The sequence below is a fragment of the Rodentibacter ratti genome (genome assembly GCF_002000485.1).
GTDB lineage: Bacteria > Pseudomonadota > Gammaproteobacteria > Enterobacterales > Pasteurellaceae > Rodentibacter > Rodentibacter ratti.
The window spans coordinates 1-57,671 of record NZ_MLAJ01000006.1; the positions used below are offsets into that span (position 1 = coordinate 1).

Here is a 57,671-nt window from a genome sequence, read left to right on the forward strand (position 1 = left end):
TTTAGTTAAAAATAAAAAATAGCATAACTTTGGTTATGCTATTTTTTTATGTTAATTAATTTTCTAAGGTTCAAAAGTTTCCTAAAAGTGATCGCTAAATACTTTATAGTTAGTCGCTTTATCCTTTCCTCCTTTCCAACCGCACTGTAAAAGTGCTCTCATAATTTACGTAAAATTTATAAGAAAATTCGGATACTTTAGGCGATAAAACTGATACTGGTGAATGTGCCTTATGTGTAAAAATTACTATGATGATCAAGCTTCTAAAAACGCTAATCGGGATAGAATCCTTAAACACAAATAAAAACGTGATTTTTTAATGCGTTGGTATTATTATTAAAGGAATTTTTTAGATAAAGGTAAATCAGAGGAAACTATGCAGCATCTGAAAGATCTTGCAGAAAAAGCAAAATCAGCGATTAATTCTATCGAGAATAATAGTTTAGTAGCACTAGATGAGATTCGAGTTGAATATTTTGGTAAAAAAGGTCATTTCACGCAATTAATGCAAGAGCTGAGAAATATTACGGCAGAGGAGCGACCGGTTATCGGGGCTAAAATTAATGAAGTTAAACAAGCAGTGCTTGAGTTTTTAAATACGAAAAAAGCTGAATGGGAACAAGCAGAGCTGAATGCTAAACTCGAAAAAGAACGTATAGATGTTACTTTACCCGGTAAAAAAGTGGAAAAAGGTGGCTTACACCCTGTTACCATGACAATTAATCGTATCACGCAGTTTTTCTCAGAACTCGGTTTTTCTGTGGAAAACGGTCCCGAAATTGAAAGTGATTATTACAATTTTGACGCCTTGAATATTCCAAAACATCACCCGGCACGTGCTGATCATGATACATTCTGGTTTAATCCTGATTTATTGTTACGTACCCAAACATCAGGCGTGCAAATCCGTACTATGGAGAAAATGCAACCGCCAATTCGTATTATGGCGCCTGGTCGTGTTTATCGCAATGACTATGATCAAACACATACGCCAATGTTTCATCAAGTTGAATTGCTTTATGTCGATAAAAAAGTAAACTTTACCGAATTAAAAGGTTTACTGCATGATTTCTTACGTGCTTTTTTTGAAGAAGATTTAAAAGTTCGTTTCCGACCTTCTTATTTTCCATTTACCGAACCTTCAGCAGAAGTGGATGTTATGGGTAAAAATGGTAAATGGCTTGAAGTTCTGGGCTGTGGAATGGTTCATCCGAATGTATTACGTAATGCAGGAATCGATCCGAATGAATATTCCGGTTTTGCAGTGGGGATGGGAGTTGAGCGATTAACAATGTTACGCTACAACGTCACAGATTTACGTTCATTCTTTGAAAACGATTTACGGTTTTTAAAACAATTCAGATAAATTATTTTTCGGATGCATCCTCAAACGAGGTTATATAACAATTTTTAAAGGGTAGAGAATAATGAAATTTAGCGAGCAGTGGGCAAGAGAATGGGTTAATCCGGCTGTTTCTACGGAACAATTATGTGATCAAATCACGATGCTTGGGTTAGAAGTGGATAGCGTAGAAAATGTGGCGGGTGATTTTACGGGGGTGGTTGTCGGAGAAGTTGTTGAGTGTGCACAACACCCTGATGCAGATAAATTGCGTGTAACTAAGGTGAACGTTGGTGGTGATAGACTATTAGATATCGTGTGTGGAGCACCAAATTGTCGTCAAGGGTTAAAAGTTGCTTGTGCGACAGAAGGTGCGGTGTTACCGGGTAATTTTAAAATTAAGAAAACGAAGTTACGTGGTCAACCCTCTGAAGGTATGCTTTGCTCATTTTCTGAACTTGGTATTGATACTGAATCTGAAGGAATTATTGAGTTACCACAAGATGCCCCGATTGGCACAGATCTTCGTAACTACTTGAATTTAGATGATAAGGCTATTGAAATCAGTTTAACACCGAACCGTGCAGACTGTTTAAGTATTGCAGGGATTGCTCGTGAAATTGGAGTTGTTAATAAACAATCGGTAAATCAACCGCACTTTGAGGTAGTGCCGGCAACGATTTCAGATAAAATTGATATTGAGCTTGTAGCATCGGAAGCTTGTCCACGTTATTTACTTCGAGTCGTAAAAAATGTGAACGTAAAAGCGGCTACGCCTATTTGGATGAAGGAAAAATTGCGTCGTTGCGGTATCCGTTCTATCGATCCTGTGGTTGATATTACAAATTATATTTTGCTTGAATTAGGTCAGCCAATGCATGCATTTGATGCCTCAAAAGTGCTGCAACCGGTGCAAGTTCGTTTCGCAAAAGAAGGTGAAGCACTTACTTTACTGGATGGTACTGCTACAAAATTACAATCAAACACTTTACTTATAGCAGATGCCAATGGTCCGCTTGCCATGGCAGGGATCTTTGGAGGACAAGAAAGCGGAGTAACCTCTGAAACGAGAGATGTGATTCTGGAAGCTGCTTTTTTTGCCCCGTTGGCTATTGCAGGTCGAGCAAGACAGTATGGCTTACATACGGATGCTTCACACCGTTTTGAGCGTGGTGTTGATTTTGAATTAGCACGGAATGCGATGGAGCGAGCAACGGCATTATTACTCGAAATCTGTGGTGGGGAAGCCGGAGAAATTAATGAAGCGGTAAATGAAGAATTTTTACCGAAGGTGAAAAAAATTCACCTTCGTCGTGAGAAATTAGATGCGTTACTAGGTCATCATATTGAAACCGAGATTGTGACCGATATTTTTAATCGTCTCGGTTTTAATGTTCAATACGAAAATAATGTTTGGACAGTAACTTCCGCAAGTTGGCGTTTTGATATTGATATTGAAGAAGACCTCATTGAGGAAGTTGCACGTATTTACGGCTATAACAGCATTCCAAATAATGCACCACTGGCACATTTACGTATGCGTGATCATAAAGAAGCCGTGTTGGATTTGGAGCGCATTAAAACCGCACTTGTGGATTCAGATTATCAAGAAGCGATAACTTATAGTTTTGTTGATCCAAAAGTACAAAATTTATTACATCCTCATCAAGAGGCTTTAGCGTTACCAAATCCTATTTCTAGCGAAATGTCGGTAATGCGGGTTTCATTATTAAGTGGCTTGCTCGGTGCCGTGTTATATAACCAAAATCGTCAACAAAATCGTGTTCGTTTGTTTGAAACAGGATTACGTTTTATTCCTGATACGGAAGCTGAATTCGGTGTACGCCAAGAATTCGTACTAAGTGCGGTTATTAGCGGTACGGCAAGTAACGAAAGTTGGAATAATAAATCGGAATCGGTAGATTTTTTTGATTTAAAAGGTGATTTAGAAAGTCTGCTTTCCTTAACCGGTGTGGCAAATAAAATACGTTTTGTTGCAAAAACTTTTGATGCATTACACCCGGGACAGTCTGCGGCGATTCAATTAGATGATAAAGAAATTGGTTTTATTGGTACGCTTCACCCATCTGTTTCTCAAAAACTGGGGTTAAATGGAAAAGTAGTTGTATTTGAAATTTTATGGAACGCAATTGCAAATCGGAATGTCATACAAGCAAGGAAGATTTCCAAATTCCCGGCTAACCGCCGAGACTTGGCACTTGTGGTAGCGGATGAGATTGCGGCTGGCGATGTCATTGATGCGTGTAAGCAAGCTGGTGGGGAAAAACTCACGCAAGTCAATTTATTTGACGTATATAAAGGCATTGGTGTACCGTCAGGTACAAAAAGTCTTGCCATCAGCTTGACCATTCAAGACAATGAAAAAACCTTGGAGGATGATGAGATCAACGCTGTAATTTCCGCTGTGTTAGATGAAGTTAAACAACGTTTTAACGCTGAATTAAGAGACTAAACTTATGACGTTGACAAAAATTGATATTACCGAATTTTTAATTGAAAAATATCGGTTGCAAAAATTAGAAGCTAAGAATTTAGTGGATGATTTTTTTGAAGAAATTCGCTTATCTCTTGAGTCGGGCTGTGATGTAAAATTATCGGGATTCGGTAATTTTGAATTACGTGATAAAGCTTCTCGTCCGGGGCGTAATCCTAAAACAGGAGAGAGTGTACCGGTTTCAGCACGCCGAGTGGTGTCATTCAAACCGGGGCAAAAGTTACGTGCGAGAGTTGAAAAAACAAAAATAAGTCGATAAATTGAGTAGAAAAAGTGCGGTCATTTTTAGCCGCACTTTTGTCGTTTGAGATATAAAATGAAATTGATTAAATCCTTATTTTTCATTTCTACATCAATGCTGTTGTTTGCTTGCTCTTCAGGCAACTCGGGAAGGGAAAGTTATGCCATTAATTATAAAGGTAAAATTGATGATCCTATTATGGCAATTACTTTATTGAGTGAACAACAGTATGAATGGGCTGGAACACCTTATGTGTTGGGGGGGAAATCCAGACATGGAGTAGATTGTTCCGGGTTTGTCCAAAAAACGTTTTTTGATCGTTTTAATATTGCATTACCTAGAACGACAAAAGAACAGGCTAAACATGGAAAGCTTATTCGTAAAGAGGATATTCAAACCGGTGATTTAATTTTCTTTAAAACAGGACGAGGGCCAAACGGCTATCATGTTGGAATTTATGTAAAAGACGATAAATTTCTTCATGCTTCCACGAAAGGTGGTGTTATTTATTCTTCAATGAATACACCTTATTGGACAAAAACTTTTTGGCAAGTGAGACGAATTTAAAGGTAAAAGTGCGGTAAATTTTAACCGCACTTTTGTATGTCTAGACTGACGGGCGAACTCCCAACATATGACAAATTGCATAAGTTAATTCACTACGATTAAGTGTGTAGAAGTGGAAATCACTCACACCCTCACTGGATAGAATTTTCACCATATCCATAGCAACACTTGCGGCAACAAGATTGCGCGTTGTCGGATCGTCATCTAATCCGTCATAGGCTTTTGCTAACCAACTTGGTATTTTCACATTGGTAAATGATGCCATTTTTTGAAGTTGCTTAAAATTCGTTACGGGTAGAATGCCCGGTACGATTTCCGTATCTATACCGATAGAGGCACAGCGATCGCGGAAGCGTAGATAGCTATCAATATCAAAGAAAAATTGTGTGATGATATGGTTTGCGCCTGCATCAATTTTACGTTTTAAGTTAATCAAATCAGCTTGTGCCGATTTTGCTTCGGGATGGACTTCTGGATAAGCGGCAACGGAAATATCAAAATCCGCTACAGATCGGAGTAGTGCAACTAAATCGGAAGCATAGAATGGTTTTTTATCATAACCTTTCGGTTCATCTCCGCGTAACGCAACAATACGACGAATACCGCTATCCCAATAATCTTGAGCGATTTGTTTCAACTCTTCCGGTGTGGCATCAATACCGGTCAAATGTGGTGCGGCTTCTAATCCTGTTTCTTGTTTAATTGTTTTAACAATGCTGTGAGTACGATCCCTTTCACCTGAATTTGCACCATAGGTTACAGAGACAAATGTAGGTTTTAATACTTTTAAACGATGAATTGATTCCCACAGCATATTTTCCATTTTTTCATTTTTAGGGGGAAAAAACTCAAAAGATACACTGATTTTTTTATTAAAATCAGCAATGTTTTGATTTAAATTATTAATTTCTTTTGCATAACTCATAACACTTCTTCCTACAAAATAATTTTTCGATGTCACAATAAATCAAGTTAATTCATGAGTCAATTTGAATAAATTCATCAAAAACATTAATTATATTAATATTCATAAAACAGTTATCAAAATGAAGATTTTTTACACAAAAAATTAGCGTTTTATAGAAAAGTATGTATAATACACCGACCCTGTAAATGCACGGATTCCCACCGTGCATTATTTTATCAAGATCGCACTCGAAGGGGTGAGGATTCTGATTACTGGTTGTGTTCATTAGAACACTGGGTATCAAACTTAATTTTTGGTAATTAATTAATGAAAACTTTTGTAGCAAAACCAGAAACTGTAAAACGTGACTGGTATGTAGTAGATGCGACAGGTAAGACTTTAGGTCGTTTAGCTACTGAATTAGCACGTCGTCTTCGTGGTAAACACAAGGCAGAGTACACTCCACACGTAGATACCGGTGATTACATCATCGTTATCAATGCAGATAAAGTGGCGGTAACCGGTCGTAAAGAAACTGATAAGCTTTATTACTGGCACACCGGCTATGTAGGTGGTATCAAACAAGCGACTTTTAAAGAAATGATCGCTCGTCGTCCTGAAGCGGTGATTGAAATTGCGGTTAAAGGTATGTTGCCAAAAGGTCCATTAGGCCGTGCAATGTTCCGCAAATTAAAAGTGTATGCAGGTTCTGAACACCAACATGCTGCACAACAACCACAAGTTTTAGATATTTAATCACGAGGTTTAGGATATGGCAGAGAATCAAAACTACGGCACAGGTCGCCGCAAAAGCTCTTCAGCTCGTGTATTTATCAAACCGGGCAGTGGTAAAATCACTATCAACCAACGTGAATTAGACGTTTACTTCGGTCGTGAAACCTCACGTATGATTGTACGTCAACCTTTAGAATTGGTTGAATTAACTGATAAATTAGACTTATACATCACAGTTAAAGGTGGTGGTATTTCTGGTCAAGCGGGTGCAATCCGTCATGGTATCACTCGTGCATTAATTGAATACGATGAGACTCTCCGTCCTGCACTTCGTGCAGCCGGTTTCGTTACTCGTGACGCACGTCGCGTTGAACGTAAAAAAGTGGGTTTGCACAAAGCACGTCGTCGTCCACAATACTCAAAACGTTAATTTTTTATTTTCGTTTCAGAAGCAGGGAATTCCCTGCTTTTTTTATATTTATAGAATCATGTAACTCTATGAAATTAAAGAAAAACTCAGATTTCTTTAGCAAAAGAACATGACTTTATGCTAGAATATGCAACCTTTTTTAGTAAAAAATAATATAGAATTTTGAATCTTCGGAGGAATCAATGTCTAATGCATCAAGTAAACGTTCTGTTATGACTCTTTTCTCAAATAGGGGTGATATTTACTGTCATCAAGTGAAAATTGTATTAGCAGAAAAGGGGGTAGCTTATGAAAATGAAGAAGTTAACCCACAAGCATTATCAGAAGATTTAATGGAATTAAATCCTTATGGAACTTTGCCAACCTTAGTTGATCGTGACTTAGTATTATTTAATTCACGTATTATTATGGAATATCTTGACGAACGTTTCCCTCATCCTCCACTTATGCCGGTTTATCCTATCTCTAGAGGCAAAACCCGTCTTTTAATGTTACGTATTGAGCAAGATTGGTATCCAACTTTAATGAAAGCGGAAAAAGGCAGTGAATCAGAACGTGCAGAAGCATTAAGACAATTAAAAGAAGAATTACTGGCCATTTCGCCGATTTTCCAACAAATGCCTTATTTTATGAGTGAAGAATTCAGTCTGGTTGATTGCTATATTGCCCCATTATTATGGAAATTAAAGCAATTTGGTGTGGAATTTAGCGGTGCCGGTAGCAAAGCTTTGAAAGGTTATATGGATCGCGTATTTAGTCGGGATTCCTTTTTACAATCAGTCGGTGAAGCCGCACCTAAAAATCTGATGGATGATAAATAATGAAATACAAGTCTTCCCCAAAACGACCTTATTTACTACGGGCTTATTATGATTGGTTAGTTGATAACGATTTTACGCCCTATTTGGTTGTGGATGCCACATATTGGGGGGTGAATGTACCTACTGAATATGTCAAAGACGGGCAAATTGTGCTAAATCTTTCGGCAAGTGCGACGGGAAATTTGCAACTTACTAATGATTTTATTCAATTTAATGCTCGTTTTAATGGCGTTGCTCGAGAGCTTTATATCCCTATGGGAGCTGCACTTGCCATTTATGCCCGAGAAAATGGTGATGGTGTAATGTTTGAGTCGGAAACGTTTTATGATGAATTAAATCGTGAGCCACAAACTGATCAACCAACTAATTTTACTGAAGCAGTTAATAAACCAAAAACAGATAAAAAAGTTTCAGTAAAATCGGCTTCTCATCTAAGAATTGTAGATTAAACTAAGAATAAGAAATCACCCGCATTTTGGAAAGTGCGGGTGATTTTTTTATTGTTTAGCTGCGGCCTTCATCTGGCGAATAAATTCAGCGAGTTCAATTAGACATTTTGTATGATTATCTAAATGGCGCTCAATAATTTTTACAGTCGCCGATCCGGAAATTGCACCGGCAACGCCTAATTGCAAGGCTTCTTTTACCTGATTCGGTTGGGCGATACCGAATCCTTGCAAAATAGGCGGTGCATTGTGTGCTTTCAATTGTTCTACCAAAGAATCCAGATTTTTAGCATGCGCTTGGTTCTCTGCACTGGTGACACCGGCACGAGAAACTAAATAAGTATAACCTTCGCTGTTTTCTGCCACACCTTGGATAGTTTTGGCATCGGCATTTGGTGGGCAAATGAAAACAGGTTGAATACCGTGCTTTTTCGCTGCATTGATGTAATCCTCTTTCGCTAGTAATGGGATATCCGCCACCAATACGGCATCGACTCCCACGTCCGCACAGCGTTGATAAAATGCATCCAGACCTTTGGCAAAAATAAGATTGGCGCAAAGCAGTAAACTGATAGGAATCTCCGGATATTTTGACCGCACTTTTTCCAGCAATTTAAAGCTATCTTCCGTGCTGTGTCCTGCCTCTAATGCTCTATTATTTGCGGCTTGAATGACCGGGCCGTCTAAAAGTGGATCAGAGAAAGGAAATCCTAATTCAAGGGCATCGGCGCCATTATCAACAAGCGTGCAAATAATCTCAAAAGAGCGGTCAAATGTTGGATCACATAGGGTAACAAAAGGAACAAATGCCCCCTCATTTTTAGCGTTGAGTACAGCAAATTGGCGATTAAAACGACTCATTATTTCATTCCTTTTTCAGTTAAAATTTTGTCCACAGTGAAAATGTCTTTATCACCACGACCGGATAAATTCACCACAAGAATCTGTGCCTTATCAGGCTCTTGATGAATCATTTTGAGTGCTTGCGCAAGGGCATGCGAGCTTTCTAACGCCGGAATAATCCCTTCATGCTTGGCAAGTTCTTGGAAGGCATTTAAGGCTTCATCATCGGTAATGGAGGGGTATTCCGCTCGCCCGATACTTTGCAAATAAGCGTGTTGAGGGCCAACAGAAGGGAAGTCTAGCCCTGCGGAAACAGAGTAAGATTCTTCTACTTGCCCATCTTCCGTTTGCATTAAAGGGGATTTCATACCGAAATAAATACCGACTTTGGCATGCCCTAACGGTGCACCGTGTTCACCGCTTTCAATGCCTTTGCCTGCAGGTTCTACACCGATTAAACGTACATTTGGTTCATCTATAAAATCAGTAAACATCCCTATTGCGTTAGAACCGCCTCCCACAGCGGCAATCACCGCATCCGGCAGACGACCTTCTTTTTCTATAATTTGGCGTTTCGTTTCTTCGCCAATCATTTTTTGGAATTCACGGACAATGGTTGGGAAAGGGTGAGGGCCGGCGGCTGTGCCAAGCAAGTAGTGGGTGGTTTCATAGTTTGCAGACCAATCACGCATGGCTTCACAACAAGCATCTTTTAAAGAGCAAGATCCTTTTTGCACAGGAATCACTTCTGCGCCCATTAAGCGCATACGAAATACATTAGGCGATTGGCGTTCCACATCTTTTGCCCCCATATAAACACGGCAAGGCATATCGAGCATGGCACAGGCGAGAGCAGTTGCCACACCATGTTGACCGGCACCGGTTTCAGCAATGATACGGGTTTTCCCCATCCGTTTTGCAAGTAAAATTTGACCGAGGACTTGGTTGGTTTTATGTGCACCGCCATGTAAAAGATCTTCACGTTTAAGATAAATTTTGGCTTTTGTGCCTTTTGTCAAATTGCGACAAAGGGTGAGTGCGGTGGGTCTGCCCGCATAATTTTTAAGTAAATCTTGAAATTCCTGTTGAAAATTGGGGTCATCCTTAGCTTCAACAAAGGCTTTTTCTAATTGTTGAAGCACCGGTACGAGAATTTCCGGTACATACATACCGCCAAATTCACCAAAATAGGGATTTAATAACGTATCTGACATTGTGTTTCCTTTTTTATTAATTTGAATTTTTTGCGACATTCAAGGGGGCAAAGGTTTGTGCAGTTGGCATCACTTCAATACGGTTAATATTGACATATTCAGGTTGTTGGTTAAGCCATAGCACAATATTGGCAATATCTTGTGGTGTCACATATTGAACGTTTTCATAGAGTTTTTCAGCCCGTTCATTATCACCTTTAAAACGAACATGAGAAAATTCCGTCCCGCCGCAAAGTCCCGGTTCGACATTCGTCACCCGAATATTTTTACCCGCCAGATCGGCACGTAAATTTAAACTGAATTGTTTAACGAACGCTTTTGTACCGCCATACACGTTACCGCCCGGGTAAGGATAATTGCCTGCAATTGATCCAAGATTGATGATATGACCGGTATTGCGCTCTACCATTTGTGGTAAAACAAAACGCGTGATATTAACAAGGCCTTTAATGTTGGTATCAATCATTTTTTCCCAATCATCAAGATTGGCTTTATCGGCGGTTTCTAAACCGAGGGCGAGCCCGGCATTGTTGACGAGTAAATCAATATTACGCCATTCAGTGAGGAGCGATTGGATGGCCTGTTGTGTTTTTTCGCGATCAGAAATATCGAAAGCAAGAGGAAGAAATTGTTCGCCAAGTTCGGCGTGGAGAAGGGTTAATCGTTCGGTTCGGCGACCTGTACCAATGACACGGTAACCTGCGCCAATTAATGTACGGCAAATTGCCGCCCCAAATCCGGCTGTTGCGCCGGTGACTAATGCTATTTTAGACATAACCACCTCCTAGTAAAGTTTCAGAGTATTTATACTACACTTTTGCAGTATTGAATTAAAAGAACTATATGGTATTAAAAATTTTCTCAAAAACTGACCGCACTTTTGCCTCATCTTTTACGCCGGGAGTGCTTTCTACGCCGGAATTTAGATCTACCCCTAAACAGCCTTGAGCCATTGCCTGTTCAATATTTTCCGGTGAAATTCCACCGGCCAAAATCGTTTTGTATTTGAGATTTTCCGGAATTAGTGACCAATCAAAGGTTTTACCTGTCCCTCCTTGCTGGTTTGCGCTTTGGCTATCGAAAATATAGCGCGCAACATTTAAATCATCGGCAAAATTGACCGCACTTTTTTCATTTGTGTCAATTGATAGGGCTTTCCAAATTTGGCAGCTTTCAGGTAATTGACGACGAAGATCGGCGATAAACTCAGGGGTTTCCGCTCCATGTAATTGCACGGCATAAAGGCGTAATTGTTGGGCGATTTTTAGGATAGAATCCATCTCTTGATTTTGAAATACGCCGACAAAACGAAGTGGCGCAGCTGTGACTAATTCTTGGGCTTGACGCAGGCTGATACAACGTTTTGACTTTTCAGCAAAGATAAGCCCGCCATAAAGCACACCGTTTGCGTAAACGGCTTTAACATCTTGAGTGCGAGTTAAGCCGCATACCTTGTTTTCACCAAAAATCACGGCACGAACCGCATTGTTCAAATCAGCACTTCCCATTAAACTGCTGCCGATTAAAAATCCTTGCGCCACCTTTTGTAGCAGACGAATTTGCTGATGCTCATAAATACCGGATTCACTAATAATGCGAACATCTGCCGGTATGCGATCGGCATATTTCTCCGTTAATTGAACAACCCGATTTAAGTCCACCGTTAAATCGTGCAAATTACGATTATTCACCCCGATGATTTTTGCCCCTAATGACAAGGCTCGTTCAAACTCGGCTTCATTGCTGGTTTCCGTTAATACCCCCATTCCCAAGGAATGACCAAGATCCGCCAACACTCGATAAGTTTCATCATTGACCACGGAAAGCATTAACAAAATCGCATCGGCTTGATAATAACGGGCAAGATAGACCTGATATTCGCTTATCATAAAATCTTTGCAAAGTACCGGTTGTGGCACAATATTTCGCACTTGAGGCAAAAATTTAAAATCCCCTTGGAAATACTTTTCATCGGTTAGCACCGAAACCGCAGAGGCATAATGTTTATAGACATTGGCGATTTCCTCTAAATTAAATTCAGCCCGAATTAATCCTTTGGAAGGCGAGGCTTTTTTACATTCCAAAATATAAGCCGGTTTTTGGTTCGAACCTTTTGATAAAGCCTCATAAAAAGAGCGGTCGGATTTTGTGATGTTTTGGTGAAATTCACTAAGCGGAAATTCCGCTTCTTTGGCTTTCACCCACGCTGCTTTATCAAGAACGATTTTTTGCAGCACGGTTGCCGAATCAATGGGTTTTGAGAAGTCTTGAGTTATCATCTTATTTTCTACTTAATACAAATTCAGGTGGATTTCCAGGGCTAATATTGGGTTAATTTTTGCAAGGTTTCAAATGCTTTGCCACTGGCTAAGGTTTCCAATACATTTTGCGTATTTTGCTTAAGATCTTCATAGCCGAATAATTTGAGTAATAGCGCTGTATTGGCGGCAACAGCATTGGCGTGTTCCGCTTTTCCTTTGCCTTGTAAAAGTGCGGTCAATATTTTGGCATTTTCTTGTGGCTCGCCACCTCGTAGACTTTCAAGGGATTGGCTCTTCAAACCAAAATCTTCAGGTGTTAACGTGAAGTAGTCTATTTTCCCCTTTTTCACCTCTGCCACTTGTGTATCACCATGTAGTGCCACTTCGTCTAATCCTGAACCGTGAACAACAAAGGTGTGTTCATGGCATAAACTCACGGCGGTTTCCGCATAGGTTTTCACCAGTTCCGGCGCATAAACGCCGAGTAAATGGTAATTGGGGCGGGCGGGATTAATTAATGGGCCGAGGATATTGAATATTGTGCGGGTTTTCAATGCAGCACGGACAGGGGCAACATGGCGAAAGCCGGAATGATACTGTTGTGCAAATAAAAAACAGACACCGATTTCATCTAAGGCTTGACGTGCCGATTGTGCAGAAATATTGATGTTGACGCCTAATGCGGTTAACACATCACTTGCTCCGGATTGGCTGGACACGCTGCGATTACCGTGTTTCGCCACTTTGGCACCCATCGTCGCCGCCACAATACAACTTGCCGTAGAAATATTAATGGTATTTTGACCATCGCCCCCCGTGCCGACAATATCGGCAAAAGGGTAGTCAGGGCGTGGAAAGCTATTTGAATTTTGCAGTGATGCCGATACTGCACCGCTAATTTCCTCAATGGATACCCCACGAACCTTTAGGGCAATCAACATTGCCGCAATTTGTTCATTTGAAAGATGACCTTGAATGACCGCATTAAAAAGTGCGGTGCTTTCTGATTGGTTTAATAGATGACCATTGTAAAGTTGTTCTAATAAGAGGTTGTGTTGCATAATTTGTTCCTTGATTTATCGTGCTATTTACTGCTTTTGAGATTGAAAATTTTATTATGATGTCGTAAATAGCACATGGCTATTAGACGTAAATATCGTAATCCAAATCCCGTGCTTCATCGCCCGTCATTCCACGGAATCCCCAGCAGTGAGCCGGTTGTTCTTTAATGGTTATTTCCACATCATGGGCACGAATACCGAGTTTATATTCCAGTTCACTGAATAGCATTTTGATTAGGCGTTTTTTTGTCCCTTCCATTCGGCCGGCCATTAAATTAATTTCAATGACGGTGTAATCATCGCTACGATCAAACGGGTAATAAAAATCTTCTTTTTCTAAGCCTAAAAAACGAATAGCGTGTTTTCCTTTGGGAATATCCAGGCCTAAATAGAGGCTGTTATAAATCACGTCAGCTAACATTTCTCTGCGTGGTAAGAGTTGGGATTTAAGTCCAAATACAGTAATCATATTGTTTTCCTTTTAGGTTGGATGGGCGAGTGCCTATCATTGTTTTTTAGTGATTGAGTAACCATTCAATGGATTGTTGTAATAATTGTGATCCTTGCACGGTTAAAATACTTTCCGGATGGAATTGGAATGCGCAAATAGGCAACTCTTGGTGGCGAATCGCCATAATAATACCATTGTATTGTGCATTGATGACAAATTCCTGAGGTAAATCTTGTCCCATAAGGGAATGATAACGGGCAACCGGCATAGGATTGACAAGCTCTTTAAACATCGCCTCGCCATCATGAGTGATTTTGGACACTTTCCCGTGTAATACTTCACCGGCGTGAACTACGTTGCCGCCAAAAGCTTGAATTAAGGCTTGATGGCCTAAACAGATGCCGATAATAGGAACATGTTTTTTTAAGCGTTCAATTAACGGCAACAAAATACCGGCTTCGGCCGGTGTGCCGGGGCCGGGGGAAAGGGCCAGAATCGTTTCAGGCGTATTTAATGCGGTTTCGATTAATTGTGCTAAATCGCAATCGTTGCGGTAAATTTTAACTTGATGTCCTAAGACACGAAATTGATCCACAAGATTATAAGTGAAGGAATCAAAGTTATCTAAAAAAAGAATATTTGCCATAACGTATCCCTTATTTGGCTTGTGTGTTGATCTGACGAATTGCTTTTAATACAGCGGCGGCTTTGTGTCGGGTTTCATCCGCTTCCATTTGCGGATCGGAATCTAACACCTCACCACAGCCCGCTTGCACATGGGCAATACCCTTTTGTACAAAGGCGGAGCGAATCACGATACAAGTGTCTAAATTGCCCTCGGAGGTGAGATAACCCACCGCACCACCATAACTGTGGCGTTTTTGCTGTTCATATTGATAAATAAGTTGCATTGCCTTGATTTTCGGTGCGCCGGTGAGTGTCCCCATATTCATACAGGCTTGATAGGCGTGAAGCGCATCTAATTCAGGGCGAAGTTTACCCACTACTCGTGAAACAAGATGCATAATATGGGAATAACGATCCACTTGCATTAACTCTGCAACTTGACGAGTACCACTTTGACAAACTCGGGCAATATCGTTGCGTGCCAAATCCACTAACATTAGGTGTTCTGCTTGCTCTTTGTGATCTAATCGTAATTCCAGTTCTAAACGGGTATCCAATTCAGGATCAATATTACCGTGCGCATCAAATCCACGTGGACGTGAGCCGGCAATCGGATAAATTTCTAACTGACGATTTTTCGGCGTATATTTGAGCGCACTTTCTGGTGAGGCACCAAACAAAATGAAATCTTCATCGTTCATATAGAACATATAAGGACTTGGATTATTTTGTTTAAGCTGAGCATAACTTGCCAGTGGGTTAGGGCAAGCAAGAGAAAAGCGACGGGAAGGGACGATTTGGAAAACATCCCCAATATTAATATGGTGCTTTAACGCTTTCACTACATTGATAAATTCAGCATCCTCAAAATTCGTGTTCACCTCATCACTTGCCGGTTTAATAGATAAAATATGAGCAATATTTTTTAATTTTTGTGCGATAGCGAGGGCTGTTTTTGCCACATTGACTTGTTCTTCCTGTGCAAAACAGTAACTTTTCAGTGTGGCTTGTTGGCTTTGATGATCGATCGTGATGAGATGTTCGGCGAGATAAAAACTGTAGTCAGGGCAAGAAATTCCGTCATCTTTTAATTTGATGTCATTCATCGGGATGAAATTAGCCACTAAATCATAAGCAAATAAACCGCCTAAAAAAACAGCCGTATCGCTGTGTTGGTAAAGATTCGAAATCACCCGTAATCCATCAAAAATTGTCGCTGATTGTAATTTACTGTCTTCATCCAATTGATTCTCAAGTGGGGGAAAATCAACGGAAAATTCATCATCAAAATAGACCGCACTTAGCGGATTGCTCTGAGTTAAAACAGGAAAAATCTCTTTCAAAACCTGTTTACCATTCGCATTTAATGCTTTAAATGTGACGTTGTGACCTACGCAAGTAATTTTAACTGCCGCATTGATAAATATCAGACTTTGTAAGCTATTTTTGCTGCCAATTTCAGCAGAGTCGAGGAGCAGCGTATTAGGATGATGACATAATGTGTTAAAAATTGCGGTGGTATCTGAGTGATAAGGAACAGGTTGAGTGGTAACCGCAATGAAAGCATTGTTTTGCATTTTTAAATCCTTTTCAAAAATTTTGTACTATTAAACTAGTACAGATTAAATAAGTCAAGAAGAGATTTAAAAAATCTTGTGTTATTGAATTTTATATTGGCTGAAAACCTTGCTGAATGTGTGAACGGGCTTGTTTATTATCGGTATATAAATTATAGGCTTCATCACTACGATAAACTTTAGTTGAAGGGAAAAAATATTTTGGGGTTTGTAATGCTCATCATGTACCCCCTTCAAAGTACATTTATCAGGTTATATCTCATGGCATAAAAAAGCCATCTATGCAAAGATGGCTTTGAAAAGGGCTATATTTCAAATTAAAGTGCGGTCACAATATCATTAATTTTTACTTTGGCAGACTGTAATGCTTTTTCAATCGCTTCCGGACCAAAGCCAATACCTTGTGCATACACAAACTGTACGTCAGTAATTCCGACAAAACCTAAAATGGCTTTCATATATTGAGTGACAAGGTTTTCATCATCGTATAGTCCGCCAAATGCACATAATACAATTGCTTTTTTACCTTTCAATAAACCTTCCGGGCCGTTTGCCGTATATTGAAATGTGACACGCGGACGGGCGATGAAATCAAAATAAGATTTTAATTGAGTGGGAATATTCAAATTATACATTGGCGCACCAATGACAAGAGTATCCGCATTTTTTAATTCGGAAACCAGTTCATCGGAAAGTGCGAGAAGTTGTTTTTCTTCTGCTGTTTTAGGCTCACCACGCACCGCAATAGCCGCAGTGGCATCGAAGTGGGGAAGTGGATCTTTGGCTAGATCCCGAACCACAATATTGTTACCTTGTAGTTTTTCGATCGTATAATCCACCAATTTGTTACTCTGAGAATTATCAGCAAGAATGCTTGATTTTAACACCAATACGTTGCTCATTTTATTTCCTTTAACTTGCGTAAAATAAGGGTTGCGATTCTAGTGTTTATTTTTTCATAGATAAAGTTCTTTTTAAGAAAAACATTATTTCTTTTTATGAAAAAATCAAGGCTGTTTTCTATTTAACAAGATCGTAAGAAAGTGATAGAATTTGCGACCGCACTTTTCTCATTCAATGGTAGGAATGAAGCTAAGTGCGGTTAATTTTTATCGAATTTTTAAACGAGCATGTCACCTTTCGTATGGGTGACCACTGTATAAGGAAAAATTATGCCAATTATTACTTTACCTGACGGTTCCCAACGTCAATTTGATCGCCCTGTTTCCGTACTTGAAGTCGCTCAAGATATTGGTGCAGGTCTTGCCAAAGCAACCATTGCCGGTCGTGTAAACGGTGAGCGCCGTGATGCCTGTGATATTATCGAGCAAGATGCCACACTGGAAATCATTACGGCAAAAGATGAAGATGGTCTGGAAATTATCCGCCATTCTTGTGCCCATTTATTAGGTCATGCCATCAAGCAATTATTCCCGGATGTGAAAATGGCTATCGGTCCAACCATTGAAAACGGCTTTTATTATGACGTGGATTTAGATCGCTCTTTAACCCAAGAAGATTTAGAAGCGATTGAAAAACGTATGCTTGAATTGGCGAAAACCAATTATGATGTGGTGAAAAAACGCGTAAGCTGGCAAGAAGCACGAGATACATTTGAGCAACGTGGTGAGCCGTATAAAATGGCAATTTTAGATGAAAATATTGAACGTACGGCAACACCGGCGTTATATCATCATCAAGAATATATTGATATGTGCCGTGGGCCGCACGTGCCAAATATGCGTTTCTGCCATCATTTCAAATTACAAAAAGTGGCTGGAGCGTACTGGCGTGGTGATAGCAAAAATAAAATGTTACAACGTATCTACGGCACCGCTTGGGCAGATAAAAAACAATTAGCAGAATATTTACAACGTTTGGAAGAAGCGGCAAAACGTGATCACCGTAAAATCGGTAAAGCCTTAGATTTGTACCATATGCAAGAAGAAGCGCCGGGTATGGTGTTCTGGCACAATGACGGTTGGACGATTTTCCGTGAGCTTGAAACCTTTGTCCGCACAAAATTAAAAGAATACGATTATCAAGAAGTAAAAGGTCCATTTATGATGGATCGTGTGTTGTGGGAAAAAACAGGACATTGGCAAAACTACGGTGATTTAATGTTCACGACACAATCGGAAAATCGTGAATATGCGATTAAGCCGATGAACTGCCCGGGTCACGTGCAAATTTTCAATCAAGGATTAAAATCTTACCGTGATTTACCTATCCGTATGGCGGAATTCGGTTCTTGCCACCGTAATGAGCCGTCCGGTTCTTTACATGGCTTAATGCGTGTGCGTGGTTTTACCCAAGATGACGCCCATATTTTCTGCACGGAAGATCAAATCGAAAGTGAAGTTACCAGCTGTATTAAAATGGTGTATGACATTTACAGCACTTTCGGTTTTACCGATATTTATGTGAAACTTTCAACCCGTCCTGAAAACCGTATTGGTTCGGATGAAATGTGGGATCGTGCGGAAGCAGGCCTTGCTGCAGCCTTGGCACATAATCATCTTGAATATGAAGTTCAAGAAGGTGAAGGGGCATTCTACGGGCCGAAAATTGAGTTCGCATTGCGTGATAGTTTAGGTCGTGAATGGCAATGCGGTACGGTGCAATTAGACTTTGCTTTACCGGGGCGTTTAGATGCCACTTATGTTGCTGAAGATAACGGACGTAAAATCCCGGTGATGATCCACCGTGCGATTTTAGGTTCGATCGAACGTTTCATCGGGATTATTACCGAAGAATATGCCGGTTTCTTCCCTGCTTGGTTAGCGCCAACACAGGCTGTGGTGATGAATATTACCGATAGCCAAGCGGATTATGTTCAACAGGTGGCAAAACAATTATCTGATGCCGGTTTACGGGTGAAAACGGATTTACGAAATGAAAAAGTCGGGTTTAAAATCCGTGAACATACTTTACGCCGTGTGCCGTATATGCTGGTTTGTGGTGATAAAGAAATCGCAGAAGGTAAAGTGGCGGTGCGTACCCGTAAAGGCGTGGATCTTGGTACATTCAGCGTAGAAGAATTTGCGGAAATCTTGAAAAAACAAGTGAGAAACCGTGAATTAAAATTGCTAAATGAAGAGTAAAAACACCCTCAAAATTAACCGCACTTGACGGTAATAAATAATGAAAGGCTAGGTTACACTAGCCTTTTTTATAAATTTTAAGAAAAATGAAGGTTTCTTAACTTTTTCTTAAGATTTATCTTGTTTAATACACATCAACAAAGCAGCGATGCTTTAAATAATGATTTTTAACCCACTATTTTAAGAGGAAAACTTTATGAAAAAATTAACATTAGCAGCACTTCTTACCATTGCAACTTCAACTGCATTTGCCGGTTTTAATGGAAATGCGAATACCGCTCAAGGTGGATTTAAACAGGGTGTGGCACAAGTAATCAGCGTAAAACAAGCTTTATCGGCAAAAGATAATACGATGGTAACCTTGGTTGGAAATATTACCCAACAAATTGATAATGATGATTACCTTTTCACTGACGGTTCTGCACAAATCAAAGTGGAAATCAAAGATCGTGTATGGAACGGTTTAAATGTTGGCCCACAAGATAAAATTAAAATTAGTGGAAAACTAGATAACGAAGCCTTTGAAAAAGCAGAAGTTGATGTATACAGTATTGAAAAATTGAATTAATCATTGAAAATGGTGGGCGTTTTGCTCACCATTTTGTTTTAAAAGAGCGGTCACAAAAAACAATGTTTTTGCACGTTGGCTTTGCCAACAGCCTCGTGAGGGGTGAACAAACGAATGAACGAGTTTGTGAATAAATTTATGCGAATTTTATTAATTGAAGATGATGCGTTAATCGGCAACGGCTTACAAATCGGATTATCAAAGTCCGGGTTTGTGGTGGATTGGTTTACGGACGGCAAAAGCGGTTTAAATGCCCTGAATTCAGCCCCTTATGATGCGGTCGTATTGGATCTTACTTTACCGAAAATGGACGGATTGGATATTTTGCAACAATGGCGAAGCAATAATCAGTCTATTCCTGTTCTTATTTTGACGGCTCGTGATACTTTAGATGAGCGTATAAAAGGTCTACAAAAAGGGGCAGATGATTATCTTTGTAAGCCTTTTGCATTGGCTGAGGTGGTGGCTCGTTTACAGGCGTTAATTCGTCGTAGCTATGGACATACCGCGCCTGTTATAAGCCATTTGAATGTTACGCTTGATCCGAACCAACGAAGTGTGAGGCTAAATGATGAACCGATTTCTCTTACAACACGGGAATATAAGTTGTTAGAACTTTTTATGTTGAATAAGGAGCGTGTTCTTTCCCGTTCAATGATTGAAGAAAAATTATCCACATGGGAAGAGGAAATTAGCAGCGCCGCCTTAGATGTGCATATTTATAATTTACGCCAAAAATTGGGAAAACAATTCATTCGTACCGTTCATGGGGTTGGCTACGCATTAGGGCAAAATGATGAGAAATAGAAGTTTAAAATTCCGCTTAATGAGCGGATTATTTTTGATTGCACTGTTTGTGTGGCTGATTTCGACTGTGGTCGCTTGGACAGTTGCGAAAAAAGAAGCCTATGAAGTGTTTGATGCACAACAAGTGTTGTTTGCCGAACGTCTTGCGACCTCTGATTTACAAAATATTTTACTGGGTAATACCGAGTTTAATCGTGGCGGATTTAAACCCTTAAAACGGAAATACGATGACGACGCCCTTGCTTTTGCCATCTTTTCTAAAAAAGGGGAACGGTTATTAAGCGATGGCGATAATGGTGATAATTTTATTTTTAGTGATAAAGAAGGCTTTAGTTCAGCCTATATCGAAAACGATGATGATAAATGGCGAATTTATTGGCTACCGGTGGCGAAAGGAGAATTACGAATCGCCGTTGGCCAGGAAATCGAATATCGGGAAGAATTAGTCAATAAAATGGTATTTGGACAAACTGCCATTTGGTTTGGCAGTTTACCGATTTTATTGGCTGTGGTTTTTTATTTGATTTACCAAGCATTAAAACCGATTAATCAGTTAAGCCGTGAAGTGTTACAAAGAAAACCGGGGGATGTGTCGCTGCTTGATACGTCAAATGTGCCAACGGAAATTTTGCCGTTGGTGAAAAATTTGAATCAATTTTTTGACCGCACTTCGGTGATGTTAAAAAGAGAACGCCGTTTTACGTCTGATGCAGCCCACGAATTACGCAGCCCATTAGCCGCATTACGTATTCAAACCGAAGTAGCTCAACTTGCTGGTGATGATAAAACCATGCAGGAGCAAGCCTTAGCGAATTTAACGCAAGGGATTGATCGTGCCAGTCAGTTAATTGAGCAACTTTTAACTTTATCCCGTTTAGATAATTTGAAAGAACTGGATGAGTTACAACCTATCAAATGGCAGGAAATCATCCCTTCATTAATGAGTGAACTTTATATTTCAGCACAAAAGCGGCAGATTGAGCTGTCATTTGAAGAAAATACCATTCCTTCGGAAAAAAATGGACAGCCTGTTTTAGCTTCGCTAATGTTGAGAAATCTCATTGATAATGCGATTAAATATGCAAAATCAGGGGCTTTAGTGAAAATTATTTTATCCAAAGACCACATTATTGTAGAAGATAATGGCGGTGGCGTCAGTGAAAGCGATTTAACCCGATTGGGACAACGCTTTTATCGTCCGGCAGGACAAAATGAAAAGGGAAGTGGTTTAGGCTTGTCTATTGTATTTCGCATCGCAGAACTGCATCACTACAAAGTGCGATTAGAAAATGTGATGGATTCCGGAAAAATCATCGGATTTAGAGCCATTATCAGTTTGCAGTAAAAATATATTCGGGGTGATTCGGTGTTCAAGAAAATATCTTTCACCTCTCGTTTTAAAATTTCATTTTCTTTTTTACAATAAACATTCCAATTCTTAGCGAAAATACTAAATGCCTCATATTTACATTGGTACGGGCGGTTACGCAGATAGAGATCTACTCGGTACTGTTTATCCTTTAGGAACGGCAAAAGAGGATTTTTTAACCCATTATTGCCGACACTATGATAGCGTAGAAATCAATAGTAGTTTTCATGCGACTATTGGATTGAAAACTGTGCAAGGAATGCTAGAGAAATCTGACGGAAAATTGCAATTCTCCATTAAATTGCACCAAGATTTTAGTCATACTCGAGTGGCAACAAGGGAAAGTGCTAAACAGTTTCTAAATGCATTACAGCCGTTAGTTGAACAACAAGTACTTGCTGCGTTATTTTTGCAATTTCCCCATCGTTTTGAACGTAACCTCAATAATCGTCGGTATTTAGCGGAATTGACTCAATGGTTCACGGATTATCCGATGGCAGTCGAATTTCGTCATCCTAGCTGGCATTGTGAGGCGGTGTTTGAGGCATTTTGCCGACAGCCCAATTTAATTTGGGGAAATGTCGATTATCCGCCCAATATCGGATTGCCGATGTTTCAACTAAACATCAATCAAAATACAGGCTATTTGCGCTTACATGGCCGCAATGGGAACTGGTGGCGTGAAAATTCTGCTCAGGCACGGCACAATTATCGTTATACCGAAAATGAGCTTGCCGAAATCGCAAATTTGATTGCTCAACAAAAAGATCGGTTTGAACGACTGTTTGTTTATTTCCAAAATACCACGCAAAGTCATTCCTTTTATAACATTGCGATGCTCAAGAATTTACTGCTACCTTTTGGCTTTGAAATGAAAACCCAAGTCGATGAGATACCTCATCAACAATGGGATTTATTTTGAATATCTTTATAAAACGTTTGCCTCAAGTTCTAAAATACCCGGCTCAATTTTGATCCCTTTAGCAAATTTTTTGATTAAGACATCTCGAATATTGCTTTCATCAAGAGTATAAATTGGAATGGTGGAAAGTAATGCGGAAATACTTTCACTTAAAAACGGCATGGCGATTTGTAGTTGTTCCATATACTCTTTAGGCTCACCGGACCATTGTAAAACACGTAAATTACGGAGATAAACCGCACCTTTTTCAGGGTTATAATAAGGAATGGTATCAAAAGTGAGGTTTAATTTAGCCGGGAATTGTTTATTTCCCAGTTTGAATAATCCTTCGGCTGTTCCGTTTATTTCAACACGCTTTTCTGTTCCTCTGCCAATTTTAGTTGTTAAATCCTTTAATTGGTAATCTAGCGAAAATAAACCGGGAAAGTTAAATTTATCTTTAATCGTCCCTTTTTCTAATAAATATTGATTAATTTGCTTTTCACTAATACTAAAGGGGGAAGATTGTACTTGGGGAAAAATAGTAAAACCGAGTAAGAGAATAAAGAGAGATATATTGAGCTTTTTCATAAGATACCCATTTTAGTTGAAAGATTGAAATAAACCCGTAAAATATGTGTGGTTTTTTTAGATTAAAACTATACCATAAAATAAATGGATTTGGAGTAATATTGTGATGGAGTCTAGCATTAACGCCGAATTTCAGGCGTATGTTAAGGGGATTTTAGAGAAACAAAAAGGAAAGCGAGTCTATAAATTTAACTATCAAGGGAAAAGCTACTGGCTGAAACAACCGGAAAGATTATCAGGTGTTTGGTTATTATTAAAGCCTCATCCCAAAAAGTCTTTTGAAAATGAATTAATGACGCTTTTAGATTTATTTAAACAGGGTGTGCCTGTTCCTAAAGTGGTTTATCACGAAAAAGATTTTTTTGTCTTAGAAGATGTCGGAATGAGCATTTCTCAATGGGTGGACAATCCAAACAGTTCTGAGGAACAAAAATTTTCAATTCTCTCTGATGCAAGCCAAGCCTTAATCGGATTACACAAAAAAGGATTGGTACATGGCCGTCCGGCAATACGTGATATTATATGGAATAATAGTAAAGTTATTTTTTTAGATTTTGAGTCTCGTTCAAAGAGCCAAAATAAAGATTGGTTAATTGTGCGTGATATGTTATTTTTCTTCGACAGTTTATGCCATAAAAATACAATTTCTGATAAATTAATAAAAGAAATAGCGCTTTATTATCAAACACATTGTGATTCCCGAAACTGGGAAATAATGCAAAATTATTTATCGAAGTTTAGATGGGTATACTACTTATTGTTACCTTTTAAACCGGTTGCAAAGAAAGATCTCCTTTCGATTTATCGTTTATTCAACCTATTATATGGTAAGGAAAAATAATGAAAAAAGCCTTCTTAATTTTAATGCTATCCGTCCTGCTTAGTGCTTGTTCCGTCGGAGGAGGCATTGGTGTCGGTGGAGGTAGTAACGGTGTTGGTGTCGGAGTGGGGCTTGGTACCGGATTTGGTTTCTAACCCTTAAGAGCTGTCAAAAATTGTAGTATTTTTTTAGATTTTTAAGAAAATGCTTGATCTTTCGATATAGCCCTCTATAATACGCCACATCTTTCGGACGCGGGGTGGAGCAGCTTGGTAGCTCGTCGGGCTCATAACCCGAAGGCCGTCGGTTCAAATCCGGCCCCCGCAACCAATACAAGTTCAGTAAAAGAACCCCAAATTTGGGGTTTTTTTGTACGAGAAATTTTAAAAACTGGGCTTAGGTTCTGTGAACCTAACCCTTTTTTTACGCCTAAAATTCAATATAGACGGGATTCTGCTATATGTATAGATTAGGGCAATAATTAATAGAGGAGTAGAGATTGGCTACCTTAGAACAAAATTTACAAGAAATATTGCAAGGTTCAATCGAAGATTTAGGTTGCGAGCTTTGGGGTATTGAGTGTCAACGTTCCGGTCGTTTTATGACTGTGCGTGTGTTTATTGATAAAGAGGGTGGTGTCACTATCGATGATTGTGCGGATGTAAGTCGCCAAGTCAGTGCAATTTTGGATGTAGAAGATCCGATTGCCGACAAATATAATCTTGAAGTGTCATCTCCCGGTTTGGATCGCCCATTATTCACATTGGCGCAATACAACCGCTATGTTGGTGAAGAAATTCTCATTCATTTACGTATTCCAATGATGGAACGTCGTAAATGGCAAGGAAAATTAGAGCGTATTGAAAATGATATGCTCACGTTAAAAGTTGATAATCAAGAACAAACCTTCGTTTTTGGTAATATTCAAAAAGCAAATGTTGTTGCAAAATTCTAAAAGGAGAAAAAGGAAAAATGAGTAAAGAGATTTTATTAGCAGCAGAAGCTGTATCTAATGAAAAATTATTACCACGTGAGAAAATTTTTGAAGCCTTAGAAAGTGCAATTGCCCTTTCAACTAAGAAAAAATACGAATACGAAACCGATATTCGTGTTTCAATTAATCCTAAAAATGGTGAGTTTGATACTTTCCGCCGCTGGTTAGTAGTCGATGAAGTCAAAGTGCCGACAAAAGAAATTACTTTAGAAGCGGCTCAATTTGATGATCCTAATATCCAACTTGGCGATTATGTCGAAGATCAAATTGAATCTATCGCTTTTGACCGCATTGCAATGCAAACCGCACGCCAAGTTATTAGTACAAAAATTCGTGAAGCGGAGCGTGCAAAGGTCGTAGAACAATTTCGTGCCGAAGAAGGTAAAATTGTTACCGGGACAGTAAAAAAAGTCAATCGTGAGAATATTATCTTGGATTTAGGCAATAAAGCCGAAGCTGTTATTGCTCGCGAAGATATGTTACCGCGTGAGAATTTCCGTCCGGGAGACCGTGTTCGTGGTGTACTTTATAAAGTTGTTCCGGAAAGTAAAACCGCACAACTGTTTATTACGCGTGCGAAACCGGAAATGCTTATTGAATTGTTCCGTATTGAAGTACCGGAAATCGGTGAAGAGATGATTGAAATTCGTGGCGCAGCACGTGATCCGGGTTCCCGTGCAAAAATTGCTGTGAAATCCAATGATAAACGCATTGATCCTGTTGGAGCATGTGTAGGTATGCGCGGAGCACGTGTTCAAGCGATTACCAATGAATTGGGTGGGGAACGTGTAGATATCGTACTTTGGGATGATAATCCGGCACAATTTGTCATTAACGCTATGGCGCCTGCCGATGTCAATTCTATCATTGTTGATGAAGATAACCATTCGATGGATATTGCCGTTGATGCTGCAAATCTTGCACAAGCAATCGGACGTAACGGTCAAAATGTGCGTTTAGCCACTCAATTGACCGGTTGGTCATTAAATGTGATGACAACGGAAGAACTGAATGAAAAACATCAAGCAGAAGACAATAAAGCATTAAATTTATTTATGAATGCATTGGAACTTGATGAAGAATTTGCACACATCCTTGTAGAAGAGGGTTTTACAAGTTTAGAGGAAATCGCTTATGTGCCGGTAAGTGAATTAACGGCAATCGATGGTTTGGAAGATGAAGATCTTATTGAAGAGCTTCAAACCCGTGCGAAAAATGCGATTACAGCAGTAGCAGTAGCAGAAGAAGAAGCATTGAAAAAGGCAAATATTGAGGAAGGTTTATTAAACTTGGATGGTATGAATCGCCACATTGCATTTAAATTTGCCGAAAAACAAATTACTACCCTTGAAGAGCTTGCCGAACAAGGTGTTGATGATTTAGCGGATATTGAAGAATTAACCGCTGAACAAGCCGCAGAGTTGATCATGGCTGCACGTAATATTTGTTGGTTCAGCGAAGAATAAGGAGAATTAATCATGACAGATGAAGTAAAAAAAACGGATAGTGAAGCGCCGAAAAAATTAAGTATTCAACGCAGAACGAAAACAACAGTTAGTGGAACAACGACAACCGGTAAAAGTAAAGCTGTTCAAGTGGAAGTACGTAAAAAACGCACAGTGAAAACCGATGCGGTTCAAAAATCAGAAGAGGCCGCAAAATTAAAAGAACAACAAGAATTGGAAGCTAAAAAAGCAGCAGAAAAGAAAGCGGCGGAAGAAAAAGCACGCTTAGAAGAGGAAAAAGCAAAAGCCGAGAAAGAAAAAGCGGAAGCAAAAGCCGAAAAAGCAGCGAAAAGTGCGGTCGATTCTAAGCCTAAATCTGTAGATGCAGAAAAAGAAAAACTCAAAGCGGAAGAGGCAGAACTTCGCCGTAAAGCGGAAGAAGTTGCCCGTCAAAAAGCAGAAGAGCAGGCACGTCAAGCGGCAGAAGCAGCAAAACGTTACGCTGAAATGGATGATGAAGATGACGATTCTTCCTCAGAAGATTATTCTGACTACAATCTAAGCTCAAAATATGCCCTTGAAGCGGAAGATGAAGAAGAGCGCCGTAATGAGAGTCGTGGTCGTGGAAAAAATAAAGTCGCAAAAACGAAAAAAGGCGGCCGCGATGACGATAATAGTAAGAATAGTCGAAATGAGCGTGAGTCTAACCGTAAAAACCAAAAAGAAGGTAAATTGGGTAAAGGTAAACACGCTAAGAAAGGGGCTGCATTACAACAGGCTTTCACAAAACCTGTTCAAGTAGCGAAAGCAGATGTGGTGATCGGTGAAACCATTACTGTTGCAGAATTGGCGAATAAGATGGCGGTTAAAGCCACTGAAATCATCAAAATGATGATGAAAATGGGCGAAATGGTGACAATTAACCAAGTGCTTGATCAAGAAACTGCGCAATTAGTGGCGGAAGAGCTCGGTCATAAAGTGATTCTTCGTAATGAAAATGAACTTGAAGAAGCGGTACTTGGCGATCGTGATGTGAATGCGGAAAAAGTAACCCGTGCACCGGTAGTAACCATTATGGGTCACGTTGACCACGGTAAAACATCCTTACTTGACTATATCCGTAAAGCGAAAGTGGCCGCCGGAGAAGCGGGGGGCATTACCCAACACATCGGTGCATACCACGTAGAAATGGATGACGGCAAGATGATTACTTTCCTTGATACACCGGGACACGCCGCCTTTACCTCAATGCGTGCCCGTGGTGCGAAAGCAACGGATATCGTAGTTCTTGTGGTAGCAGCTGATGATGGTGTTATGCCTCAAACTATCGAAGCGATTCAACATGCGAAAGCTGCAGGTGCGCCATTAGTGGTGGCGGTAAACAAAATTGACAAACCGGAAGCTAATCCTGATCGTGTAGAACAAGAATTGCTCCAACACGAAGTGATTTCAGAAAAATTCGGTGGTGATGTTCAATTCGTGCCGGTATCAGCGAAAAAAGGTCTTGGTATTGATGAATTGTTAGATGCGATTCTTCTCCAATCCGAAGTTCTTGAATTAACGGCTGTGAAAGACGGTATGGCAAGTGGTGTAGTGATTGAATCTTACCTTGATAAAGGTCGTGGCCCAGTGGCGACAATCTTGGTGCAATCCGGTACGTTACACAAAGGTGATATTGTACTTTGCGGTTTTGAATATGGCCGTGTACGTGCAATGCGTGATGAAAATGGTAAAGAAATCGATGAAGCAGGCCCATCTATCCCAGTGGAAGTGCTTGGGCTTTCCGGTGTACCGGCAGCAGGTGATGAAGCAACCGTTGTGCGTGATGAGAAAAAAGCGCGTGAGGTAGCATTATATCGCCAAGGTAAATTCCGTGAAGTCAAACTTGCTCGTCAGCAAAAAGCGAAACTTGAAAATATGTTTAGCAATATGACGGAAGGGGATGTGGCTGAATTGAATGTGATCGTCAAAGCTGACGTCCAGGGTTCTGTGGAAGCCATTGTCCAAGCCTTACACGAACTTTCAACGGACGAAGTAAAAGTTAAAGTGGTTGGTTCGGGCGTAGGCGGTATTACGGAAACCGATGCCACATTAGCGGCGGCATCCAATGCGATTATGGTGGGTTTCAACGTTCGTGCCGATGCCTCAGCGCGCCGTGTGATTGAAAGTGAAAACATTGATTTACGTTATTATTCAATTATTTATGAATTGCTTAACGAAATCAAAGCGGCGATGAGCGGTATGTTACAGCCTGAATTCAAACAAGAAATTATTGGTTTGGCAGAAGTGCGTGATGTCTTCCGTCATCCGAAGTTTGGTGCGATTGCCGGTTGTATGGTGACAGAAGGAATTGTTAAACGTAACAACCCAATCCGTGTGTTACGTGATAACGTCGTCATTTTTGAAGGTGAGCTCGAATCACTGCGCCGTTTCAAAGATGATGTGGCAGAAGTGCGTAGCAATATGGAATGTGGTATCGGCGTGAAAAACTACAATGATGTAAAAGTCGGCGATCAAATTGAGGTATTTGAAATAGTCGAGGTGAAACGTTCAATTTAATCTTTGTGGTTTAATTACCTGTAAAAACGTTTAGACATTGCGGTGAAATTATCCAACTATTGAAAAAATAGAGGAAAATTTCACCGCACTTTGTCAAATGGGATAACTAACTTTTTAATTAAGTTTAGTTGTAGCTATATTTAAATCGGCTGTTTATAGGCGAAAATCCCGAAGCAGCAGTTTTTTGGGAGCATTTAGAATGCTGGATTATTTAGCATTATTTTTTCTATTATTTGCGAGTATTGTGATTTTTTATGCAGTAATCGCTATTCACGACATTCCCTATGAAATCGCCAAAAAACGGAATCATCCACATTTAGAGGCAATTCATTATGCCGGATGGGTGAGTTTATTTACTTTACACGTTATTTGGCCTTTCCTGTGGATTTGGGCAACCCTATGGCATAAAGAAAATGGTTGGGGTAATGGCAATCGCCAAAAAGAATCCGAGCTTTTTTTAGGCATGGAAAATGTCACCAAACAGCTCCTGGAACTGGAAAAACAAAACGTAAAATTAGAAACAGAATTAGCGAATTTGCGTCAAGAATTAAACCTATTGACACAAAAATTAGCCCAATTGGAAAACAAGCAAAATAAAAGCGAGGAGTAAAAGATGGAATTAATGATTTTAATTATTTATGCCTCGCTGTGTGTAGGGATTTTTAAGCTCTTTAAAATTCCTTTAAACAAATGGTCGGTGCCAACGGCAATTTTAGGCGGTGTCGTATTATTGGTTTCTATGCTGTTGTTTATGAACTATAACCATCCGCATACCAAATTAGCGACACAATATTATGTTTCCACACCTATTGTGCCGCAGGTTCGTGGTCAAGTGGTTGAAGTCAATCAATTTGCACCGAATCAACGGATCAAAAAAGGTGAAGTGCTATTTCGTATTGATCCCACGCCTTACCAAGCGGAGGTGGATGCGAGAAAAGCGGAATTGGCGGATGCCATTCAATCTGCAACCACCTTGCAACTGGATGTGAATGCGGCTAAAGCCCGTCTAGAAGAAGCAAAATTCACAATGCACCAAAAGCAAAAAGAAGCGGAACGCTATAAAAAACTTGTGGCGACACAAGGGGTGAGTCAATTAGAAGCGGAAATTAAAACCCGCGAAGCCTTGAGTGCAAAAGCGACTTATGAAACCCGCCTCGCAGAGCTTGAAAAAGCAGAAAAACTGTTAGATTCCAACATTAACGGTGAAAATACCACAGTTGCGGCCAAACGTGCAGCCCTTGAACGTGCCGAGTTTGATTTAAACTCAACGACTGTTCGTGCGCCCTCTGACGGCTATGTGTCACAACAATTTTTACAGGAAGGGATGATGGCAGGACGTTTGGCTATTCGCCCTGTAATGACTTTTATTGGCGAACAAAAACGTCAGTTCGTTGCGGCATTTCGTCAAAATTCCCTATTGCGTTTAAAAGCCGGCGATGAGGCTGAATTAGCCTTTCCGGCTATTCCCGGAAAAGTCTTTCCAGCCAAAGTAAAAGCGATTTTACCGGCTATTGGTGAAAGTGAAGTGCAAGCAAACGGTACCACTTACACCCGTAAATTCATTGATGAACAAGCAATGCCTCTCGTATTGCTCGAACTCACCGAAGATATGGATGAATATCAACTACCTTTTGGTGCAACGGCTGAAGCGGCAGTTTACACCGAACACGCCCATCATCTCGCCATGATGCGTAAGATTTTATTGAGAATGAATAGTTGGAAAAATTATCTCTATTTAGATCACTAAAATAACATTTGTTACAAGACAAATATTCTGCTAAATATTGAAAGCGGTTATATTCTGTGATAAGAAATAACCGCTTTAATATTCGCTTTAAAAAGTTATCTGGCTTGCATTTGGAATTAACAGCAAATCTAATTTAGATTTTAATAAGGTAATAAATTTATGGATAGTCTACTAAATCATTATAGTCGTGCCAGCGCCATACCATCATTATTATGTGATTTTTACAAAACCTCCCATCGGATAATGTATCCTGAAGGTTCACAAATTCTTTATAGTACATTTACACCTCGTAGCAATAAACAAGCACCTTATTTAACAAGGGTCGTATCCTTTGGTTTCCAAGCATTTATTACTAAATATTTAATTCATTATTTTAATGACAACTTCTTTTCTCGAGATAAAGATGAAATTGTGTCTGAATATTCAGCTTTCATTAAAAAAACCTTGCAGTTGGATGACCCGGGGGAACACATTAAACAATTACACGAGCTAGGTTATTTACCCATCCGCATTAAAGCCATTCCTGAAGGTAAAACCGTAGCAATTAAAGTTCCCGTAATGACCATTGAAAACACCCACCCCGATTTCTGTTGGCTTACCAACTATTTAGAAACCCTCATTAATGTCTCCCTTTGGCAGCCAATGACTTCCGCCTCTATGGCGTTTGCTTATCGGACGGAGTTAGTTAAGTTTGCTCAGGAAACCTGTGATAATCAGGATCACGTTCCATTTCAATCTCACGATTTTTCAATGCGTGGTATGGGGTCTTTAGAATCGGCGGAAACTTCAGGTGCCGGTCATTTAACCTCTTTTTTAGGGACGGATACGATTCCCGCGATTTCTTTCATCGAAGCCTATTATGGTTCAAAAGGGTTAATTGGCACTTCAATCCCGGCTTCCGAACACTCGGTGATGAGTTCACACGGCATTGATGAATTGCCTACATTTCGTTATTTAATGGCAAAATTTCCGAATAGTATGTTATCCATTGTATCGGACACCACCGATTTTTGGCATAACATAACGGTTAATTTACCTTTATTAAAGGCGGAAATTATGGCAAGACCAGAAAATGCCCGTTTGGTTATTCGCCCTGATAGTGGTGATTTTTTTGCCATTATTTGTGGCGATCCTACGGCAGATACCGAGCATGAACGTAAAGGTTTGATAGCCTGTTTATGGGATATTTTTGGCGGTACGGTTAATCAGAAAGGTTACAAAGTTCTCGATCCTCATATCGGCGCTATTTATGGCGATGGCGTAACCTATGAAAAAATGGTGAAGATTTTAGAGGGGCTGAAAGCTAAAGGCTTTGCCTCAAGCAATATTGTGTTTGGTGTCGGTGCGCAAACCTATCAGCGTAATACACGTGATACCTTAGGATTCGCCATTAAAGCCACCTCTATCACGATTAATGGGGAAGAAAAAGCAATCTTTAAAAATCCTAAAACTGATAATGGCTTAAAAAAATCTCAAAAGGGTCGCGTTAAACTCCTTTCTTATGATACTTATCTTGACGGGCTAACTGCAAAAGATGACTTTAGTGATGATTTATTAGAAATACTCTTTGAAAACGGCAAACTGTTACGCCGAACTGATTTTGATCAAATCAGACAAAATTTATTTGCAGGCTCCCACTCATCATCAAATTAATAAGTCGCTTTGGGGCATAAATTTAGGGCATAAAATAGAACGAAAAGAGCGGTCGGATTTTATCACGTTTTCCGATCCTTTATTTAATCTCTCTGAATAGCTATCTCTCCCCTTCATAATATAAAAAAATTTTCTCATGACACAACCTGTCGCAACGCATTGAGAGAAAGGCTTTATAATTCACGGTGATTTTAATGAAAACCTATGAATAGGCTTGATTTTCACCTAAAGGGGAGAGGGAAGTGCTCTAAGAAAAATATAATTTTCTATTTCCCTTTTCTCATCGTGACAATGGCATAAATTTATGAATAATTTATGGCTAGTTTGGAATATGATTAATGCGAGGAAAATAGAATGAATAGCACAATAATTGATGCGCAATTTGAGCATATAAAAACCGAAGAATACCAACAAACGCTGGCGGATCAGGTACAAAATCATCTTTTTGCTGATCAGGAAAGCGGCGAAAAAGCAATGCAGACCATTAATGATTTCGTGAGCGATTATCTGGAAAATGGTCGTCATCAGCCGATTGATGAATGGTTGATCGGGCGTTTTAACCTTTATTCGGACATTTGGGAAAATGAACAAGAAAAAATCGACACGGCAAATGTGATTATTTCTACTGTCGATTCCTTGGTGAAAAATCAGCTTGATGTTGAAAAAGCCCTCAATAAAGGCAAAACCCTTGCCAATGTGTTAAATACAAAACTGACGGATATTGCGAACCAAAACGGCTTTGATCCTGTTGAAGCATTGAAAGCAATAGACGAAGGACTGGAAAATGCCAATCTTGCCGGTACGGAAATGTATTTAGGACAAGCCATTCCTTTAACACTAAAAAGCGAAAGCGCAATGCCTTTGGATCTTGCCCGAAATATCACCACCAAGGCAAAAATCAACGCAAATTTACATTTAATGGCGTATGGCGTGCGAACCATTGGTGAACGGCTATACAATGCCATTAAAGGCAAGGAAAACCGTAGCCAAAGCGAAGAATTGTTGCATATTTTACGTTCTTCTATTGAAACGGCTGAAAATAAAGGTGTGCAAGTGGCAATGTCGGGCGGTGTGGTGGTTTCCGCCAAGAAAGGTTGGATAAAAGCCGGCTTTGACACACTCAATAAAATTGAAGACACAATTGAGAGAACCCGCCAAAAATGGGATCGGATTACGGATTTAGTATTGAGTGTGGGCGAGGGATGGAACGATACCCGCATTCTCGATAAAGTCGAACAAGGGCTTCTCAAAACCGTTGATGTGGCGGCAGAAAAAGCAAAATTTGCTACCTCAAAATTTATTACCAAAGTTGAAAAAACCTGTGAAAACTGGTTAAAAACTAAAGGTGGGGCAATTGGTGCAAGAATCGGTAGTTTTGTGGGATCAATATTTAGTCCTGCCGGTACAGCAATCGGCGCAACAATTGGCGGTTATCTTGGCGAAAAAGGCGGAGAATGGGTTGCCGATAAAGTGGTTAAACCTTTAGCTAATACAGCACGAAAAGTAGCGGATAAAACCATTGATGTTGTCGCAGATACGGTAAAAACGGTGGTTTCTAAAGGGCGTGAAATACTAGAAAGTGGTGTTAATGTTCTTAAAAATGGGCTTCGTAAACTTAAATTCTGGTAAATTGAATCCGTGGGTAATAAATTACCCACGGTTAAGCATAGTGTTTCCCTTTTAGGAAAAGGCAAAAACGATCCCAAAGGAATTGAACGATGAGTAACCTAGGGTAACTTGTTACCCTAGGTATAGAGGACTAAAAATGAAACTAAACCAACAACTTATTGAATTGATTAAAGCAGGGTATTCTACATTTTATCTTCATACCGCTGAAACGGCACGGGCGGAAAATTTAGTGGCGGAAGTAGCGAAAAGCCTGAATTTCCACGTTCACGAAATCAACCTTGCACAAGGAAAAATTGATTTTTCCAACAAATCGCAAATTAAAGAAAATCACGGACGCATTGAACAAACTTTGAATGATCTTTTGGATGAAGATTTGGAACAAAACCTCTTTTTCATCAAAAATGCCAAACTTGCCTTAGAAAATAACCCGATCGCCGTGGCACGTTTGCAATATCTTATTGAAAACATTGAACGCTATTATACCGGAGAATGTGCCGTGATTTTGCAATCTTCGGAAGTCTATATTCCCTCCGACATCGAACCTTTTATCACGCTTTTGGAAATGCCTTTGCCAAAGGAAAGCGACATCAAAGTCATTATGGACGATCTCAACATCGAAGAGGAAAAACAAAGCAAATTTATCACCGCACTTTCGGGCTTAAACGAACTGGAAATCAAAAAAGTACTGACGCTGATAAAACAACGTTTTAATGGTTTTAATGAAAGCGATCAAGACAAAATACTCAATGAAATTCGCCAACAAAAAGAGCAAATTATCGCCAAAAGCGGTGTGTTGGAAATGGTGAAAGTGGATCACCAAATCACCGATATCGGTGGTTTGGAAAATCTCAAAAAATGGTTGCAAGAGCAAGCTCACATTGTCGGAAATTTGGAAAAAGCAAAAGCCTTTGGCGTGAAAGCCCCAAAAGGTGCGTTAATTGCCGGAATGCCGGGTTGTGGCAAATCGCTCACCGCAAAAGCGGCAGCCGCCTTGTTTCAACAGCCGTTAGTGCGCTTGGATATTGGCTCGCTACTGGGCAAATATGTGGGCGAAAGCGAAACCAATATGCGCAAAGCCCTCGCCATGGCAGAAAGTATCAGCCCCTGCGTGCTTTGGGTGGACGAGTTGGAAAAAGCCTTTGTGGGGATGAGTGGCAATAATGCTTCGGAAGTCAGTTCTCGTCTTTTGGGCTATTTTTTAACTTGGATGCAAGAAAAAACACAGCCTGTCTTTATTATCGCCACTGCCAACGACATCACCGCTTTACCACCGGAATTACTGCGTAAAGGGCGTTTTGATGAAATTTTTTATGTGGGCTTTCCAAACTATAAAGAACGCCAACAAATTTTAGCGATTCACCTTAATAAAGCGAAACAAAAAGTCGATGTTTTGGATTTAGAAGAAATTGCCCGCCAATGTCGGGATTATTCCGGTGCGGACATTGAAAACGCCGTGTATGACGGTGTGAAACAAGCATTTCTTGCCAATGCGGCACACCTTAACCAAGCCACATTAATTGAAGCGATCAGCCGCACCGTGCCATTGCGTAAAACACTGAAAGAGAAAGTGGGCGAGTATGAGAAAAAATTTGAGGAACTTTACCTCACCCCGGCTTCTCAGTCTGACGGATTAAGCATTGCGGAAATGAATAAATTGGCAAACAGCACCAACTATCTTGACCGCTTAAAAGTCGCAAATGATGCTGAAGTGACCGAAGATATTTTGGAAAAATTGGTGGAAGATAAGAATTTAAAAGTTAGAAAATCTGTATTTCAAAATCCAAGTTGTCCTAAAAAGATCTTAGATAAAGGAATTTCTCAAGATATATCAGATCCTGAGTTTTATAAGGAAATACTTCCAATTATTATGAGTCACTCAAATACTTCTTTTAATTTAGTTGAAGAAGTTTTTAAAAATAATGAAAGTTTAAAAGAATTTTTTGTAAAAAATCCTAATATTTCATATCGTGAAATGGAGATTTTTGCAGATGACTCTAATATTCAAGTTAGAAGGAATTTAGCCTTAAATCCTAATATACAAACAATGGCTCAATTAAAATTATCTGAAGATTCTGATGAAAAAGTAAGAGAAAATTTAGCTAGAAATAAAAATATTTTCTCTATAGCTCAAGAAAGACTAGTCAAAGATACTAGCGAAAATGTAAGGGGAGCACTAGCTAGAAATATTTATGTATTGGAAATTATACAAAATATTTTAGCAAAAGATAAAAGTAAAAAAGTTAGAAACCGCCTTGCTCATAACAAAAGAATTTGTCAAAGAGCTCAAGAGATTCTTTTAGATGAGAATGACGATGTGTCGTATGTTTTAGGACCTCTAGCCTCTAATGAATATACATCTGAAAAAACAAAATTATTGCTTTTAGAAAAAATTTACAAAGGACAATATGGAGAAGGTTATAATTTTGATGTTCAATTTATTAAAAGTATGTTAATTAAAAATCCAGAATCTTCTCTAGAAATAAAATTAATTTTATCTAAAGACAAATCTGATTATGTGCGTTCTGAAGTAGCAGAAAAAAACGATATTCCTAAAGCAATACAATTAGAATGGGCTAATAGCAAAGATGATAAAGGTTTGAAATATGGATTAGCTAATAATAAAGATATTGATGAAGAAGTACAATTAATATTAGCTAATGGATATATAAATGAGGCATATATGAGTTCTTTAGCAAGTAACCCTAATATATCAGAAAAAGCTCAATTGATTTTAGCAAATTCAGAATATGATATTATTTTAGATTCATTAAAATATAATACTAATGTATCTAAGAATATACAATCCAAAATAGTTGAAGAGACTATAAGATAGTATAGTTCTTACAAAAAATAAGGAAAGTTTTATTTCTCTATTTTAGTTTTAGTAAAAATCTTCCAAAAACCAACCGCACTTTTCGCTTTTTTGGGATAAATTTTGCTATAATCCCTCGCTTTAAAAAGCATCTTGAAAATAGGAAATTAAAAATGGCTCGAGAATTTAAGCGTAGCGACCGTGTGGCGCAAGAAATCCAAAAAGAAATTGCAGTGATTTTGCAGCGAGAGGTAAAAGATCCTCGTATTGGTATGGTGACGGTATCCGATGTGGAAGTGTCTAGCGATTTGGCGTATGCCAAAATTTTTGTCACTTTTTTGTTCGATCATGATGAAAGTGCGATTGAACAGGGAATGAAAGGGTTAGAAAAAGCCGCACCTTATATTCGCACCTTACTTGGCAAAGCCATGCGGTTGCGCATTGTGCCGGAAATTCGTTTTATCTATGATCAATCCTTAGTCGAAGGTATGAGAATGTCCAATTTGGTGACGAACGTGGTGCGTGAAGATGAACGTAAACACGTTGAGGAAGAGGCATAATGTCAAGACCACGCAAGCGGGGGCGGGATATTGACGGCGTGTTTTTATTGGATAAACCGCAAGGGATGTCTTCCAATGAGATTATGCAAAAAGTCAAACGTCTTTTCCAAGCGAATAAAGCCGGGCATACCGGGGCGCTCGATCCTTTGGCAACAGGAATGTTGCCCATTTGTTTGGGTGAAGCCACCAAATTTTCGCAATTTTTATTGGATGCGGATAAGCGCTATTTGGTGACGGCAAAATTAGGTGAGCGTACCGATACCTCCGATGCGGAAGGGAAGACCGTGGAAACTCGTGCAGTGAATGTGGAAACGCCACAAATTTTGACCGCACTTGAGCAATTTCGGGGCGATATTTTACAAGTGCCTACCATGTTTTCAGCTTTAAAACATCAGGGCAAACCTTTGTATGAATATGCCCGCCAAGGTATCACCGTAGAGCGTGAAGCCCGCCCAATCACCATCTTTGAACTCAACTTTATTGAATATCAAGCCCCTTATTTAACCTTGGAAGTGCATTGTTCCAAAGGCACTTACATTCGCACCCTAGTAGATGATTTAGGCGAAGTATTGGGCTGTGGCGCACACGTTACCATGTTACGCCGCCTTGCCGTGGCGGATTATCCTATTGAGGCAATGATGAGCTGGGATGAATTGCAAAACCTCGCAGCGCAGCAAGATTTAGCCTTGTTGGATCAGCATTTATTACCAACGGATACGGCGGTGAGTAAATTGCCGGCATTGCATTTGAATGAAACACAAAGCCGTGGGATTGGTTTTGGCCAGCGTGTAAAATTTGCCAACGAACAACAATTACAAGGGCAAGTGCGGTTGTTTTCTGCAGAGAATGTCTTTTTAGGTGTGGCGTTGATCGATGGTGATATTATTCGTCCACAGCGATTAATCACACAAACCCCATAATTTCATTTGCCTTTCCTGATAAATTCCAGTAATCTTGCCTGTAATTATTTTCTTACAAATTATGTAAACAAAAGATTACAGGTGGGTTATGGAAACACTCAAAGATTTACGTTCCGAAATTGATTCGCTCGATCGCGAACTTATTCAACTTTTTTCTAAACGCCTTGAACTGGTTTCACAAGTGGGCAAAGTGAAACATCAACACGGTCTCCCTATCTATGCGCCGGATCGTGAAATTGCTATGTTACAAGCTCGGCGTTTAGAAGCCGAAAAAGCGGGCATTTCACCGGATTTAATCGAAGATGTGCTACGCCGTTTTATGCGGGAATCCTATACTAATGAAAACCAATTTGGCTTTAAAACCGTCAATCCCAACATTCAAAAAATTGTGATTGTAGGGGGGCATGGAAAATTGGGAGGATTATTTGCCCGCTATTTACGTGCCTCCGGCTATCCGATTTCCGTTTTAGAACGTGATGATTGGGATGTGGCGGAGAGCATTCTTGCTAATGCGGATGCGGTCATTGTTTCCGTACCCATTGCCAATACGCTTGAAACCATTGAACGTTTAAAACCTTATTTAACAGAAAGTATGTTGCTGGCTGATCTCACTTCCGTGAAACGTGAACCTTTGGCGAAAATGTTGGCAATACACCAAGGGGCAGTGGTGGGCTTGCACCCAATGTTCGGCCCGGATATTGCCAGTATGGCAAAACAAGTGGTGGTGCGTTGTGACGGGCGTTTTCCTGAACGTTATGAATGGTTGCTTGAACAAATTCAAATTTGGGGAGCGAAAATTTATCAAACCGATGCAGTCGAACATGATCATAATATGACTTATGTGCAAGCCTTGCGTCACTTTTCGACTTTTGCCAACGGTTTGCACCTTTCCAAGCAACCGGTCAATCTGGCTAATTTACTGGCGCTTTCTTCCCCAATTTATCGTTTGGAATTGGCGATGATTGGCCGTTTGTTTGCACAAGATGCCGAGCTTTATGCGGATATTATTATGGATAAAGCGGAAAATCTTGAGGTGATAGAAAGCTTAAAGCAAACCTATGAAGAAGCGTTGACATTTTTTGAAAATCACGACCGTCAGGGATTCATTGATGCTTTCCATCAAGTAAGGGAATGGTTTGGTGAGTATTCCGAACAATTTTTAAAAGAAAGCCATCAATTGCTCCAACAAGCAAATGATTTGAAGCAAGGATAGATGAAAAGTGCGGTGAAAATGACCGCACTTTTTCATTAAGCAATACTAGAGACCAAGGAGTTTTTGTTGTAAGGATTGTAGTGTAAAGGGTTTGATTAGCACAGGAAATTGTTCGGCATTTTCTAATTGCTCCGTGTGGCCTGTGATAAGTAAGATTTTTATGGTAGGGAAGTTTTTCTGTACCCATTTGGCAAGATCTATGCCGGTGAGTTTATCGGATAGCATAATATCAGATAATAAATAGTCAATTTTTTCTCCTTGTTCTAATTGTTCAATGGCTTGTTCAGCCGATTCACATAAGATGGGTATATAGCCTAGAACATGGAGTTGCTCGCCTAGTGTTTCACGTAAACTTGTTTTATCTTCGACAATCAAAATCTTATAGCGAACCTCATTTTTACTAAAATTTTTTGGCGTTGATATAGCAGAATTCATGTTCACGGTAATCGGTAATTGCAAGTGAATTGCCGTACCTTGTGACGGACAAGAATCAATTTTCACCCGACCTTTCGATTGGCGAATAAACCCATATACCATGGATAATCCCAATCCGCTTCCCCGACCATTTTGTTTTGTTGTGAAAAAAGGTTCAAATACGTGGTTGATCGTCTCTTCATCCATACCGCAGCCATCATCTATAACAGAAAGTTGAACCATATCTTCTTGTCGATACCTACGGGTGACATTAAAGGCTGTTGTTTGGATAGTAATGGTTCCTTGATCATTCAATGCATCTTTGGCATTGACAATTAGGTTGAGAAGCGCCGTTTCAAGTTGATTTTTATCAATGTAAACATGGGGTAAATTCTCGCCTAAATCCAACCGCACTTTGATACTTGTCGGAATACTATGTTTGATTAAATCATTAAATTCTAAAACAAGCTGATTAATATCCAGCGAAATCGGATGGAGCGGTTGTTTTCTTGCATAAGCCAGCAAGCGTTGGGTTAAAGTCGCACTATTTTCAGCCGCTTTTAACGCTCGTTGTAAACGTTTTGCCTGCCGTTCATCAAGATGATCAGGGTTAATTAAATCTAAATTACCAATAATTACGGCAAGAAAATTATTAAAATCATGGGCAATGCCTCCGGTTAAATGACCAATTGCCCGCATTTTTTGGTTATGAATAATCTCATTTTCCCATTTTTTACGTTGTGTACGGTCAATTAAAAAGATAACAAATCCGTCTTTTAAGGGGCTGACACGCCATTCTAATGTGTATTCTTCATATTGTATTTCAAGAAAATCTTGCGCTTGTCGCACTTCCGTAAGCAAGGTTAAATTAATGGCTTGATTGCTTCCGATCACTTTGGTTTGTCGCGAATCAAAATACTTAACTAATGAATAAAGGCTGTGTTGTTGATATTCTGTAAAAAATGGTTGAAGCAATGTTTTAAATTGAGCGTTATGGGAGATGAGATTTAACTCTTTATCAAAAATGGCTAATCCGTCCCGCATAGCTAAAAAAGTTTGTTCGACTAATTCATTTTTTTCTTTCAATAAGGAATCTGTTCGTTCCAGTTCAATAACATTTTGGTAAAACACATCAAAGGTTCTCGCTAAATCACCAATTTCATCATGACTATGTTGTTGTGGCACTGTCACATTTTTATTGCCTTGTGATAAACATTTTAATGCGTTTGTAATGGAATAAAGCCGTTTTCCAATCAGAGAGTAAATATATTTTGCCCAGATAATAATCAGCAGAATTGTGAAAAGTGAAAATAATAAAATAAATAGCGTTAAGGTGAATAAATGTTGTTGAACTTGCTCTGAATTAGTATTGGCATTTTCTACTTTATCTTTAACTAATTGTGTATAGCGTTGGTTGATTTGTTGAACTAAGGCATCAATCTTGAATGTGAGAAATTGAATACGTAAATTAACTTTCTCTAAGATTTTAGCGTTATCAATCATAGTGGGAAATTGCTGCTGAAGTTTCATTAGTTCTTCATTGATATCAGGAAACTGTTTAACAGGAGGAAAAAATAAAAAATTGGCTTGAATTCCTGTAAATACACTCACAGAAAAACGACTTTTCGTGGCATCTTCAATGAGTTTTTCTACTCGATCAAGTTGTATAAGAAAATTTTGCGGAAATTGATGTGCTGTATCGCTGGGTGAGACTCGTTTTTCTAATCTTTTAATATGTCGAATATAAAGTAATCCTTGGTTTAATTGGCTAATCATTGTGGTGTGTAACACATGACGTTCATGGGTTTGTAATAATAAATCCTGTACACTTTTTTCAAGTAAATCAATGTGATGAATAACTTGAGTAAAGATTTCATTGGGTTCGGCAGTGGATTGCTTGGCTTGTGTGAGTAAATTTTGTAATTCTTCTGCATGACGCGTGAGGGATTTTGATTCCCCTTGATATTCTAAAGCACTGGTCGTTTGCGTTAAACGTTTCGCATAAGTGGATATTTGTGCGGTTTTAACCCCTAATGTCATTGAGGAAAACATTTGATTAAGGGAGCGATCCCGCAAATTGGATAAAGAATTATAGGTATTATTCAATCCGATAATTGCCGTCATACTAATCGCAATAATAAGTGAAATTACTGTGATTAGAAACAGCATTAAACGAAAGCGCACGCTATAAATTTTTGTTGATGTTTTCCAATTTTTCATTTTTTGACCGCACTTTTATTTCTACATCATTTTTGATTATTGTAAGCGTAAATTAATAAAAACAAATGAAAAATATCATTCCCTTACTATCGTTTTGTGATCTAACTCTCAAATTTGATAAAAAGTCGCAATTATGACAATTGTGAATCAGTTTCAACATTTTCTATTTATATTCCTATGATTAAATGTTGAAAACTAATTTCAAAGGGGGAGTGATGGAAATGCAAGAACATAATTCTGATCAAGTTACCCATCCATTATTAGAAATGAAAGGTATCGCTAAGCGTTTTGGTTCATTTTATGCGTTACAAGGCGTGGATTTACCTATTTATCGAGGAGAAATTCATGCTTTGATGGGCGAAAATGGGGCGGGGAAAAGTACCTTAATGAAAATTCTTGCCGGTGCTTATACGGCTTCTGAAGGCGATATTTTTATTGATGGCGAGCGCTTTGTAATTTCCTCTCCAAAAGATGCTATTAAAGCCGGCATTACCTTGATTTATCAAGAAATTCATTTATCACCGAATCTAACGGTAGCAGAAAATATTTTTTTAGGTTGTGAAATCAAACATTGGTATGGGCTTGATCGTAAAACTATGGCTGAGATTTCACAAAAAGTATTAGATCGATTAGGCGCACAATTTTCTGCCACTCAAAAAGTGTCGTCACTCACCATCGCAGAGCAACAACAGGTTGAAATAGCACGGGCTTTGCATCGGAATAGCCGTGTATTAGTGATGGATGAACCGACAGCCGCATTATCATCTCGTGAAACGGAACGATTATTTGAATTAGTGAAAAAACTACGTGATGAGGGAATGGCGATTATCTACATTAGTCACCGTATGGCTGAAATCTATGAGTTGGCGGATCGGGTGAGTGTGTTGCGTGATGGAAAATATGTGGGTTCACTTATTCGTGAAAATTTAGATTCTGCGACTTTGGTTCAAATGATGGTTGGTCGTCCTTTAACCGATTTATTTAACAAAGAATCTGTTCCTATTGGGGAAGAAGTATTACGTGTAGAAAATCTTGCAGACGGTCATAAAGTGCAAGATGTTTCACTTGTGGTTCGAGCTGGTGAAATCATTGGTTTATCCGGTTTGGTCGGCGCTGGACGTTCTGAATTGGCGCATCTATTGTTCGGTGTTAAACGGGCAACGCAAGGTAAAATTTATCTCAGTGGGGGAGAAATTAGTTTTAATTCACCACGGGATGCCATTGCACATCACGTAGCGTTATTGCCGGAAAATCGCAAAGAAGAAGGGTTATTCCTTGATTTAAATATTCTTAAGAACGTGACAATGGCAACCATTGAGCGTGATGCCACAATGCTAGTGATAAACCAAACAAAAGGAAAACAAGCGACTCAAGAAGCCATTGAAGGGCTAAAAATGCGAGTGCCTAGCGCCAATGTAAATGTGAGCGGTTTATCCGGTGGAAATCAGCAAAAAGTGTTGCTGTCCCGTTGGGCGGCGATTCATCCTAAATTGTTCATTATGGATGAACCGACACGTGGTGTGGATGTGGGTGCCAAAAGTGAAATCTATCGAATGATGATTGAAATGGCAAAACAAGGTGTGGCTATTTTGATGATTTCCAGTGAACTCCCGGAAATTGTGGGAATGAGTGATCGCGTTTATGTGATGCGTGAAGGCTATATGGTCGGTGAATTGACAGGCAGTGATATTAATCAAGAACAAATTATGGCGTTTGCTTGTGGTGCGCAATAAATAAAAATCAAATGAAGGATTAAATCTTAAAAGAGAGGTAAAAAATGGGAACAGCACAATCAACCAACGTGGGGTTTAAGAAAATAGCATTAGCTGATGCGATGCAAGCGATGGGGATCTTGCCGATTTTAATTTTAATTGTCATCGTTTTTTCTTTTGTTGCACCTAATTTTATGACGGAAGCGAATGTGATGAATATTACCCGTCAAGCTTCCATCAATATTGTCCTTGCCGCCGGTATGACTTTTGTGATTTTAACTGGTGGGATTGATCTTTCAGTCGGTTCTATTCTTGGTGTAACGGCGGTGATGGGGTTAGTCACATCATTAAATCCGGCATTAGCCGATCTTGCTGTCCCAATTGCTTTACTTGCGGGATTGGGAATGGGCGTATTCAATGGCTTACTTGTCGCTTATGCAGGGCTACCACCGTTTATTGTTACCTTAGGTACTTATACCGCATTGCGTGGCGCAGCTTATTTGGTTGCCGATGGTACAACAGTAATCAACTCAAAAATCTCATTTAGCTGGATTGGTAACGGCTATCTCGGCTCTGTTCCTTGGTTGGTGATTATTGCGTTTGCCGTGATTGCAATCTGCTGGTTTATTTTACGCCGCACGACTTTAGGTACCCATATCTATGCGGTTGGAGGCAATTTACAAGCCGCCCGTTTAACCGGTATTAAAGTTTCTTTAGTATTAATTTTTGTTTATGCCACCAGTGGTTTGTTGTCCGGTCTTGGGGGTGTAATGAGTGCATCACGTTTATACAGTGCCAATGGTAATCTTGGTGTGGGTTATGAACTTGATGCAATCGCCGCTGTTATTTTAGGAGGAACCAGCTTTGTCGGTGGAATTGGTACGATCACAGGGACATTGATTGGTGCACTAATTATTGCCACCTTAAATAATGGTATGACATTAATGGGGGTGTCATATTTCTGGCAACTCGTTATTAAAGGTGGGGTTATTATCGTGGCTGTATTAATCGACAAATACCGTACCCGTTCAGCATAATATTTACTTCAACATAGGAGAAATCGTAATGAAATTAAAAACTTTAGCTGTATCGTTAATGTTAGCTATCGCACCTTTTGCCCAAGGGAAAGAATTAAATTCTATCGGTGTGACGGTTGGAGATCTCGCTAATCCGTTTTTTGTGCAAATCGCAAAAGGGGCGGAATTGAAAGCCAAAGAATTGGCGGGTGATAAAGTTAATGTTGTCTCTGTATCCAGTGGCTACGATTTAGGGCAACAAGTGGCACAGATCGATAATTTCATTGCTGCCAAAATGGATATGATTATCTTAAATGCGGCAGACTCCAAAGGGATCGGTCCTGCCGTACAACGTGCACGTGATGCCGGCATTGTCGTTGTTGCTGTTGATGTAGCGGCAGATGGCGCAGATGCTACTGTAACCTCAAATAACTATCAAGCCGGAGAAATTGCTTGTCAAACCATCGTGGATAAATTGAATGGCAAGGGCAATGTTGTCATTATTAATGGACCACCGGTTTCGGCTGTACAAGATCGTGTTCAAGGTTGCCAAGATGTATTTGCGAAACACGGTGAGATTAAGGTGTTATCCCATAACCAAAATGCGAAGGGAAGTCGAGAAGGTGGGTTAGAAGTCATGACCTCATTATTAATTGCTCATCCAAAAATTGATGCCGTATTTGCGATTAATGATCCGACAGCAATCGGTGCAGATTTAGCGGCTAAACAGGCTCAACGCAGTGAATTCTTTATTATGGGTGTGGACGGTTCACCTGATGGAGAAGAAGCATTAAAATTATCTGACAGTCTATTCCGTGGTACACCTGCGCAAGATCCGCAAGTGATGGCGGCAGAGGCGGTCAAAATCGGTTACGATATTTTACAAGGTAAACCGGCTCCTAAAGAGGCAGTGTTAATTCCGGTGAATTTAATCACGCGTGAAAATATCGCTGATTATAAAGGTTGGACAGTAAAATAAAACAACGAAAAATAAAGGGCAGATCTTAGATCTGCCTTAACTATAAAAAAGTGCGGTCACAAAAAACAATGCTTTTTGAACGTTGTTTGCTAACGATCCTGTTAGAGATGAACAAACGAGTGAACGAGTTTGTGAATAATTTTTCACTGTGTTTTAACAGGATTCTACGATTGCATTAAACAAATAGCCGGTTCCTCTTACTGTTTGGATATAACGAGGATTTTTAGGATTAGGCTCAATTTTTTTACGCAGACGCATAATGAGTACATCAATAGTGCGGTCGAAAATATCCAGACTTTCGGTGTGTGTTAACTCAAGTAATTTTTGACGGGAAAGAACTTTTTGAGCGTGGCTAATCAGAGCATAGAGCAGAGCATATTCTCCTTGAGTGAGTATAATTTCTTGTTTTTGTGGTGAATATAGTTTGTGGTTTTCCGTATCAAATAACCAATGGTCAAACTGAAAACCATGACGAATCGGTGTATTGGAAAAAGATATTGGTTGATGGTGACGTAAAGCAACTTTTGCTCTTGCCACAACGACTCTGGGATAAAAAGGTTTTGGGATATAGTCATCTGCTCCCATTTCTAATCCCACAACAATATCTGATTCTGAATCCAAACCGCTTAACATAATAATCGGAACCGAAGTGAGAGCTTTTAAATGCTGTAGTAAAGTTAGTCCATTAACATCAGGTAAAATAAGATCGAGAAAAATAAGTGAGAATGTTGGGGTTGTTTGGAGCAATGTTAAGGCTTGTTTGCCTGTGTTGGCTGTTGAAACAGAATAGCCGTGTTCTTCAAAAATATCCGTGAGCAGTTCACAGATTTGGATATCGTCATCAATAATAAGAATAGATAAATTTGATGGCATTGTTTGTCTCATAAATTTAATCAGTATGAGCAAAAGTATATACAAGTTTTTAGAAAAAACATATTTTAAATTTTAAGCCCGGTAAACAGGAGATGAATATGCGTATCGGTATTGATTTAGGCGGCACAAAAATAGAAGTTATTGCGTTATCCCATAAGGGAGAAACGCTATTTAGAAAACGTATTCCTACACCAAGAGGTTCTTATGAAGCGACTCTTGCGGCCATTAAAAGTTTAGTCGAGGAGGCTGAACAGGAAACAGGGCAAACCGGAACTGTTGGAGTGGGGATTCCCGGCACGATTTCACCTTTTAGTTTAAAGGTCAAAAATGCCAATTCTGTGTGGTTAAACGGTCAGCCTCTAGATAAAGATTTATCTCAAATATTGAATCGAGAAGTGCGTATTGCCAATGATGCCAACTGTATGACGGTTTCTGAAGCAACTGATGGTGCCGGAGCAGGAAGTGCGGTCGTTTTAGCGTTAATTTTAGGGACGGGTTGTGGTTCCGGCATTGTAATTAATGGTAAACCCCATAATGGTGGTAACGGTATTGGTGGAGAGTGGGGACATAATCCTTTACCTTGGATGGATGAAGAAGAGCAACAAATTGCTCAAACAACACCTTGTTATTGCGGCCGTTCCGGTTGTGTCGAACAATTTGTTTCTGGCACAGGACTTTGTGATGATTATACTCGTCGCTCAGCAAAACAGTTAAAAGGGCATGAAATCGTGGCTCTCGCAGAGCAGGGTGATGAGCTGGCAGAACAAACTTTGCAGGCTTATGAACGCCGTTTAGCAAAAGCACTTTCTGCTTATGTCAATGTGCTTGATCCTGATGTAATCGTATTTGCCGGCGGAGTATGTAACATTGATCGTCTTTATCATAATGTTCCTAAATTAATGCCAAATTATATCTTTGGCAAAGAATTTCATACTCCTATTCGTAAAGCGTTGCATGGTGACTCCAGCGGTGTTCGGGGCGCGGCTTGGTTGTGGCCTTTGTAATTCTATTTGCCATTATTTTTTCATTCCTTTTCTTCATGCTTACCATGATAAAAAAATCCACCGTTTACAATAAACGGTGGAACAATTTTAAAATATGATCTAGTTAAATTATTTTTAATTAGAACTGATAATTAATGCCAACACGTAACTCGCGCCCTACACCGGGTAGTACATTAGGACGTTGGCTGTGTGGATAATAGAATTTATTAAAGGCATTATTCAGTGAAACATTGATATTTAATTGATCATTATTCAATGGTTTCCAGTTTACATAGAAATCATGCACACTATAGCCTGAACGTACAATATCTGAACCGGTTTCATTGTCACGCACCAAAACAGAGCCTTTCGCTTTCTGAACAGTACGATTACGCCAGCCAAGCTCTAAATTAGGCTCTTCAAATCGGTAGGATAGGGCAGCTGTCCATGTGCGACCGATTTGTACAGCGTACTCAGGGTTTGCACTAAGTAGTTTATCGGGGTGAGTATCGTAGATACGTGGTTTGCTCTCTGCAACACCAATACGTGCGGTAAACCCACCAATAGTATAGCCAGCGTTAATTTCATAACCACGATTTCTAATAATACCAGCATTAACTGCTTCTCTTAGTGTTAGTTTATTAACTTCATGTCTATTTTGTGGATTTGCTAAAGCATCATTAATTTTTTGCCAGAAATAGCTTCCTTCTAATGTGAATCCGGCATAGCTGTAGTTAAAACCAATTTCAGTATTTCTCGCACGCTCAGCCACGGTACCATCTGCAATAGATACGATGCCACGTTTGCCATGAGTCAGTAAAGCATCATAAAGACGTGGGCTACGTGTAGCATAGTTATGGGTCGCACTAAAGCTTAATCCATCAGTTGCTTGCCAAATTACACCAAAGCTAGGATTAAATTTACCATCGGAAACAGATTTACTATCCATCGTTTTAACTTTGAAATGATCATAACGTAAGCCTGCGGTGAAGGTAAAATCTCCCAAGGCGCTAATACTTTCAATATAGGCACCGGTATCTTCTTTGGTTGGTTCAATCAGTTTGGAGAGATTAAACGATTGTAACTGAGACTGGGTTAGCAAGAATTCGTGTGGAGTAATTTTTTGGTGACGGTAATTTAAACCATATTTGAGTAAAACCGAATCGCCAATATCGGAGTCAAAATTGACATTTGCTCCTTTAGTGGTGATTTTGGTCGTAGTAGGGCCTTTTACATTGCCACAGTAACCGCATTTTGAGTCATCTGCCGAATAGCGTTTATCCTGCATAATATAAGCATTAGCAGTCAGTTCTTTGACAAAGCCTAGGTTTTTACCGGTGTATTCAAGGTTGGTATTGGTTTTGCTTGTTTCACGGTAAGTCGGTGCTTGACGTTCTAAAGTAAGTCTTGCTTTCGGCTCAGTAGGAAGCTGACTAACTGTAAATTCCTCACGCACAGTGCGCACGCCACGGTGTTCGTCTTTAAGGTGGCTTAATACTAAGCGATGATTTCCATCTCCAAACGTGCCGCCCAATTTGATTAAATAATTACGTTTATCTAAAGCGCTATAAGGCACCGTATCCCCACTATCAATATTACGATAGCCTTTACCCGGTTTATAGTTATCATCATCGGTTCTTGCATAAGATACTAAAGCATCAAAATTGCCCGATTTACCGAAAGCCGTTGCTCCGTAGCTATAACCATCATTAGATGAAAACCCGCTATTTAAACGGAAGCCGTAATCTTTATCGCTATCTTTGAGCAAATCAAGTGCATCTACTGTTTTAGCAATAATTGCCCCATTTGTTGCACCAATACCTGCACTTGCAGAACCGGCCCCTTTTTGTACAGAAACGCTTTTTAATAAAGCAGGATCAATAATAAAACGACCTTGATGATATAAGATTTGGCTATCGGAATAAGCATTATCCACTTTAATATCAACAGAATTTTGTCCCATACCACGAATAGTAAGGAATTGAGAGGTTCCGTTTCCACCGCCGAAATCAATTGATGGTTCTTTGGCTAAAAAGCTACGTAAATCACTAGCAGTGCTCTCATTACGTTCTTGCATTGTGACTATATTTGTCTGCACTTTGGTACCTTGACGATCCGTCACAGTAATTTCATCCAACGTAGTGCTTGAATCGGTACTTGCTAAAGCAGCACTTGCAGTTAACACACTCATCACAACAAAGCTGATGTGTGTAAGGCTAAATTGTTTTCCTTGCATACATTTCCTTATAAATGAAAAAAATGAACATTGTCTTACCATACGTAGTAAGTAAGTTACGAAATCACTTGTCGTACAAATTGCACAAAACTAAATGATAATAATTATTATATTTAATTTTATTTTTATCTCAAGGAAATAATAGTGACATTAGAACAATATTTCTTCACTCTGTATTTTTTTAGAAAATATCGAATAAAAATAGGGAGTGCTTGGGGATTACCTAAAGAAGTAGAAGATTATGAATTTTTTATTAAAGGAATAGGGCGAGAGTGGTTAACGCTAATTTTAGGAGATAAGGGCAACAGAGTTCTAGTGAATCTGTTGCCCAAAAGTTTTTCTAAAACAAGCTGAAGGTTACTTTACAATCTCATAACAGGGTTCATAGGCATTTCCTGTAGGCAATTTCATTCGGTGTTGTTGGATGAAATCTTGCAGTACGGAGTCAACTTTTTCCATTAAAGTGCGGTCACCTTTGAGTTTAAATTTTCCGAATTGGGCAATAGCATCTTGTGTTTGAGGTTTGATATTGCCGGCAACAATGCCGGAAAAAACTTGGCGAAGATTGGCCGTTAAATCCATTTTTGATTGATTAAAATGTAACGCTAAATTTGCCATATTCTCGTGAGTCGGTTCAAAAGGCTGTTGAAAACGTTCGTCAATTTTTAATGACCAATTAAATCCGTAGGAATCGTTCGTTTGGCGACGTTGGGTTTTCACATCTTCCATGGCTTTTTTCATATGGCGTGCGACGGTCACCGGATCATCAATGACAATGGTATAGAGTTTTTGGGCTTCTTCACCGAGAACTTCACCAATAAAACGATCAATGGTGGCAAAATAATCCGCACTTTCTTTTGGCCCGGTCAAAATCACCGGTAAATGCTGTGCTTTATTTTCGGGATTGAGTTTTACACCCAGCACATAGAGCAATTCTTCAAAGGTTCCGGGGCCGCCCGGGAAAATCAAAATTCCGTGCCCCATACGAACAAAAGCCTCAAGGCGTTTTTCAATATCCGGCATAATAATCAGTTCGTTAACAATGGGATTAGGCGGTTCGGAGGCAATAATTGAGGGTTCGGTAATGCCCACAAAACGGCTGTTTTTATAACGTTGATTCGCATGTCCGATTGCCGCACCTTTCATTGGTGCTTCCATTACACCCGTGCCGCAACCGGTGATGATATTCATCTCTCGTGATCCCAATTCTAATCCTACCTGACGACAATATCGGTATTCCACCTCATTAATTGAATGACCGCCCCAGCATACGACTAAATTAGGATGTTCCCCCACAATCAAGGCTCTGGCATTGCGTAAAATAGAGAAAACTTGATTAGTGATTTGTTTACTATTTTGTGGTTCTGTATCTTGATACAAAAGATTAACAAATAAAATATCGCGTAATACGGCAAAAAGATGATATTGAATATTGGCGATCATTTTATCGTCCACAAAGGCACGTTCCGGGGGATTATGAAGCTCTAAACTTACTCCCCGTTCACGAGCCACAAGATGAATGTCGAAATCGGCATATTGTTGTAACAAGGCTCGGCTATCATCAGTGACAGCACCGGAGTTGAGTACGGCAAGAGAACTGTTTCGATAGAGTTGGTATAGCTCCGATTGGGCGGTTTTGGTGAGGCGTTCCACTTCAAGATGAGAGAGCAGTGCCATACTGCCTTTCGGGTTGATAAAATGAATATTCGACATAATAATCCTTATTGTCTGGCTAAACGTAAATTTTCCGGTAAGTCTTCAAAGTTGGAGCGGAAAGGGTTGATATCTAAACCGCCACGGCGGGTATAGCGAGCATAAACCGTAAGTTTTTCCGGTTTGGCATAGTGCATTAAATCGCAAAAAATACGCTCTACACACTGCTCATGAAATTCGTTGTGTTGACGAAAAGAGACAACGTAACGCAATAATTTTTCCCGATCAATTTTTTTACCCACATAGTGAATTTGAAGAGAACCCCAATCCGGTTGGTTGGTAATTAAACAATTTGATTTTAATAAATGACTGACTAAATATTCTTCGACTATCTCATCAGAAACGCAATTTTCTAGCCAGCCTGTATTAAATTGATAGTCAGTAATTTCAATGTCTTGCTCATCAATACATTCGCCTTGTAGCGTATCAATTTTTTGTGAACGATAAAACGCAAGGGAATTTAACCGCACTTTAACTTCGCCTTGGGCACATTCCGCTAAATCTTGCTGCATAATGTGTGCCACCTGATTAAAATCGGAAAACTTGCTTTGGTTAAAGCTATTCAAATAAAGTTTAAAACTTTTCGATTCAATTAAATTTTGACTTTGGTGATCTAAATAAATATCTGCAATTGCCACCTGTGGCACGCCTTTTTCATTCAGCCATGAAATTTCATAGGCTGTCCAAATATCGGCACCGATTGTGAAGGGTTGTTTTTGAGTTATGCCCAAATCATCGCGATTTAAGGCTCTTGGCACGGCTTGTAATAAGGTTCGGTCATATTCGTTGGCGTAGTCGGTTTTTTGACCTAGTTTCAGTGAGGCTAATCCGTAATCTTGCTTGTTCATTGTGTTTCCTCTCTATAAAAAATTCCATGAAATATTTGAGATCAAGCGACATTGCTCACATTTAAAATGAAATATCTCAAAGATGGGTTCCTTTAATGCCCAGTTGCCACCACATTCGGGGCAGTGTCGATGTTGCTCATTTTTAAGGGATTTGCCGCCCACACGATACAAATAATAGTAGGTGGGAATATGGCTTATTTTTTCGATTTCTTGGGCTAAATAGCGGCCATGTTTTGTCAGTGTACTTTGATGATCTGTGATTTCATTTAAGGCTTGATGTTCCAATATTGCCCCATTCATTTGAAGTTGATCGCAGGCTTGCCAGTTTTCCTGCCATTTAATCACATCTTGGCTCAAATGCGGTTGGTTTTGCAGTTGTTTATAAAGGGCAATCGGGGCAAAATTTTCGCCACTATGAAGAGGAGAGCAACTTTGCAAATGGGTGGTATAAAGTATTTGCCATGTAGGATGAGAATTTGAGGCGGTTTGATCACTATTGAGATCATCGCCAATTACTTGAAAACCATCAAAAATCAAACCGCACTTTTCGGCTTTTTCTAAAGCGTGATTGACTTCCGCATTATTATTTTCAGGGTAAAGGCTGGTTTGCTCGGGGCAAATAACACGCGTCGCAAAGCCTTGTACATTTGTATCTTCCGTCAAATATAACGGAATTTCACGCCCGATAATTTGCCCGTTATAACGCCATTGATCGATAAGCACATTCAACAAGCGGCTTTGCTCTGCCACATCATTTTCAAGTGCGGTCAATTTGAAAAAGGTTTCAATTAAGTACATAACTGTTTTAATTTTTGTCCAATTTGATTTAAGCCGTTTAAACGGGTTTCGCTTAAACGCTGTGCAATGCCGAGTTCGGTAAAAAAGGCGGTGAGATCAAATACACTTAATTCCTCGGCGGTTTTGCCATTGATTTTTTCCAGTAAAAGCCAAAGTAAACCGTTCATAATGCGTGCTTCACTGAAGGCGCTAAATTGAAAAGTGCGGTCATTTTGAGGGGAAATTTGAAACCACATTTGTGCTTCACACCCATGAATTTGTTGCATATCGGCAAGTTCATCATCACTGGGGCGAGGTACATTTTTGCCAGCCTGAATAATCAGGCGGTAACGTTCTTCCCAGTTTTTGGCGAGTTTTAATTGGTCAATCATTGTAAAAGTTCCAAAGCTTTATCCAGTGCAGCGAAGAATTGTGCCACATCCTCCGGCGTATTGTAAGGGGCAAAAGAGAGGCGTAGGGTGGTTCGTTCTCCTAGTCTTGCCAAATAGGGTTGGGCGCAATGTTCACCCACTCGCAAAGCAATATTTTGTTCACTCAGCAAGGTGGAAAGATCTGAGCTGTCTATTCCCTCAAAGGTGAAACACACAATAGTACTTGGTTGTGGCGAATTGAATAATCGACAATCGACATAATTTTTTAACCGCACTTTGACCGATTCCGCCAATGCCACAGCATGTTGTTCCGCTGAGTCAAAATCCCATTGGGATAACCAATCTAATACCGCATTAAAGCCAATCACACCGGCAATATTCGGTGTGCCGGCTTCAAGGCGATAGGGTAAATCGGCAAAAGTGATGTTTTCTGCTGATACTCGCTCCACCATTTTGCCACCGAAAAAGAGGGGTTGGAGCAGTGAAAGTGCGGTCAATTTTCCGCTTAAAACCCCGATCCCATTTGGACCGTAAATTTTATGGGCAGAAAAGGCAAGAAAATCCGCATCAAGATCTTGTAAATCGATTTGAATATGGCTAATCGCTTGGGCAGCATCCACTAAAACAAGGGCATTACTCTGTTGGCGAATCCTTTGAATTAAGTGTTTAACCGGCTGTTCCGTGCCGGTGACATTGGAAACAAAATTTAACGCCACCAGTTTTGTGCGCTCATTAAGAGTATGTTTCAATGCGGTTTCATCAATAAGCCAATTATCCAAAATAGGCAAAACCCGAATTGTTGCCCCGCATTTTTTAGCGGTTTCATGCCAAGTGACAAAATTCGCATGGTGATCCGCTTGGCTGATCAGAATTTCATCGCCTGCTTTCAAATGGGGTAATAACCCGTTCGCCACTAAATTAATGGCGTGGGTTGTGCCGGAGGTCCAAATCACCGCTTTTTCATCTTCCGCATTAATTAGCCGTTTCACTTGCGTGCGAGCCTGTTCATATTGGGCGGTTTGCTTCGCATCATATTGGCTGCGATGTACAGAACCGGCAGAGGCATAAAATTCAGCGGTGCGGTCAATTAATACGTTAGGTTTCAATGCCGTAGCGGCGTTATCTAAATATACAGTGGCATTAGGGCTTTTAAAATAAGGGAAATTTTCTTTAAATGATTGATAATCAAAAGCCATATTTTTTCTCCTGTTTGCGCCATTCATGGGGCGGAATGGGGGAACGATCAGCCCATAAACCTAATCGTTGTGCCTGTGCGTTTTCTTGAGCGTATAAATAAATGGGGTGGTGAAGATATTGATTATATGCCCAAGCCATACCGGATTTCACCATTTCAAGATTAATGTTTTTACCGTTGTAATAAACGGTCGCCAATGTGCGTTTATAACGATCCTGACCGCTTATTTTTAAATTCACCCTACGTTTATAAATCAGCTTTGAAAGCTGTTGTTTGACTTTTTTGCCAAAAGGTTGATTCCTTTCCGGTGCATCAATTTCTTCCAAACGGACTTTAATCTGCTTCTTTCCTTCCATCAGGCAAGTGATGCTATCGCCATCACTGATCCCGACCACAAGGCAGTTATTGGCGGGAGAAGAATGGGCAGAAAGTGCGGTTAAAAAAGCAAATGAAATTAAAAGGGTATTTTTAATCATAGGGTTAATGCAAGATAAACGCTGTTATTTCGGCGAATTATTGAAAATTTTTACACTTTGGAAAATGAATCAGCATTGTAGCAAATTACAACCCCAATGAACCAGCCTTATGATTTTTGATCAAACGCATAAATTCCTGTCTTTTTCAAGAAAAAGGGTAGTAAAGGGCGGAAAAATAGGCGTAAAATATTTTTTAAATTTTGTTGGAAAAGTTGAAAAGGAAAAAGATGTTACATAAGCTGTTTCTTTTGGTTCGTTCCTTATTAATTCTTTACATTATGCTTTATCTCGGTAATCAAATTGCCCATTTTATCCCTGTTGGGGTACCCGGTAGTATTTGGGGATTGCTGTTGCTTTTTATGGGCTTGACGACAAAAGTCATTCCTTTGGAATGGGTTTATTTCGGGGCGAGTTTATTGATTCGTTATATGGCTGTTTTGTTTGTTCCGGTGAGTGTGGGCATTATCAAATATTCCGATTTATTATGGGCACAAATGAATATTTTGATTATTCCTAATGTTGTCAGCACTTGTGCCACCCTCGTTTTTATCGGCATTGTGGCGAATATCATGTTTGAACGCCAATCCTTTCACCATAAACGCAAAAAAGTCTTAGCCAAACGCACAGTACAAGAAGAAAAACAAAGTCATTAAATAGAGTGATATTATGAATTACAGTATTTATCTTTATAGTTTATTAACGATTTTCGGATTTTGGCTTGCTCTCCAAATTAATAAGCGTTGGAAATCGATTATTTTCAACTCATTTATTCTTACCGTGCTGATTTTGGTCATGATTTTGGTGATGGGAAAAATCCCTTATGATGACTATATGCAAGGCAATGCCCCTATTAATCATTTATTGAGCCTGAGTATTGTGGCTCTCGCTTTGCCCCTTTATGAACAGCTAAGACAAATTGCCAAACAATGGCGTATTATTCTTTCTGTTGTTGTCCTTGCTTCTGTCTTCTCAATGTTTACCGGTGCAATCCTTGCATTAATTTTAGGGGCGACACCGGATATGGTCGCCACGGTACTACCCAAATCCATTACCACACCGATTGCAATGGAAGTATCGGCCCATTTAGGGGGGATTCCTGCAGTTACCGCAGTAGGCGTTGTACTGGCAGGGTTGCAAGGTTCGATTTTTGGTTATTTGATTTTGAAAAAAATAGGGCTGCGTCACCAAGAGGCGATAGGTTTATCGGTCGGTTCGATTTCTCACGCATTAGGCACAGTAAGCTGTATGGAAATTAATCCTAAAGCAGGGAGTTATAGTTCGATTTCTTTGGTACTTTGTGGCATTATCAGCTCTATCCTTGCCCCTTTGGTGTTTAACCTTATTTATTTGTTTATGTAAACTTTATGAAAAATACCTTATTGCCTAGTTGGACCGAACGATTTATTCCCGATTTACCCCGTGAAAAAGATTATCGTCCGCCATTTCGCCGAGATCGTGGACGGATTTTACATTCTGCCGCATTTCGTTGTTTACAAGCCAAAACCCAAATTCATGCGATTGGCGAAAATGACTTTTATCGAACCCGTTTAACCCATTCTTTAGAAGTGGCTCAAATTGGAAGTAGTTTGGTCGCTCAACTTAAATATGCTGAGGCATTTAGCCATTTATCCGAACAATTAAGTTGGGAACAAACGGCGCTACAAAAACAACTTAAAGGATTATTACCCAGCAATGATTTAATCGAAAGCCTTTGCTTTGCCCACGATATCGGCCATCCGCCTTTTGGGCATGGAGGGGAAGTAGCGTTGAATTTTATGATGCATCAACATGGCGGTTTTGAAGGGAATGCGCAAACTTTTCGGATTCTGACAAAACTTGAACCTTATACGGAAAATGCCGGTATGAATTTAACACGCCGCACATTGCTTGGGGTCATCAAATACCCAACAATTTTGGATACCGCATCGCCACAATATGCGCATTTACCTCATTTAACCCAAGTTGATGCCCGTTATGTCAAAATTAGCGATTGGAAACCGGGCAAAGGAATTTTTCGTGATGACTTAGGGATGTTTAATTGGCTGTTACAAAATCTCTCTGAAAATGACCGCACTTTATTCACTTCAGTGCAAAAAGAGCGGTCAAA

General features: G+C 39.6%; 54 protein-coding genes and 1 tRNA gene (1 of these 55 running past the window's edge). 35 read left to right on the forward strand and 20 right to left on the reverse strand.

The window, feature by feature from the left end:
• Nucleotides 1–376: 376 nt before the first annotated feature.
• The 4 genes from pheS (at nucleotide 377) to BKG94_RS06535 (ending at nucleotide 4,665) form a co-directional block, all read left to right on the forward strand.
• On the forward strand, nucleotides 377–1,366 hold the full coding sequence (pheS, locus tag BKG94_RS06520) for a phenylalanine--tRNA ligase subunit alpha (protein WP_077435425.1): 990 nt from the start codon (nucleotides 377–379) through the stop codon (nucleotides 1,364–1,366).
• A 61-nt stretch (nucleotides 1,367–1,427) separates the two neighbouring features.
• Nucleotides 1,428–3,815: a phenylalanine--tRNA ligase subunit beta gene (gene pheT / locus BKG94_RS06525; protein WP_077435427.1), complete on the forward strand. Its 2,388-nt coding sequence runs from the start codon at nucleotides 1,428–1,430 to the stop codon at nucleotides 3,813–3,815.
• A 4-nt stretch (nucleotides 3,816–3,819) separates the two neighbouring features.
• Entirely contained in the window at nucleotides 3,820–4,116 is a 297-nt protein-coding gene (locus BKG94_RS06530) for an integration host factor subunit alpha (protein ID WP_077435429.1), read from the forward strand.
• 57 nt (nucleotides 4,117–4,173) lie between these two features.
• Nucleotides 4,174–4,665, forward strand: coding sequence for a C40 family peptidase (locus tag BKG94_RS06535; RefSeq protein WP_077435431.1), 492 nt, complete (start codon nucleotides 4,174–4,176; stop codon nucleotides 4,663–4,665).
• 40 nt (nucleotides 4,666–4,705) lie between these two features.
• Here the strand turns inward: BKG94_RS06535 and metF are convergent, their stop codons facing one another.
• Nucleotides 4,706–5,590, reverse strand: a complete 885-nt coding sequence (gene metF, locus BKG94_RS06540) for a methylenetetrahydrofolate reductase (protein ID WP_077435433.1) — start codon at nucleotides 5,588–5,590, stop codon at nucleotides 4,706–4,708.
• A gap of 309 nt (nucleotides 5,591–5,899) precedes the next feature.
• On the opposite strand from metF, the gene rplM reads away from it, so the two are divergent.
• The 4 genes from rplM (at nucleotide 5,900) to BKG94_RS06560 (ending at nucleotide 8,007) form a co-directional block, all read left to right on the forward strand.
• A complete protein-coding gene (rplM, locus tag BKG94_RS06545; RefSeq protein ID WP_077416350.1) occupies nucleotides 5,900–6,328 on the forward strand; it encodes a 50S ribosomal protein L13 in 429 nt (142 codons plus the stop codon).
• A gap of 16 nt (nucleotides 6,329–6,344) precedes the next feature.
• The gene (gene rpsI, locus BKG94_RS06550; protein ID WP_017806615.1) at nucleotides 6,345–6,737 is read left to right on the forward strand and encodes a 30S ribosomal protein S9; all 393 of its coding nucleotides are present in this window, start codon (nucleotides 6,345–6,347) and stop codon (nucleotides 6,735–6,737) included.
• A gap of 182 nt (nucleotides 6,738–6,919) precedes the next feature.
• Nucleotides 6,920–7,558, forward strand: a complete 639-nt coding sequence (gene sspA, locus BKG94_RS06555; RefSeq protein WP_077435435.1) for a stringent starvation protein SspA — start codon at nucleotides 6,920–6,922, stop codon at nucleotides 7,556–7,558.
• The gene (locus tag BKG94_RS06560; RefSeq protein WP_077435437.1) at nucleotides 7,558–8,007 is read left to right on the forward strand and encodes a ClpXP protease specificity-enhancing factor; all 450 of its coding nucleotides are present in this window, start codon (nucleotides 7,558–7,560) and stop codon (nucleotides 8,005–8,007) included. The genes sspA and BKG94_RS06560 overlap by 1 nt, the downstream gene beginning before the upstream one ends.
• Before the next feature lie 48 nt (nucleotides 8,008–8,055).
• Here BKG94_RS06560 and trpA read toward each other — a convergent pair whose 3' ends face one another.
• The 9 genes from trpA to BKG94_RS06605 form a co-directional block, all read right to left on the reverse strand.
• Nucleotides 8,056–8,865: a tryptophan synthase subunit alpha gene (trpA, locus tag BKG94_RS06565; protein WP_077435439.1), complete on the reverse strand. Its 810-nt coding sequence runs from the start codon at nucleotides 8,863–8,865 to the stop codon at nucleotides 8,056–8,058.
• Nucleotides 8,865–10,061: a tryptophan synthase subunit beta gene (trpB, locus tag BKG94_RS06570; RefSeq protein ID WP_077435441.1), complete on the reverse strand. Its 1,197-nt coding sequence runs from the start codon at nucleotides 10,059–10,061 to the stop codon at nucleotides 8,865–8,867. The genes trpA and trpB overlap by 1 nt, the downstream gene beginning before the upstream one ends.
• Before the next feature lie 16 nt (nucleotides 10,062–10,077).
• Nucleotides 10,078–10,836: an SDR family oxidoreductase gene (locus BKG94_RS06575; RefSeq protein ID WP_077435443.1), complete on the reverse strand. Its 759-nt coding sequence runs from the start codon at nucleotides 10,834–10,836 to the stop codon at nucleotides 10,078–10,080.
• Nucleotides 10,837–10,900: 64 nt separating this feature from the next.
• The gene (gene trpCF / locus BKG94_RS06580) at nucleotides 10,901–12,340 is read right to left on the reverse strand and encodes a bifunctional indole-3-glycerol-phosphate synthase TrpC/phosphoribosylanthranilate isomerase TrpF (protein WP_077435445.1); all 1,440 of its coding nucleotides are present in this window, start codon (nucleotides 12,338–12,340) and stop codon (nucleotides 10,901–10,903) included.
• Nucleotides 12,341–12,381: 41 nt separating this feature from the next.
• A complete protein-coding gene (trpD, locus tag BKG94_RS06585; protein ID WP_077435447.1) occupies nucleotides 12,382–13,383 on the reverse strand; it encodes an anthranilate phosphoribosyltransferase in 1,002 nt (333 codons plus the stop codon).
• Nucleotides 13,384–13,465: 82 nt separating this feature from the next.
• Complete coding sequence (locus BKG94_RS06590; RefSeq protein WP_077435449.1) at nucleotides 13,466–13,852, reverse strand: tautomerase family protein; 387 nt, start codon at nucleotides 13,850–13,852, stop codon at nucleotides 13,466–13,468.
• Between the two features lie 46 nt (nucleotides 13,853–13,898).
• Entirely contained in the window at nucleotides 13,899–14,480 is a 582-nt protein-coding gene (locus BKG94_RS06595; RefSeq protein WP_077435451.1) for an aminodeoxychorismate/anthranilate synthase component II, read from the reverse strand.
• 10 nt (nucleotides 14,481–14,490) lie between these two features.
• On the reverse strand, nucleotides 14,491–16,038 hold the full coding sequence (trpE, locus tag BKG94_RS06600) for an anthranilate synthase component I (RefSeq protein WP_077435453.1): 1,548 nt from the start codon (nucleotides 16,036–16,038) through the stop codon (nucleotides 14,491–14,493).
• Nucleotides 16,039–16,355: 317 nt separating this feature from the next.
• Nucleotides 16,356–16,940, reverse strand: coding sequence for an FMN-dependent NADH-azoreductase (locus BKG94_RS06605; protein WP_077435455.1), 585 nt, complete (start codon nucleotides 16,938–16,940; stop codon nucleotides 16,356–16,358).
• Between the two features lie 270 nt (nucleotides 16,941–17,210).
• Between BKG94_RS06605 and thrS the strand changes: the two genes are divergently transcribed.
• The 5 genes from thrS to BKG94_RS06630 all read left to right on the forward strand — a co-directional run bounded on the left by thrS (nucleotide 17,211) and on the right by BKG94_RS06630 (nucleotide 22,808).
• Nucleotides 17,211–19,142: a threonine--tRNA ligase gene (gene thrS / locus BKG94_RS06610; protein WP_077435457.1), complete on the forward strand. Its 1,932-nt coding sequence runs from the start codon at nucleotides 17,211–17,213 to the stop codon at nucleotides 19,140–19,142.
• A gap of 196 nt (nucleotides 19,143–19,338) precedes the next feature.
• A complete protein-coding gene (locus BKG94_RS06615) occupies nucleotides 19,339–19,710 on the forward strand; it encodes a YgiW/YdeI family stress tolerance OB fold protein (protein ID WP_077435459.1) in 372 nt (123 codons plus the stop codon).
• 138 nt (nucleotides 19,711–19,848) lie between these two features.
• Entirely contained in the window at nucleotides 19,849–20,517 is a 669-nt protein-coding gene (locus BKG94_RS06620) for a response regulator (RefSeq protein ID WP_077435625.1), read from the forward strand.
• On the forward strand, nucleotides 20,507–21,862 hold the full coding sequence (gene qseC / locus BKG94_RS06625; RefSeq protein ID WP_077435461.1) for a quorum sensing histidine kinase QseC: 1,356 nt from the start codon (nucleotides 20,507–20,509) through the stop codon (nucleotides 21,860–21,862). Before BKG94_RS06620 ends, qseC begins: the two co-directional genes overlap by 11 nt.
• Before the next feature lie 109 nt (nucleotides 21,863–21,971).
• Nucleotides 21,972–22,808, forward strand: a complete 837-nt coding sequence (locus BKG94_RS06630) for a DUF72 domain-containing protein (protein ID WP_077435463.1) — start codon at nucleotides 21,972–21,974, stop codon at nucleotides 22,806–22,808.
• Between the two features lie 6 nt (nucleotides 22,809–22,814).
• Here BKG94_RS06630 and BKG94_RS06635 read toward each other — a convergent pair whose 3' ends face one another.
• Nucleotides 22,815–23,378 (reverse strand): YceB family lipoprotein, encoded by a 564-nt coding sequence (locus tag BKG94_RS06635; protein ID WP_077435465.1) that lies wholly within the window; start codon nucleotides 23,376–23,378, stop codon nucleotides 22,815–22,817.
• A gap of 106 nt (nucleotides 23,379–23,484) precedes the next feature.
• Here BKG94_RS06635 and BKG94_RS06640 point away from each other — a divergent pair, with 106 nt between their 5' ends.
• The 14 genes from BKG94_RS06640 (at nucleotide 23,485) to tyrA (ending at nucleotide 39,730) form a co-directional block, all read left to right on the forward strand.
• Nucleotides 23,485–24,219 (forward strand): RIO1 family regulatory kinase/ATPase domain-containing protein, encoded by a 735-nt coding sequence (locus BKG94_RS06640; protein ID WP_077435467.1) that lies wholly within the window; start codon nucleotides 23,485–23,487, stop codon nucleotides 24,217–24,219.
• Complete coding sequence (locus BKG94_RS10090) at nucleotides 24,219–24,353, forward strand: hypothetical protein (RefSeq protein ID WP_256856063.1); 135 nt, start codon at nucleotides 24,219–24,221, stop codon at nucleotides 24,351–24,353. The genes BKG94_RS06640 and BKG94_RS10090 overlap by 1 nt, the downstream gene beginning before the upstream one ends.
• A gap of 98 nt (nucleotides 24,354–24,451) precedes the next feature.
• Nucleotides 24,452–24,528 (forward strand) — tRNA-Met (locus BKG94_RS06645).
• Nucleotides 24,529–24,697: 169 nt separating this feature from the next.
• The gene (gene rimP, locus BKG94_RS06650) at nucleotides 24,698–25,153 is read left to right on the forward strand and encodes a ribosome maturation factor RimP (protein WP_077435469.1); all 456 of its coding nucleotides are present in this window, start codon (nucleotides 24,698–24,700) and stop codon (nucleotides 25,151–25,153) included.
• Nucleotides 25,154–25,170: 17 nt separating this feature from the next.
• Nucleotides 25,171–26,658, forward strand: a complete 1,488-nt coding sequence (gene nusA, locus BKG94_RS06655; protein WP_077435471.1) for a transcription termination factor NusA — start codon at nucleotides 25,171–25,173, stop codon at nucleotides 26,656–26,658.
• A 12-nt stretch (nucleotides 26,659–26,670) separates the two neighbouring features.
• On the forward strand, nucleotides 26,671–29,196 hold the full coding sequence (gene infB / locus BKG94_RS06660) for a translation initiation factor IF-2 (RefSeq protein ID WP_077435473.1): 2,526 nt from the start codon (nucleotides 26,671–26,673) through the stop codon (nucleotides 29,194–29,196).
• 199 nt (nucleotides 29,197–29,395) lie between these two features.
• Complete coding sequence (locus BKG94_RS10095; protein ID WP_077435475.1) at nucleotides 29,396–29,806, forward strand: DUF3302 domain-containing protein; 411 nt, start codon at nucleotides 29,396–29,398, stop codon at nucleotides 29,804–29,806.
• 3 nt (nucleotides 29,807–29,809) lie between these two features.
• Nucleotides 29,810–30,943 (forward strand): HlyD family secretion protein, encoded by a 1,134-nt coding sequence (locus tag BKG94_RS06670; RefSeq protein WP_077435477.1) that lies wholly within the window; start codon nucleotides 29,810–29,812, stop codon nucleotides 30,941–30,943.
• Between the two features lie 159 nt (nucleotides 30,944–31,102).
• Entirely contained in the window at nucleotides 31,103–32,596 is a 1,494-nt protein-coding gene (locus BKG94_RS06675; RefSeq protein WP_077435479.1) for a nicotinate phosphoribosyltransferase, read from the forward strand.
• Nucleotides 32,597–32,950: 354 nt separating this feature from the next.
• Entirely contained in the window at nucleotides 32,951–34,225 is a 1,275-nt protein-coding gene (locus BKG94_RS06680; RefSeq protein ID WP_077435481.1) for a hypothetical protein, read from the forward strand.
• A gap of 136 nt (nucleotides 34,226–34,361) precedes the next feature.
• Complete coding sequence (locus tag BKG94_RS06685) at nucleotides 34,362–37,058, forward strand: AAA family ATPase (RefSeq protein ID WP_077435483.1); 2,697 nt, start codon at nucleotides 34,362–34,364, stop codon at nucleotides 37,056–37,058.
• A 152-nt stretch (nucleotides 37,059–37,210) separates the two neighbouring features.
• A complete protein-coding gene (rbfA, locus tag BKG94_RS06690) occupies nucleotides 37,211–37,597 on the forward strand; it encodes a 30S ribosome-binding factor RbfA (protein ID WP_077420866.1) in 387 nt (128 codons plus the stop codon).
• Nucleotides 37,597–38,517: a tRNA pseudouridine(55) synthase TruB gene (gene truB, locus BKG94_RS06695; protein ID WP_077435485.1), complete on the forward strand. Its 921-nt coding sequence runs from the start codon at nucleotides 37,597–37,599 to the stop codon at nucleotides 38,515–38,517. The genes rbfA and truB overlap by 1 nt, the downstream gene beginning before the upstream one ends.
• 88 nt (nucleotides 38,518–38,605) lie before the next feature.
• On the forward strand, nucleotides 38,606–39,730 hold the full coding sequence (gene tyrA, locus BKG94_RS06700) for a bifunctional chorismate mutase/prephenate dehydrogenase (protein ID WP_077435487.1): 1,125 nt from the start codon (nucleotides 38,606–38,608) through the stop codon (nucleotides 39,728–39,730).
• Nucleotides 39,731–39,775: 45 nt separating this feature from the next.
• Here tyrA and BKG94_RS06705 read toward each other — a convergent pair whose 3' ends face one another.
• Nucleotides 39,776–42,364, reverse strand: coding sequence for an ATP-binding protein (locus tag BKG94_RS06705; RefSeq protein ID WP_077435489.1), 2,589 nt, complete (start codon nucleotides 42,362–42,364; stop codon nucleotides 39,776–39,778).
• Between the two features lie 221 nt (nucleotides 42,365–42,585).
• On the opposite strand from BKG94_RS06705, the gene BKG94_RS06710 reads away from it, so the two are divergent.
• The 3 genes from BKG94_RS06710 to BKG94_RS06720 are packed head-to-tail and all read left to right on the forward strand — an operon-like array spanning nucleotide 42,586 to nucleotide 46,071.
• Nucleotides 42,586–44,097 (forward strand): sugar ABC transporter ATP-binding protein, encoded by a 1,512-nt coding sequence (locus BKG94_RS06710; protein WP_077435627.1) that lies wholly within the window; start codon nucleotides 42,586–42,588, stop codon nucleotides 44,095–44,097.
• A gap of 44 nt (nucleotides 44,098–44,141) precedes the next feature.
• Nucleotides 44,142–45,113, forward strand: a complete 972-nt coding sequence (locus BKG94_RS06715) for an ABC transporter permease subunit (protein ID WP_077435491.1) — start codon at nucleotides 44,142–44,144, stop codon at nucleotides 45,111–45,113.
• A gap of 28 nt (nucleotides 45,114–45,141) precedes the next feature.
• A complete protein-coding gene (locus tag BKG94_RS06720) occupies nucleotides 45,142–46,071 on the forward strand; it encodes an ABC transporter substrate-binding protein (protein WP_077435493.1) in 930 nt (309 codons plus the stop codon).
• 153 nt (nucleotides 46,072–46,224) lie between these two features.
• Here the strand turns inward: BKG94_RS06720 and BKG94_RS06725 are convergent, their stop codons facing one another.
• Nucleotides 46,225–46,944 (reverse strand): response regulator, encoded by a 720-nt coding sequence (locus tag BKG94_RS06725; RefSeq protein ID WP_077435495.1) that lies wholly within the window; start codon nucleotides 46,942–46,944, stop codon nucleotides 46,225–46,227.
• 98 nt (nucleotides 46,945–47,042) lie between these two features.
• Between BKG94_RS06725 and mak the strand changes: the two genes are divergently transcribed.
• Nucleotides 47,043–47,948, forward strand: coding sequence for a fructokinase (mak, locus tag BKG94_RS06730; RefSeq protein WP_077435497.1), 906 nt, complete (start codon nucleotides 47,043–47,045; stop codon nucleotides 47,946–47,948).
• Between the two features lie 118 nt (nucleotides 47,949–48,066).
• On the opposite strand, the gene BKG94_RS06735 is transcribed toward mak, so the two are convergent.
• A complete protein-coding gene (locus tag BKG94_RS06735) occupies nucleotides 48,067–50,163 on the reverse strand; it encodes a TonB-dependent siderophore receptor (protein ID WP_077435499.1) in 2,097 nt (698 codons plus the stop codon).
• A gap of 144 nt (nucleotides 50,164–50,307) precedes the next feature.
• Between BKG94_RS06735 and BKG94_RS06740 the strand changes: the two genes are divergently transcribed.
• Complete coding sequence (locus BKG94_RS06740; RefSeq protein ID WP_077435501.1) at nucleotides 50,308–50,517, forward strand: hypothetical protein; 210 nt, start codon at nucleotides 50,308–50,310, stop codon at nucleotides 50,515–50,517.
• 3 nt (nucleotides 50,518–50,520) lie between these two features.
• On the opposite strand, the gene ppnN is transcribed toward BKG94_RS06740, so the two are convergent.
• The 6 genes from ppnN to BKG94_RS06770 are packed head-to-tail and all read right to left on the reverse strand — an operon-like array spanning nucleotide 50,521 to nucleotide 55,564.
• Nucleotides 50,521–51,876, reverse strand: a complete 1,356-nt coding sequence (ppnN, locus tag BKG94_RS06745) for a nucleotide 5'-monophosphate nucleosidase PpnN (protein ID WP_077435503.1) — start codon at nucleotides 51,874–51,876, stop codon at nucleotides 50,521–50,523.
• A gap of 8 nt (nucleotides 51,877–51,884) precedes the next feature.
• Nucleotides 51,885–52,724 carry an NADPH-dependent 7-cyano-7-deazaguanine reductase QueF gene (queF, locus tag BKG94_RS06750; RefSeq protein ID WP_077435505.1) on the reverse strand — a complete coding sequence of 280 codons (840 nt, stop codon included), beginning with the start codon at nucleotides 52,722–52,724 and terminating at the stop codon, nucleotides 51,885–51,887.
• A 12-nt stretch (nucleotides 52,725–52,736) separates the two neighbouring features.
• The gene (locus BKG94_RS06755; protein WP_077435507.1) at nucleotides 52,737–53,522 is read right to left on the reverse strand and encodes a Zn-ribbon-containing protein; all 786 of its coding nucleotides are present in this window, start codon (nucleotides 53,520–53,522) and stop codon (nucleotides 52,737–52,739) included.
• On the reverse strand, nucleotides 53,513–53,893 hold the full coding sequence (locus BKG94_RS06760; RefSeq protein ID WP_077435509.1) for a SufE family protein: 381 nt from the start codon (nucleotides 53,891–53,893) through the stop codon (nucleotides 53,513–53,515). The genes BKG94_RS06755 and BKG94_RS06760 overlap by 10 nt, the downstream gene beginning before the upstream one ends.
• A complete protein-coding gene (locus tag BKG94_RS06765; protein WP_077435511.1) occupies nucleotides 53,890–55,089 on the reverse strand; it encodes a cysteine desulfurase in 1,200 nt (399 codons plus the stop codon). Before BKG94_RS06765 ends, BKG94_RS06760 begins: the two co-directional genes overlap by 4 nt.
• Entirely contained in the window at nucleotides 55,079–55,564 is a 486-nt protein-coding gene (locus tag BKG94_RS06770; RefSeq protein ID WP_077435513.1) for a thermonuclease family protein, read from the reverse strand. Before BKG94_RS06770 ends, BKG94_RS06765 begins: the two co-directional genes overlap by 11 nt.
• A 227-nt stretch (nucleotides 55,565–55,791) precedes the next feature.
• Between BKG94_RS06770 and BKG94_RS06775 the strand changes: the two genes are divergently transcribed.
• The 3 genes in view from BKG94_RS06775 to BKG94_RS06785 are tightly spaced (at most 10 nt apart) and all read left to right on the forward strand, a layout consistent with a single transcriptional unit that may run on beyond the window.
• Entirely contained in the window at nucleotides 55,792–56,217 is a 426-nt protein-coding gene (locus tag BKG94_RS06775) for a CidA/LrgA family protein (protein ID WP_077435515.1), read from the forward strand.
• A gap of 10 nt (nucleotides 56,218–56,227) precedes the next feature.
• Entirely contained in the window at nucleotides 56,228–56,923 is a 696-nt protein-coding gene (locus tag BKG94_RS06780) for a CidB/LrgB family autolysis modulator (RefSeq protein ID WP_143538916.1), read from the forward strand.
• Nucleotides 56,924–56,928: 5 nt separating this feature from the next.
• Nucleotides 56,929–57,671, forward strand: the 5' portion of a protein-coding gene (locus tag BKG94_RS06785) for an anti-phage deoxyguanosine triphosphatase (RefSeq protein ID WP_077435519.1). It continues 610 nt past the right edge of the window; only the first 743 of its 1,353 coding nucleotides appear in the window; it begins with the start codon at nucleotides 56,929–56,931; the stop codon falls past the right edge of the window.

What these genes read in the sequence shown, in the direction of transcription:
- trpB (WP_077435441.1), bottom strand. Translation starts at nt 10,061, where the DNA reads ATGTCAGATACGTTATTAAATCCCTATTTTGGTGAATTTGGCGGTATG.
- BKG94_RS06590 (WP_077435449.1), bottom strand. Translation starts at nt 13,852, where the DNA reads ATGATTACTGTATTTGGACTTAAATCCCAACTCTTACCACGCAGAGAA.
- infB (WP_077435473.1), top strand. Translation starts at nt 26,671, where the DNA reads ATGACAGATGAAGTAAAAAAAACGGATAGTGAAGCGCCGAAAAAATTA.
- BKG94_RS06620 (WP_077435625.1), top strand. Translation starts at nt 19,849, where the DNA reads ATGCGAATTTTATTAATTGAAGATGATGCGTTAATCGGCAACGGCTTA.
- pheT (WP_077435427.1), top strand. Translation starts at nt 1,428, where the DNA reads ATGAAATTTAGCGAGCAGTGGGCAAGAGAATGGGTTAATCCGGCTGTT.
- BKG94_RS06735 (WP_077435499.1), bottom strand. Translation starts at nt 50,163, where the DNA reads ATGCAAGGAAAACAATTTAGCCTTACACACATCAGCTTTGTTGTGATG.
- nusA (WP_077435471.1), top strand. Translation starts at nt 25,171, where the DNA reads ATGAGTAAAGAGATTTTATTAGCAGCAGAAGCTGTATCTAATGAAAAA.
- ppnN (WP_077435503.1), bottom strand. Translation starts at nt 51,876, where the DNA reads ATGTCGAATATTCATTTTATCAACCCGAAAGGCAGTATGGCACTGCTC.
- BKG94_RS06670 (WP_077435477.1), top strand. Translation starts at nt 29,810, where the DNA reads ATGGAATTAATGATTTTAATTATTTATGCCTCGCTGTGTGTAGGGATT.
- trpD (WP_077435447.1), bottom strand. Translation starts at nt 13,383, where the DNA reads ATGCAACACAACCTCTTATTAGAACAACTTTACAATGGTCATCTATTA.
- BKG94_RS06765 (WP_077435511.1), bottom strand. Translation starts at nt 55,089, where the DNA reads ATGGCTTTTGATTATCAATCATTTAAAGAAAATTTCCCTTATTTTAAA.
- BKG94_RS06715 (WP_077435491.1), top strand. Translation starts at nt 44,142, where the DNA reads ATGGGAACAGCACAATCAACCAACGTGGGGTTTAAGAAAATAGCATTA.
- BKG94_RS06575 (WP_077435443.1), bottom strand. Translation starts at nt 10,836, where the DNA reads ATGTCTAAAATAGCATTAGTCACCGGCGCAACAGCCGGATTTGGGGCG.
- BKG94_RS10090 (WP_256856063.1), top strand. Translation starts at nt 24,219, where the DNA reads ATGAAAAAAGCCTTCTTAATTTTAATGCTATCCGTCCTGCTTAGTGCT.
- BKG94_RS06595 (WP_077435451.1), bottom strand. Translation starts at nt 14,480, where the DNA reads ATGGCAAATATTCTTTTTTTAGATAACTTTGATTCCTTCACTTATAAT.
- BKG94_RS06685 (WP_077435483.1), top strand. Translation starts at nt 34,362, where the DNA reads ATGAAACTAAACCAACAACTTATTGAATTGATTAAAGCAGGGTATTCT.
- queF (WP_077435505.1), bottom strand. Translation starts at nt 52,724, where the DNA reads ATGAACAAGCAAGATTACGGATTAGCCTCACTGAAACTAGGTCAAAAA.
- BKG94_RS06725 (WP_077435495.1), bottom strand. Translation starts at nt 46,944, where the DNA reads ATGCCATCAAATTTATCTATTCTTATTATTGATGACGATATCCAAATC.
- BKG94_RS06635 (WP_077435465.1), bottom strand. Translation starts at nt 23,378, where the DNA reads ATGAAAAAGCTCAATATATCTCTCTTTATTCTCTTACTCGGTTTTACT.
- rpsI (WP_017806615.1), top strand. Translation starts at nt 6,345, where the DNA reads ATGGCAGAGAATCAAAACTACGGCACAGGTCGCCGCAAAAGCTCTTCA.
- tyrA (WP_077435487.1), top strand. Translation starts at nt 38,606, where the DNA reads ATGGAAACACTCAAAGATTTACGTTCCGAAATTGATTCGCTCGATCGC.
- rplM (WP_077416350.1), top strand. Translation starts at nt 5,900, where the DNA reads ATGAAAACTTTTGTAGCAAAACCAGAAACTGTAAAACGTGACTGGTAT.
- thrS (WP_077435457.1), top strand. Translation starts at nt 17,211, where the DNA reads ATGCCAATTATTACTTTACCTGACGGTTCCCAACGTCAATTTGATCGC.
- metF (WP_077435433.1), bottom strand. Translation starts at nt 5,590, where the DNA reads ATGAGTTATGCAAAAGAAATTAATAATTTAAATCAAAACATTGCTGAT.
- pheS (WP_077435425.1), top strand. Translation starts at nt 377, where the DNA reads ATGCAGCATCTGAAAGATCTTGCAGAAAAAGCAAAATCAGCGATTAAT.
- mak (WP_077435497.1), top strand. Translation starts at nt 47,043, where the DNA reads ATGCGTATCGGTATTGATTTAGGCGGCACAAAAATAGAAGTTATTGCG.
- BKG94_RS06615 (WP_077435459.1), top strand. Translation starts at nt 19,339, where the DNA reads ATGAAAAAATTAACATTAGCAGCACTTCTTACCATTGCAACTTCAACT.
- BKG94_RS06760 (WP_077435509.1), bottom strand. Translation starts at nt 53,893, where the DNA reads ATGATTGACCAATTAAAACTCGCCAAAAACTGGGAAGAACGTTACCGC.
- trpA (WP_077435439.1), bottom strand. Translation starts at nt 8,865, where the DNA reads ATGAGTCGTTTTAATCGCCAATTTGCTGTACTCAACGCTAAAAATGAG.
- BKG94_RS06530 (WP_077435429.1), top strand. Translation starts at nt 3,820, where the DNA reads ATGACGTTGACAAAAATTGATATTACCGAATTTTTAATTGAAAAATAT.
- BKG94_RS06720 (WP_077435493.1), top strand. Translation starts at nt 45,142, where the DNA reads ATGAAATTAAAAACTTTAGCTGTATCGTTAATGTTAGCTATCGCACCT.
- BKG94_RS06755 (WP_077435507.1), bottom strand. Translation starts at nt 53,522, where the DNA reads ATGTACTTAATTGAAACCTTTTTCAAATTGACCGCACTTGAAAATGAT.
- BKG94_RS06605 (WP_077435455.1), bottom strand. Translation starts at nt 16,940, where the DNA reads ATGAGCAACGTATTGGTGTTAAAATCAAGCATTCTTGCTGATAATTCT.
- BKG94_RS06675 (WP_077435479.1), top strand. Translation starts at nt 31,103, where the DNA reads ATGGATAGTCTACTAAATCATTATAGTCGTGCCAGCGCCATACCATCA.
- BKG94_RS06710 (WP_077435627.1), top strand. Translation starts at nt 42,586, where the DNA reads ATGCAAGAACATAATTCTGATCAAGTTACCCATCCATTATTAGAAATG.
- rbfA (WP_077420866.1), top strand. Translation starts at nt 37,211, where the DNA reads ATGGCTCGAGAATTTAAGCGTAGCGACCGTGTGGCGCAAGAAATCCAA.
- BKG94_RS06630 (WP_077435463.1), top strand. Translation starts at nt 21,972, where the DNA reads ATGCCTCATATTTACATTGGTACGGGCGGTTACGCAGATAGAGATCTA.
- qseC (WP_077435461.1), top strand. Translation starts at nt 20,507, where the DNA reads ATGAGAAATAGAAGTTTAAAATTCCGCTTAATGAGCGGATTATTTTTG.
- BKG94_RS06775 (WP_077435515.1), top strand. Translation starts at nt 55,792, where the DNA reads ATGTTACATAAGCTGTTTCTTTTGGTTCGTTCCTTATTAATTCTTTAC.
- truB (WP_077435485.1), top strand. Translation starts at nt 37,597, where the DNA reads ATGTCAAGACCACGCAAGCGGGGGCGGGATATTGACGGCGTGTTTTTA.
- BKG94_RS06535 (WP_077435431.1), top strand. Translation starts at nt 4,174, where the DNA reads ATGAAATTGATTAAATCCTTATTTTTCATTTCTACATCAATGCTGTTG.
- BKG94_RS10095 (WP_077435475.1), top strand. Translation starts at nt 29,396, where the DNA reads ATGCTGGATTATTTAGCATTATTTTTTCTATTATTTGCGAGTATTGTG.
- BKG94_RS06560 (WP_077435437.1), top strand. Translation starts at nt 7,558, where the DNA reads ATGAAATACAAGTCTTCCCCAAAACGACCTTATTTACTACGGGCTTAT.
- BKG94_RS06705 (WP_077435489.1), bottom strand. Translation starts at nt 42,364, where the DNA reads ATGAAAAATTGGAAAACATCAACAAAAATTTATAGCGTGCGCTTTCGT.
- BKG94_RS06680 (WP_077435481.1), top strand. Translation starts at nt 32,951, where the DNA reads ATGAATAGCACAATAATTGATGCGCAATTTGAGCATATAAAAACCGAA.
- trpCF (WP_077435445.1), bottom strand. Translation starts at nt 12,340, where the DNA reads ATGATAACTCAAGACTTCTCAAAACCCATTGATTCGGCAACCGTGCTG.
- BKG94_RS06770 (WP_077435513.1), bottom strand. Translation starts at nt 55,564, where the DNA reads ATGATTAAAAATACCCTTTTAATTTCATTTGCTTTTTTAACCGCACTT.
- sspA (WP_077435435.1), top strand. Translation starts at nt 6,920, where the DNA reads ATGTCTAATGCATCAAGTAAACGTTCTGTTATGACTCTTTTCTCAAAT.
- trpE (WP_077435453.1), bottom strand. Translation starts at nt 16,038, where the DNA reads ATGCAAAACAATGCTTTCATTGCGGTTACCACTCAACCTGTTCCTTAT.
- BKG94_RS06640 (WP_077435467.1), top strand. Translation starts at nt 23,485, where the DNA reads ATGGAGTCTAGCATTAACGCCGAATTTCAGGCGTATGTTAAGGGGATT.